Source organism: Liquorilactobacillus mali (genome assembly GCF_001437155.1).
Classification (GTDB): domain Bacteria; phylum Bacillota; class Bacilli; order Lactobacillales; family Lactobacillaceae; genus Liquorilactobacillus; species Liquorilactobacillus mali_A.
In genome coordinates, this window is the sequence record NZ_JQAR01000001.1 from 115,343 (window position 1) to 173,013 (window position 57,671).

At 36.6% G+C, this 57,671-nt stretch carries 53 protein-coding genes, 1 pseudogene and 1 other annotated feature (2 of these 55 running past the window's edge); of the genes and pseudogenes, 48 read left to right on the forward strand and 6 right to left on the reverse strand.

What is annotated here, in order from left to right:
• From ftsA to recD2, 17 genes are all read left to right on the forward strand, one after another.
• On the forward strand, positions 1–997 hold the 3' portion of the coding sequence (ftsA, locus tag IV36_RS00570; RefSeq protein ID WP_056990233.1) for a cell division protein FtsA. Its footprint begins 323 nt before the window's first position; the window shows 997 of its 1,320 coding nt (coding positions 324–1,320); its start codon lies off the left edge, out of view; it ends in the stop codon at positions 995–997.
• A 21-nt stretch (positions 998–1,018) separates the two neighbouring features.
• The gene (gene ftsZ / locus IV36_RS00575) at positions 1,019–2,266 is read left to right on the forward strand and encodes a cell division protein FtsZ (protein ID WP_056990234.1); all 1,248 of its coding nucleotides are present in this window, start codon (positions 1,019–1,021) and stop codon (positions 2,264–2,266) included.
• 36 nt (positions 2,267–2,302) lie between these two features.
• Positions 2,303–2,725 carry a cell division protein SepF gene (locus tag IV36_RS00580; protein WP_056990235.1) on the forward strand — a complete coding sequence of 141 codons (423 nt, stop codon included), beginning with the start codon at positions 2,303–2,305 and terminating at the stop codon, positions 2,723–2,725.
• Positions 2,726–2,746: 21 nt separating this feature from the next.
• Positions 2,747–3,025, forward strand: coding sequence for a YggT family protein (locus IV36_RS00585; RefSeq protein WP_056990236.1), 279 nt, complete (start codon positions 2,747–2,749; stop codon positions 3,023–3,025).
• A gap of 9 nt (positions 3,026–3,034) precedes the next feature.
• Entirely contained in the window at positions 3,035–3,820 is a 786-nt protein-coding gene (locus IV36_RS00590) for a YlmH family RNA-binding protein (RefSeq protein WP_056990237.1), read from the forward strand.
• Between the two features lie 24 nt (positions 3,821–3,844).
• Positions 3,845–4,558, forward strand: a complete 714-nt coding sequence (locus IV36_RS00595; protein ID WP_056990238.1) for a DivIVA domain-containing protein — start codon at positions 3,845–3,847, stop codon at positions 4,556–4,558.
• Positions 4,548–4,775: a binding site (T-box leader), on the forward strand. (Overlaps the previous gene by 11 nt.)
• A gap of 51 nt (positions 4,776–4,826) precedes the next feature.
• Positions 4,827–7,625 (forward strand): isoleucine--tRNA ligase, encoded by a 2,799-nt coding sequence (gene ileS / locus IV36_RS00600; protein ID WP_056990239.1) that lies wholly within the window; start codon positions 4,827–4,829, stop codon positions 7,623–7,625.
• Between the two features lie 277 nt (positions 7,626–7,902).
• Positions 7,903–8,880, forward strand: coding sequence for a diaminopimelate epimerase (gene dapF / locus IV36_RS00605; RefSeq protein WP_056990240.1), 978 nt, complete (start codon positions 7,903–7,905; stop codon positions 8,878–8,880).
• 1 nt (position 8,881) lies between these two features.
• Positions 8,882–9,433 (forward strand): NUDIX hydrolase, encoded by a 552-nt coding sequence (locus IV36_RS00610; protein ID WP_056990241.1) that lies wholly within the window; start codon positions 8,882–8,884, stop codon positions 9,431–9,433.
• 1 nt (position 9,434) lies between these two features.
• Positions 9,435–9,704 (forward strand): hypothetical protein, encoded by a 270-nt coding sequence (locus tag IV36_RS00615; RefSeq protein ID WP_056990242.1) that lies wholly within the window; start codon positions 9,435–9,437, stop codon positions 9,702–9,704.
• Positions 9,705–9,726: 22 nt separating this feature from the next.
• Positions 9,727–10,413 (forward strand): 5'-methylthioadenosine/adenosylhomocysteine nucleosidase, encoded by a 687-nt coding sequence (locus tag IV36_RS00620; protein ID WP_056990243.1) that lies wholly within the window; start codon positions 9,727–9,729, stop codon positions 10,411–10,413.
• A gap of 11 nt (positions 10,414–10,424) precedes the next feature.
• Positions 10,425–11,582 carry a cysteine desulfurase family protein gene (locus IV36_RS00625; protein ID WP_056990244.1) on the forward strand — a complete coding sequence of 386 codons (1,158 nt, stop codon included), beginning with the start codon at positions 10,425–10,427 and terminating at the stop codon, positions 11,580–11,582.
• Positions 11,582–11,923 carry a DUF1831 domain-containing protein gene (locus IV36_RS00630; RefSeq protein ID WP_056990245.1) on the forward strand — a complete coding sequence of 114 codons (342 nt, stop codon included), beginning with the start codon at positions 11,582–11,584 and terminating at the stop codon, positions 11,921–11,923. The genes IV36_RS00625 and IV36_RS00630 overlap by 1 nt, the downstream gene beginning before the upstream one ends.
• Positions 11,924–12,036: 113 nt before the next feature.
• The gene (mnmA, locus tag IV36_RS00635; protein ID WP_056990246.1) at positions 12,037–13,164 is read left to right on the forward strand and encodes a tRNA 2-thiouridine(34) synthase MnmA; all 1,128 of its coding nucleotides are present in this window, start codon (positions 12,037–12,039) and stop codon (positions 13,162–13,164) included.
• A 223-nt stretch (positions 13,165–13,387) separates the two neighbouring features.
• Positions 13,388–14,026 (forward strand): histidine phosphatase family protein, encoded by a 639-nt coding sequence (locus tag IV36_RS00640; protein WP_056990247.1) that lies wholly within the window; start codon positions 13,388–13,390, stop codon positions 14,024–14,026.
• 32 nt (positions 14,027–14,058) lie between these two features.
• Positions 14,059–14,724 (forward strand): tetratricopeptide repeat protein, encoded by a 666-nt coding sequence (locus tag IV36_RS00645; protein ID WP_056990248.1) that lies wholly within the window; start codon positions 14,059–14,061, stop codon positions 14,722–14,724.
• A gap of 18 nt (positions 14,725–14,742) precedes the next feature.
• Positions 14,743–17,166, forward strand: coding sequence for an SF1B family DNA helicase RecD2 (recD2, locus tag IV36_RS00650; protein ID WP_056990249.1), 2,424 nt, complete (start codon positions 14,743–14,745; stop codon positions 17,164–17,166).
• A gap of 66 nt (positions 17,167–17,232) precedes the next feature.
• On the opposite strand, the gene IV36_RS00655 is transcribed toward recD2, so the two are convergent.
• The 3 genes from IV36_RS00655 to IV36_RS00665 all read right to left on the reverse strand — a co-directional run bounded on the left by IV36_RS00655 (position 17,233) and on the right by IV36_RS00665 (position 20,287).
• The gene (locus tag IV36_RS00655) at positions 17,233–18,198 is read right to left on the reverse strand and encodes a hypothetical protein (RefSeq protein ID WP_056990250.1); all 966 of its coding nucleotides are present in this window, start codon (positions 18,196–18,198) and stop codon (positions 17,233–17,235) included.
• A 198-nt stretch (positions 18,199–18,396) separates the two neighbouring features.
• Positions 18,397–20,073, reverse strand: a complete 1,677-nt coding sequence (gene rnjA, locus IV36_RS00660; protein WP_056990251.1) for a ribonuclease J1 — start codon at positions 20,071–20,073, stop codon at positions 18,397–18,399.
• Positions 20,060–20,287 carry a DNA-directed RNA polymerase subunit epsilon gene (locus tag IV36_RS00665; RefSeq protein ID WP_056990252.1) on the reverse strand — a complete coding sequence of 76 codons (228 nt, stop codon included), beginning with the start codon at positions 20,285–20,287 and terminating at the stop codon, positions 20,060–20,062. Before IV36_RS00665 ends, rnjA begins: the two co-directional genes overlap by 14 nt.
• A gap of 250 nt (positions 20,288–20,537) precedes the next feature.
• Between IV36_RS00665 and IV36_RS00670 the strand changes: the two genes are divergently transcribed.
• Positions 20,538–20,996 (forward strand): hypothetical protein, encoded by a 459-nt coding sequence (locus tag IV36_RS00670; protein WP_235810213.1) that lies wholly within the window; start codon positions 20,538–20,540, stop codon positions 20,994–20,996.
• A gap of 127 nt (positions 20,997–21,123) precedes the next feature.
• Here the strand turns inward: IV36_RS00670 and def are convergent, their stop codons facing one another.
• Positions 21,124–21,678, reverse strand: coding sequence for a peptide deformylase (def, locus tag IV36_RS00675; protein WP_056990254.1), 555 nt, complete (start codon positions 21,676–21,678; stop codon positions 21,124–21,126).
• 156 nt (positions 21,679–21,834) lie between these two features.
• Between def and IV36_RS00680 the strand changes: the two genes are divergently transcribed.
• From IV36_RS00680 to holA, 16 genes and pseudogenes are all read left to right on the forward strand, one after another.
• Entirely contained in the window at positions 21,835–22,128 is a 294-nt protein-coding gene (locus IV36_RS00680) for a UPF0223 family protein (RefSeq protein ID WP_056990255.1), read from the forward strand.
• 11 nt (positions 22,129–22,139) lie between these two features.
• Positions 22,140–22,919, forward strand: a complete 780-nt coding sequence (locus IV36_RS00685) for an inositol monophosphatase family protein (protein WP_056990256.1) — start codon at positions 22,140–22,142, stop codon at positions 22,917–22,919.
• Between the two features lie 145 nt (positions 22,920–23,064).
• Positions 23,065–24,912 carry a translational GTPase TypA gene (typA, locus tag IV36_RS00690; RefSeq protein WP_056990257.1) on the forward strand — a complete coding sequence of 616 codons (1,848 nt, stop codon included), beginning with the start codon at positions 23,065–23,067 and terminating at the stop codon, positions 24,910–24,912.
• A gap of 451 nt (positions 24,913–25,363) precedes the next feature.
• A complete protein-coding gene (locus IV36_RS00695; protein WP_056990258.1) occupies positions 25,364–25,639 on the forward strand; it encodes a DUF1507 family protein in 276 nt (91 codons plus the stop codon).
• A gap of 12 nt (positions 25,640–25,651) precedes the next feature.
• Positions 25,652–26,821, forward strand: a complete 1,170-nt coding sequence (locus IV36_RS00700; RefSeq protein WP_056990259.1) for an FtsW/RodA/SpoVE family cell cycle protein — start codon at positions 25,652–25,654, stop codon at positions 26,819–26,821.
• 71 nt (positions 26,822–26,892) lie between these two features.
• Positions 26,893–30,321: a pyruvate carboxylase gene (locus IV36_RS00705; RefSeq protein ID WP_056990260.1), complete on the forward strand. Its 3,429-nt coding sequence runs from the start codon at positions 26,893–26,895 to the stop codon at positions 30,319–30,321.
• Between the two features lie 3 nt (positions 30,322–30,324).
• The gene (locus IV36_RS00710) at positions 30,325–31,470 is read left to right on the forward strand and encodes a CAP-associated domain-containing protein (protein ID WP_056990261.1); all 1,146 of its coding nucleotides are present in this window, start codon (positions 30,325–30,327) and stop codon (positions 31,468–31,470) included.
• Positions 31,470–31,772, forward strand: a complete 303-nt coding sequence (locus IV36_RS00715) for a YlbG family protein (protein ID WP_056990262.1) — start codon at positions 31,470–31,472, stop codon at positions 31,770–31,772. Before IV36_RS00710 ends, IV36_RS00715 begins: the two co-directional genes overlap by 1 nt.
• Before the next feature lie 4 nt (positions 31,773–31,776).
• A complete protein-coding gene (gene rsmD, locus IV36_RS00720) occupies positions 31,777–32,334 on the forward strand; it encodes a 16S rRNA (guanine(966)-N(2))-methyltransferase RsmD (RefSeq protein ID WP_056990263.1) in 558 nt (185 codons plus the stop codon).
• A 3-nt stretch (positions 32,335–32,337) separates the two neighbouring features.
• A complete protein-coding gene (coaD, locus tag IV36_RS00725; RefSeq protein ID WP_056990264.1) occupies positions 32,338–32,814 on the forward strand; it encodes a pantetheine-phosphate adenylyltransferase in 477 nt (158 codons plus the stop codon).
• Positions 32,811–33,848, forward strand: coding sequence for a SepM family pheromone-processing serine protease (locus IV36_RS00730; protein ID WP_056990265.1), 1,038 nt, complete (start codon positions 32,811–32,813; stop codon positions 33,846–33,848). Before coaD ends, IV36_RS00730 begins: the two co-directional genes overlap by 4 nt.
• A gap of 18 nt (positions 33,849–33,866) precedes the next feature.
• Positions 33,867–34,236, forward strand: a pseudogene (locus IV36_RS00735) (DUF1304 domain-containing protein).
• Positions 34,237–34,521: 285 nt separating this feature from the next.
• The gene (locus IV36_RS00740) at positions 34,522–35,232 is read left to right on the forward strand and encodes a ComEA family DNA-binding protein (protein ID WP_056990266.1); all 711 of its coding nucleotides are present in this window, start codon (positions 34,522–34,524) and stop codon (positions 35,230–35,232) included.
• Positions 35,233–35,303: 71 nt separating this feature from the next.
• The gene (locus IV36_RS00745) at positions 35,304–35,801 is read left to right on the forward strand and encodes a ComE operon protein 2 (RefSeq protein WP_056990267.1); all 498 of its coding nucleotides are present in this window, start codon (positions 35,304–35,306) and stop codon (positions 35,799–35,801) included.
• A 47-nt stretch (positions 35,802–35,848) separates the two neighbouring features.
• Positions 35,849–38,065, forward strand: coding sequence for a DNA internalization-related competence protein ComEC/Rec2 (locus IV36_RS00750; RefSeq protein ID WP_056990268.1), 2,217 nt, complete (start codon positions 35,849–35,851; stop codon positions 38,063–38,065).
• Entirely contained in the window at positions 38,062–39,087 is a 1,026-nt protein-coding gene (gene holA, locus IV36_RS00755) for a DNA polymerase III subunit delta (protein WP_056990269.1), read from the forward strand. The genes IV36_RS00750 and holA overlap by 4 nt, the downstream gene beginning before the upstream one ends.
• Before the next feature lie 38 nt (positions 39,088–39,125).
• On the opposite strand, the gene rpsT is transcribed toward holA, so the two are convergent.
• Positions 39,126–39,380, reverse strand: a complete 255-nt coding sequence (gene rpsT / locus IV36_RS00760; protein ID WP_056990270.1) for a 30S ribosomal protein S20 — start codon at positions 39,378–39,380, stop codon at positions 39,126–39,128.
• 279 nt (positions 39,381–39,659) lie between these two features.
• On the opposite strand from rpsT, the gene rpsO reads away from it, so the two are divergent.
• The 14 genes from rpsO (at position 39,660) to IV36_RS00830 (ending at position 56,091) form a co-directional block, all read left to right on the forward strand.
• A complete protein-coding gene (gene rpsO, locus IV36_RS00765; RefSeq protein WP_003689842.1) occupies positions 39,660–39,929 on the forward strand; it encodes a 30S ribosomal protein S15 in 270 nt (89 codons plus the stop codon).
• 235 nt (positions 39,930–40,164) lie between these two features.
• A complete protein-coding gene (locus IV36_RS00770; protein ID WP_056990271.1) occupies positions 40,165–41,214 on the forward strand; it encodes an aspartate-semialdehyde dehydrogenase in 1,050 nt (349 codons plus the stop codon).
• A 15-nt stretch (positions 41,215–41,229) separates the two neighbouring features.
• A complete protein-coding gene (gene dapA, locus IV36_RS00775) occupies positions 41,230–42,102 on the forward strand; it encodes a 4-hydroxy-tetrahydrodipicolinate synthase (protein ID WP_056990272.1) in 873 nt (290 codons plus the stop codon).
• 15 nt (positions 42,103–42,117) lie between these two features.
• Positions 42,118–43,806: a ribonuclease J gene (locus IV36_RS00780; RefSeq protein WP_056990273.1), complete on the forward strand. Its 1,689-nt coding sequence runs from the start codon at positions 42,118–42,120 to the stop codon at positions 43,804–43,806.
• Positions 43,807–43,980: 174 nt separating this feature from the next.
• Positions 43,981–44,871 carry a hypothetical protein gene (locus IV36_RS00785; RefSeq protein WP_056990274.1) on the forward strand — a complete coding sequence of 297 codons (891 nt, stop codon included), beginning with the start codon at positions 43,981–43,983 and terminating at the stop codon, positions 44,869–44,871.
• 210 nt (positions 44,872–45,081) lie between these two features.
• Positions 45,082–46,269, forward strand: a complete 1,188-nt coding sequence (gene tuf / locus IV36_RS00790) for an elongation factor Tu (RefSeq protein ID WP_003689860.1) — start codon at positions 45,082–45,084, stop codon at positions 46,267–46,269.
• Positions 46,270–46,453: 184 nt separating this feature from the next.
• On the forward strand, positions 46,454–47,764 hold the full coding sequence (gene tig, locus IV36_RS00795; protein WP_056990275.1) for a trigger factor: 1,311 nt from the start codon (positions 46,454–46,456) through the stop codon (positions 47,762–47,764).
• Positions 47,765–47,983: 219 nt separating this feature from the next.
• On the forward strand, positions 47,984–49,231 hold the full coding sequence (clpX, locus tag IV36_RS00800) for an ATP-dependent Clp protease ATP-binding subunit ClpX (protein WP_056990276.1): 1,248 nt from the start codon (positions 47,984–47,986) through the stop codon (positions 49,229–49,231).
• A 278-nt stretch (positions 49,232–49,509) separates the two neighbouring features.
• Complete coding sequence (gene gndA, locus IV36_RS00805) at positions 49,510–50,931, forward strand: NADP-dependent phosphogluconate dehydrogenase (protein ID WP_056990277.1); 1,422 nt, start codon at positions 49,510–49,512, stop codon at positions 50,929–50,931.
• Positions 50,932–51,128: 197 nt separating this feature from the next.
• Positions 51,129–51,815 (forward strand): response regulator transcription factor, encoded by a 687-nt coding sequence (locus IV36_RS00810; RefSeq protein ID WP_010077842.1) that lies wholly within the window; start codon positions 51,129–51,131, stop codon positions 51,813–51,815.
• Entirely contained in the window at positions 51,812–53,359 is a 1,548-nt protein-coding gene (locus IV36_RS00815) for a HAMP domain-containing sensor histidine kinase (RefSeq protein WP_056990278.1), read from the forward strand. Before IV36_RS00810 ends, IV36_RS00815 begins: the two co-directional genes overlap by 4 nt.
• A gap of 234 nt (positions 53,360–53,593) precedes the next feature.
• On the forward strand, positions 53,594–54,259 hold the full coding sequence (locus IV36_RS00820) for a class A sortase (RefSeq protein WP_056990279.1): 666 nt from the start codon (positions 53,594–53,596) through the stop codon (positions 54,257–54,259).
• Between the two features lie 221 nt (positions 54,260–54,480).
• A complete protein-coding gene (locus tag IV36_RS00825) occupies positions 54,481–55,383 on the forward strand; it encodes a DNA/RNA non-specific endonuclease (protein ID WP_056990280.1) in 903 nt (300 codons plus the stop codon).
• A 24-nt stretch (positions 55,384–55,407) separates the two neighbouring features.
• Positions 55,408–56,091, forward strand: a complete 684-nt coding sequence (locus IV36_RS00830; protein WP_235810210.1) for a CPBP family intramembrane glutamic endopeptidase — start codon at positions 55,408–55,410, stop codon at positions 56,089–56,091.
• A 331-nt stretch (positions 56,092–56,422) separates the two neighbouring features.
• Here IV36_RS00830 and IV36_RS00835 read toward each other — a convergent pair whose 3' ends face one another.
• Positions 56,423–57,671, reverse strand: the 3' portion of a protein-coding gene (locus IV36_RS00835) for a transglycosylase domain-containing protein (protein WP_056990282.1). Its footprint extends 1,049 nt past the window's final position; the window shows 1,249 of its 2,298 coding nt (coding positions 1,050–2,298); its start codon lies beyond the right edge, outside the window; the stop codon is at positions 56,423–56,425.

A 57,671-nucleotide genomic window follows, 5' to 3' on the forward strand; every position in this document is an offset into this window, starting at 1 on the left:
TGATGTCTATCATGTAACAAAGGCAGCACTTGTACAAAAACTACCACCAGAACGAGATATTATTGATGTCATCCCTGATGAGTTTACGGTTGACGGTTTTGACGGTATCAAAGATCCTCGTGGTATGGTCGGTGTTCGTCTTGAAATGAACGGTGTTTTATATACTGGACCAAAGACTGTTCTGCATAACACTGTTAAGTGTGTTGAGCGTGCTGGACTTGTTGTAAAGGATACAATTGTTGTACCTTTGGCACTTGCAACACAGGCACTTAGTGATGGAGAACAAGACTTTGGAGCAGTTCTAATTGATTTGGGTGGCGGTCAAACAACGGCAGCAGTCGTACATGATCACAAGTTAAAATATACATATGTTGATCAAGAAGGCGGTAAATTCGTTACTAAGGATATCTCCGTTGTTCTGAATACGTCGATTGAAAATGCCGAAAAGATTAAGCGCAACTTTGGATATGCTGCTAGTTACTTAGCATCTAAAGATGATGTTTTCCCAGTAGAAGTAGTCGGAAAGACCGAATCTGTACAGATTAGCGGAGAATACCTGAGTGAGATTATAGAGGCACGCTTGACACAGATTTTCATGAAATTGAAAGATGTTTTAGAAGAAATCGATGCATTAAAACTTCCAGGTGGAATTATTATTACTGGTGGCGTTTCCGCATTACCAGGTATTAAGGAATTAGCAGAAGATATTTTTGAGACAAACGTTAAATTGTTTATTCCGCAGCAAATGGGGTTACGACATCCTTCATTTACACAAGCAATTGGATTAGTTTCATATATGACTAAACAAAGCGAAATTGAGAAAGTTGTAAAATCTACTCTGGGAAATAGTGTTCCGGAGATTGAAAATAATACTGAAGTTGAAGCGCAGGAACAACAGTTGGATTATAACAAAAATACTGTACAGAAAAAACAAAAAATTAAAAAGAATAGTTCTTTAGAGGGAATCAAGAACTTTTTCAATACCTTTTTTGACTGAGAATAATTTGGAGGGAATGCAATGGAATTTTCACTGGATGCAAATGAAAATAAAGGAGCAACAATCAAGGTTATTGGCGTCGGCGGTGCCGGCGGAAATGCCGTGAATCGAATGATTGCTGATGATGTAAAAGGTGTTGAATTTATTGTTGCTAATACAGATGTTCAAGCTTTAGAAAGTTCAAAAGCTGAGACAAAAATTCAACTTGGACCAAAACTTACTCGTGGATTGGGAGCAGGTTCAAACCCTGAAGTTGGTGATAAGGCAGCTCAAGAAAGTGAAGAGGCTTTGGCCGAGGCTCTTAAGGGAGCAGATATGATTTTTGTTACTGCCGGAATGGGTGGCGGAACAGGAACTGGTGCCGCACCTATTATTGCTAAAGTTGCTAAAGAGCAAGGTGCTTTGACAGTTGGTGTTGTTACACGTCCATTTAGTTTTGAAGGTCCAAAACGTGCACGCTTTGCAGCAGAGGGCGTTGCCCAAATGAAGGAGCATGTTGATACACTGGTAATCATTGCGAATAACAGACTATTGGAAATTGTAGATAAAAAGACACCAATGATGGAAGCTTTCAAGGAAGCTGATAATGTTTTAAGACAGGGTGTTCAAGGAATTTCAGACTTAATTACTTCTCCAGGGTATGTTAACTTGGATTTTGCTGATGTAAAAACAGTCATGGAAAATCAAGGCTCTGCATTGATGGGAATCGGGTCAGCAAATGGTGAAAATAGAACGGCTGATGCAACTAAGAAAGCAATTTCTTCGCCATTGTTAGAGGTTTCAATTGATGGAGCTGAACAGGTATTGCTTAATATTACTGGTGGTCCGGATTTGAGCCTCTTCGAAGCACAGGATGCTTCAGATATTGTTGCTCAAGCTGCAACGAGTGATGTTAACATTATTTTCGGTACATCGATTAATGAGGATCTTGAAGATACTGTGGTTGTGACTGTCATTGCGACTGGGATTGACAAGAAGAAACAAGACAGCAGAAGATCTAGAGCAATTCAGGATAATCATAATAATATCCGCAAAAATGATATTGGTGAAGCTACAAGGGAAATTGAGAATAATGATCCGCTTAAAGATTGGGATTTACGTCGTGAAACTTCAGAAGAACGTCCAGTCTCTGATACAAAATCAAATGAATTTAGGAATGTTGAAAAGAAAAAATTTGATATATTTAAGATGGATACTGAAAAAGAAAAAGATGATAATGATGAGGATGGTTTAAACACACCTCCATTTTTCCGTCATCGCCGCAAATAACAGTTAGGATGCAATTATGATTAGGAGGTGAAAGGAATGGCTTTAGGAGCAAAATTTGGCAAGTTTTTTGGAATATCTGAGGATCAATTTGATGAAGATGAGGATTATCAATATGAGGAACAGCAAGCTTCACAAGTTGATACGAATAAAAAGGTTGTTTCACTTGATGGAAAGAGGCGAACGATGTCTGAAAAGAAGATTGCACTTTTTGAACCAAGAGTTTATTCTGATGTCAAGGCTATAGCCACTCGTTTACTGAGTGATCAAGCTGCTGTTGTAAATTTTCAACGCATGGATGAGCAGCAGTCCAAAAGAATTGTTGACTTTTTAACCGGTACTATTTTTGCAATCAACGGTGAGATTCAAAGAGTTGGAGATCAGATTTTCCTTTGTACACCGGCAGGCTTTGTTGTTGAAGGAAACGTTACGTCAGAGTTTACAGATTCGGATTTCAATTAATTCAAGGAGTTATGTGTATATATGATTTTAATAATTATCAATCGCCTTTTTGAACTGTATTCATTCGCGATTATAGTGTACGTTTTGATGAGTTGGTTTCCTACAGCTCAAGGCTCAAAGTTAGCTGAGATCTTGGGCAAAATATGTGAGCCGTACCTATCATTTTTCGATAGATTCGTGCCCTTGATTGGTGGAATCAGTTTTGCTCCGATAGTTGCTTTGGTTGCACTTCGTTTTATTCAGAGTGGCTTTAATTTTGTGTTTAGTTCGATTTTTGGATTCTTAGTGATTTTGGTGTGACTACTCAGCATGGATAAACAAACGATATATCAACATTTTAGAAGTGACGAGTCAGCGATTATTGATGAACTTAGTAGTTTGATGGCGCAGGCAGCAACGGAATATCGGCCCATATTGACTGAGTTTTTAAATCCGCGTGAGGTGTATATTGCACAAACACTTTTGAATACTGAATCTGATTTAAAAATGAAAACTGATGGTTTGTTACAAGGAGCAGAGCGGCAAAGAGTCCTGTTTTATCCGGAATATTATGAGCCAAGCGAGGCGGATTTCGAACTTTCACTAATTTGGATAAAATATCCTACAAAGTTTGCGACGCTTAAGCATAGCCAGATTTTAGGTGCATTAACCCACATTGGACTTAGACGTAATTTGATTGGTGATATTGTAACTGATGATGAACGATGGCAATTTATTACCGCGGCTAACATGGTCAATTTCTTGAAGATTCAAGTTGAGACTGTCGGTAGAGTAAAGGTTCATCTTGAAGAAGTGGATAAATCTGAGATAGTATCTCCCATTGATGAATGGCAAGGGCTTCAAGTAACAGTCAGTTCACTAAGATTGGATACTTTGATTGCAGGGGTTTATAATCTATCTAGGAAGCATGTTAAGGACTTGCTGAACGCAGGTAAGGTGGTCCTTAATTGGATGGACATTGAGAAACCTGATGTTGAAGTAGCAGAACATGATATTGTTTCTGTGCGCGGTTATGGACGATTCAGATTGAAGGCTCTTCAAGGTGTGTCAAAAAAAGGAAAAATCCGCGTAGAATTAGATGTCTTAAAAAAATAATACATACATGGAGGTGTTGGGGATATGACTTTGACCCCACTAGATATTCATAACAAAGAGTTTCGTGTTAAGTTGCGTGGTTACGATCAAGACGAAGTAAATGATTTTTTGGATCAAATTATTAAAGACTATGAGTTGAACATCAAGGAAAATGAACGATTAACTGATGGTTTGAAGCAAAATGAAGAAAAGTTGAAATACTTTAATGATTTAAAAGATTCTCTTAATCAGTCGATTATCGTTGCACAGGAGGCGGCTGATAAAGTCAAGGCAAATTCTCAACGCGAAGCGGAAATCATTAATCATGAGGCACAAAAACAGGCTAAGGATATTGTGGACGAAGCAAATGAGAAGGCAAGAAAGATTGTCGAAGATGCATCTCAAAAGGCAAAAAGATTAATATTTGAGACTGATGATTTGAAGAAACAAGCACGAATTTTCAGACAAAAGTTGCAAGTTATGATGGAGTCTCAGCTTGAGGTCGTTAAAGGCAGTGAGTGGGATGAGATTTTGCGTCAAGGCGATACAAGCAGTTATGAAGAAATTCAAGAAGCAATTAGAAGAGATTCTGAACTTGACAAAGCTGCTGCTAAAGAAGTACAATCATTTTCAAATATTGATGTTGAAGATGAAGATACTGCTGATGAAAAGAGTGAGAAGAAGGCAGTAGTCATTTTCCCAGAAGATGATGAAGGTCAGCATTTTGATGAGAAGTCATCTTCTGAAGATATTAAGTAATAAAAAGAATACGAACAGCGAGGTTCCTGAGATAGCGAGTCAATGTATGGTGAAAGTTTGACATTCAATTCTTCGATGTTTATCATCTTTTTACTGGTAGACTGAATTTTGTAGTAAGTTTATCCGGTTGGCAATCGTTAATTAGCTGTTTAAGAGAGAAAAATACATCTGTGTTTTTCTAAATTGGGTGGTACCGCGAAAGATTTTCGTCCCTTGGGATGAGGTCTTTTTTTTGTTTAAAATAATAATTTAATAAGGAGAGATACCGATGAGAATTAAAGAAACACTGAATCTAGGCAAAACCAAGTTTCCAATGCGAGGCAACTTGCCTGTGCGGGAACTCGAACGACAAAATGTGTGGGAAGAAAATAAGGTTTATGAAAAAAGGCAAAAGTTGAATGAGGGTAAACCGACTTTTGTATTACATGATGGACCTCCATATGCAAACGGAAATATTCATATGGGTCATGCAATGAATAAAATTTCAAAAGACTTCATTGTTCGTTCTAAATCAATGATGGGATTCAGATCTCCTTATGTCCCTGGTTGGGATACTCATGGACTTCCAATTGAGCAACAGTTGAAAAAGGCTGGAGTTGATCGTAAGTCAATGTCTGTTGCTGAATTTCGTGAAGAATGTCGGAAATATGCACTCAAACAGGTGGACAAACAGCGTAAAGATTTCAAACGTCTTGGGGTTGCTGGTGAATGGGACAACCCTTATGTGACACTTGATCCAACTTTTGAAGCACAAGAAGTTCGCGTCTTTGGTAAGATGGCAGAGCGTGGTTTGATTTATAAAGGTAAGAAACCTGTATTTTGGTCATGGTCATCAGAATCTGCTTTGGCTGAAGCTGAAGTTGAATATCATGATGTCACATCTCCATCTGCTTTTTATGGAGAACATGTTATTGATGGCAAAGGTGTATTAGATGATGACACGTACATGGTTGTATGGACGACAACTCCATGGACAATTCCTGGTTCTGAAGGTATTACTGTAGATAAGGATTTTGATTATTCTGTTGTGCAGCCGGCTGGTGACAAGCGTAAATTTGTAATTGCTACAGATCTTGTCGAAGTTAATGCAGAACGTTTTGGGTGGGAAAAGTTTGAAACGTTGAAGACCGTTAAAGGTTCAGAGTTGGAATATGTATTGACAGAGCATCCTTTTAATCCGGAGCGCAAGTTAGTTACAATGCTTGGCGATTTCGTAACATTGGATTCAGGTACTGGACTTGTTCATACTGCTCCTGGGTTTGGTGAAGATGACTTTAATGTCGGAATGCAATATAACCTTGATATTTTTGTTCCAGTTGATGATAAAGGCTACTTAACAGCAGAGGCCGGCAAAGATTTTGAGGGTGTCTTTTATGAAGATGCAAATCAAATTTCATTAGACAAATTAAAGGCTGCCGGTCTTCTTCTCAAGTATATGCCACTTGAACATAGCTATCCATTTGACTGGCGTACAAAGAAGCCAATTATCTTTAGAGCTACACCACAATGGTTTGCATCAGTTGATAAGATTCGTTCCGAGATCCTTGCTGCAATTGACGATGTGCAGTTCTTCCCAGATTGGGGACAAAAGCGTCTTTATAACATGATCCGTGATCGTGGAGATTGGGTAATTTCAAGACAGCGTGTTTGGGGTGTTCCACTTCCAATCTTCTACGGCGAAGATGGTGAAGCAATCATCACTAAGGAAACAGTTGAACATGTTGCTGATTTATTTGAGAAGAATGGTTCAAATATCTGGTTCCAAAAAGAAGCAAAGGAATTATTACCTGAAGGATTTACAAGTGAACATTCACCAAATGGTATATTTACTAAGGAAACAGATATTATGGATGTCTGGTTTGATTCAGGTTCCTCACATCAAGGTGTCCTGGCAGCACGCGAAAACTTGAAATACCCAAGTGATATGTATCTAGAGGGATCCGATCAGTATCGTGGCTGGTTTAACTCTAGCCTGATTACAAGTGTGGCTGTTTCTGGTAAGGCACCATACAAACAAGTTCTTTCACAAGGCTTTACACTTGATGGTGAGGGTCGCAAGATGAGTAAGTCCCTCGGTAATACAATTGTTCCTGAAAAGGTAATCAAACAAATGGGTGCCGAAATTATTCGTCTATGGGTTCTAAGTGTTGATACATCTGCCGATGTTCGTGTTTCAATGGATAGTTTTAAACAGATTTCTGAGTCTTATCGTAAAATTAGAAATACAGTTCGTTTCTTGTTAGCTAATACAACTGACTTTGATCCAGCTAAAAATACGGTTGCATTTGATGATATGGAAGCACTTGATCAATATATGGAAATTAGGATTAATAAGTTTACCAAAGAAGTTCTGGATGCCTATGCAACATATAGTTTCATGGATATCTACAAAAAACTGATTAACTTTGTTACTGTTGATCTTTCCGCATTTTACTTGGATATTGCAAAAGATGTTGTTTATATCGAAAGTGCAGACAGTCGTAAGCGACGTTCAATGCAAACTGTTCTATATGATGTTGCCGTTCGTTTGACAAAGCTGTTAACACCTGTTTTGCCTCATACAACAGAGGAAATTTGGGGATACTTGAAGGAGCCTGAAGAGTTTGCACAGTTGGCTGAAATGCCTGCAGTAAATCATTACAACAACGAACTTGAAACAAGCAAGAATTTTGCAGATTTTATGGATATTCGTTCAGAAGTATTCAAAGCGTTGGAGAAAGCACGCAATGAGAAATTAATAGGTAAGTCTTTTGAAGCACAGGTTGTATTGTATGCATCAGACAATGTTATTCAATTGTTAGAGAAGCTTCACACTGATGTTCGTCAAGCCTTGATTGTTTCTGCATTGGAGGTCAAGTCCTTAAGCGATGCACCTGCAGAGGCAGAAAAATATACCGATGAATTATCAATTGTCGTTAGACATGCTAAAGGAGAGGTTTGCCCACGCTGCCGCATGATTAAGGAAGATGTTGGATCTGATAAAGACTTCCCAACACTTTGTGCAAGCTGTGCAGCAATTGTCAAAGCAGTTTTTCCAGAAGCAGTAACTGCTGGATTAGAGGAGTAAAGTGGTTTTATCGTTACTGTGTGAAACTATGTGAGAATTTATTAATACTAGGTCAGCAAAATCTTGACTTATGAAACGTGTTATATTAATTGATGAAGGAAACTGGGGCAAAATTTTAATTTTTGACTCAGTTTCTTTTTTAGGTACAGCTTAACCATAAAAGGGTAAGTTATAAAAAATAAATAAAGTTTGAATAATTGCAGGATAGAAGACTAAATTGAATAAATTCTGCTATTATAGTTGTAAGATATTGTTAAACCAGTAGGAGGTCATTCTGATGAAGATGATTAAAGTTCACGGTTCGGGAAATGATTTTTTTATTTTAGATGAAAAACAGGTAGATAAGAATTTATCTGAAGAAGAGCTCAAGCAATTGGCTAGACACGTATGTGATCGCAAGACTGGGCTGCACGGTGGCTCTGATGGAATACTTTACGTTACGGGTGGGCATGATGATTCTGTGGTTGGTAAAATGAGAGTTATTAATGCTGATGGTAGCGAGGCAAGTATGTGTGGTAATGGGATTCGTACAGTTGCAAGATATTTAAGTGAACAAAAAAATTTGACGGATTTTAAGATTGAGACAATGTACGCAGATCTTGAAGTGAAAAAAGCAAAAGACTTTGCTCCAAATGTTACAGCATTTGATGCAGAAATATCACCGGTCAGTTTTGCTGCCAGTGATTTGAAAATGCATATTGACGGTAAAGAAAAGTTATTTAATGAGGTAGTACCGGAACTGTCTAAAACTTTGAAATTTTCAGCTGTAGCAGTTCCTAATCCTCATCTGATCACTTTCGTTGATCATGACGAATTAGTGGGTCCTGAATTGGGGAGAATCGCAACTTATTTGAATAATGGTAAGAACCCAATTTTTCCTGACGGTGTTAATGTCAGTTTTGTTGAAGTCCTCGCAGATAACAATATTTTTGTTAGAACTTTTGAAAGAGGTGTCGGCTTCACAAACGCTTGTGGAACTGCAATGTCGGCTTCTTCATTGATATATTCGTTACTTTATGCATCACACACAAATTTGGAAGATTTAATAACGGTGCGCAATCCTGGAGGAATGGTCAATACAAAGGTTCATCAAAGAGAAGATGGTTCATACTGGATGTCTCTAATTGGTAATGCAACATTTGTTGCAAAGGTTGAATTATCGCAAGAACGGGCATTAATAGGTGATTTTACTGATGCTAAGTGGATTGCAACAACTGAACAAGCTGCATATGAGAATTTTGTAGGGAGCCTATAATATGAAATACGAAGAAGAAGTAATTAGTTCCAAAGAAGTGTATCGAGGTAAAATCATTAGGGTCGAAGAAGAACAGGTCAAGCTGCCAAATGGTGAAAAGGCTAAAAGAGAAATTGTACGCCACCATGGGGCTGTTGCTATTATTTGTGTAACAGCAGAAAATAAGATGATATTTGTTAAGCAATGGCGTGAACCTATGCAACGTGTTACTTTGGAGATTCCTGCAGGTAAGATTGAAGTAAATGAAACAGATCCTAAAAGAACCGCTATTCGGGAACTCAATGAAGAGGTTAGACTGCACCCTGAAAGTTTGGAGTTGATTGCGGATTTCTATACATCACCAGGTTTTGCAGATGAAAGAATGCTGATGTATTTAGCTCATAATTTAGAACCAGTTTCTGAAGAGTTACCGCAAGATGCAGATGAATTTCTCAATACTGTAGAATTGACACTTGAAGAAGCAAAAGAGAAGATTAAGTCTGGACTAATCTGTGATAGCAAAACAATTATGGCTGTCTGGAAATGGGAGCTGCTTGAATTAAGGAGAAGTTAATTTGGGATTAAAAGATAAAATTTTCGGTAAAGTTGGACGTCATTCACAACATCCTGATGTACAAGAAACAGCAAGTGAGAAGAGAGCTTTTCAAAATGATGAAGAAACACAAGAAGAAATTCCAAGTCGTGCTCAGCAAAGACAAAATATAAAAAACGAAATTGCTGAGGAGAAAAAAAGAAAATTAACAAGAAGATTAAACTGGATAATTGCGGGATTAGTTGTGGCAATTATTTGTGTTTATTGTTTTATGGTGTTTGTAAACTTTTAGATAAGAGGAATGGTAACTTAAGATGAAATACGGAATTATATGTGCAATGGATGAGGAAATAAAAGCACTGAAAGCAGAACTAAAAGAAGCAAAACAAACTGATATAGCTGGAATTACTTTTCTTGAAGGAAAAATTAATGATAGTGAAGTTGTACTTGTTCAGTCTGGAATTGGTAAGGTTCAAGCTGGAATGACAACGGGTTTGTTGATTGCACAATTTGAAGTAGAGGCTGTTATAAATTCAGGTTCGGCAGGTGGAATCGGGCAAGGCTTGCATGTTGGTGACGTTGTTTTGTCTACAGCTGCCGCATACCATGATGTTGATGCTACTGCATTTGGTTATTTACCAGGCCAATTGCCGCAGCAACCACAGAAATTTGCAGCTGACCCACAGCTTATTGAAGTGTTGAAAAAAGCTGCTGAAAAAAATCAACAGCATGTTGAAACTGGACTGATTGTAACAGGAGATCAATTTGTTGCTTCTTCTGATAAAATAAAGGCAATCAAGGATATTTATCCTGATGTTTTATGCTGCGAAATGGAAGGTGCAGCAATTGCACAAGCGGCGTATCAGTTTAAAGTGCCTTTCGTAATTGTTCGTGCAATGTCAGATACGGGTGATGAAGAAGCAGGAATTTCATTTGACGAATTTATTATCGAGGCTGGTAAGAAGTCCGCACAAATGATTCTTAATGTTTTAGCAAAATAGGAGCGATAAAAGTGAAACATATTTATTTGGATAACGCGGCTACGACACCGATGGCTGCACCGGTTATCAAGACAATGACTGAGACCATGACTAATGTCTTTGGGAATGCTTCAAGTACGCATTTTTATGGAAGACAAGCAAGAGCCATTTTAGATGATAGCAGACACCTGATTGCTCAGTCGATTAACGCAAAAAAAGATGATGAGATTGTTTTTACAAGTGGCGGTACTGAAAGTGATAATACTGCGATTATTGAAACTGCTCTGGCTAGGCAATCTGAAGGTAAACATCTGGTTACGACTGCGATCGAACATGAAGCTGTTTTAAAATCAATGGAGTATCTTGAATCAATTGGATTTGAAGTTTCATATTTACCAGTTGATCAACGTGGATTGATAAATATGGCTGATTTAAAGGATGCAATCAGATCGGACACGATTTTAGTATCTATTATGACTGGGAATAATGAAGTTGGCAGTCGTATGCCAATTCATGAAATCGGAGAAGTAGTAGAGAAGACAAATGCATGGTTTCATACGGATGCAGTTCAAGCGTATGGACTAATAGATATCGATGTTCAAGCTGATAAGATTGATTTGCTGTCAACTTCGGCACATAAGCTTAATGGACCAAAGTTCTTAGGTTTTCTCTATCGTTCCGAAAAAGTCAAAATTCCCTCGTTGTTAAAAGGCGGCGATCAAGAATTAAAGAGACGGGCAGGTACTGAAAATATTCCTGCAATTGCAGGTTTTGCTAAAGCAGTTGAATTAGCTGATTCGGGCGAAAAAAAATTACGCCAAAAGAAATATCATGAATTTAAGCTGCAAATAGTCAAGGGATTGCAGGCAGCAGGGATTGAATTTGAGGTAAATGGCGAGATTACAGAAGATAATTTGCAACATGTGATCAATATATGGTTCAAAGGATGCAAAAGGGATGCACTATTGACCAATTTGGATTTAAATGGTATATCGGCTTCTGCTGGATCAGCTTGTACTGCAGGTAGTGTTGAGCCATCACATGTCTTAACTGCGATGTATGGTGCAGATAGTCCACGAATCGAAGAATCTTTGAGATTTAGTTTTGGGGTCGAAAATACATCTGAGGATATTGATTACTTGATTACACAATTAACTAAAATTATTAAAAAGGGCAGGGGGAAGAATTAATGGCATACACTAAGGAAGCTAAAATTTTAGGTGATCATCGAATATTTGCGCTAAGTACAGAGATCAAGAAGTATACATTGCGTGATGTGGGTTTTAAAGAGAGTAAAGGTGGTAAATTTGTACTTGAGAGACCATTGGATCCAACATCACCATATAACGCAAGTATAAAGTTAAAGGTCACAATCAGTAGTGATTTAAAAACATTTAAAATTGGTGTAACTAGTGCAAATGGTCTGAAAGAAATTAATATTTTTAAGGGATCAGATGTTGAAAAGCATATAGAACAACTAAACTTCATAATTGACAATCTAAAAGAACGGGATGTATTAATCGAAAAATAATTAGATTGACTTGTCAAAGGTTAGTGAACTAGATATAATGAGATTTACTGAAATAATACGACCTTCAACTCGTAGAGATTCAGAATCTATATTGAAATGATGGTGAGAATATTATGAAGGATAATAGCCAGACTCGTGTCGTTGTAGGCATGAGTGGTGGAGTCGACTCGTCAGTTGTTGCTTATTTATTAAAACAACAAGGATATGATGTGGTCGGTGTCTTCATGAAAAACTGGGATGATACTAATGACAGTGGAGTTTGTACTGCAACAGAGGATTACGAAGATGTTGCAAAAGTTGCAAATAAGATTGGCATTCCATATTATTCTGTGAACTTTGAAAAAGAATATTGGGATGGTGTGTTCAAATATTTTTTGGATGAATATAAGAATGGTAGGACACCTAATCCAGATGTGATGTGTAATAAAGAAGTTAAGTTCAAGGCATTTTTGGATTATGCAATGAAACTTGATGCTGATTACATTGCAATGGGTCATTATGCTCAAATTAGACGCGACACAGATGGATACGTTCATTTGTTGCGTGGGGCAGATTCTAATAAAGACCAAACATACTTTTTAAGTCAGCTTTCACAAGAACAATTATACAAGGCAATGTTTCCTATCGGTAATCTTGAAAAGCCTGAAGTTAGAAGAATTGCTGAAGAAGCTGGTCTTGCCACAGCAAAGAAAAAAGATTCAACCGGCGTATGTTTTATCGGAGAACGAAACTTTAGCAAGTTTTTAAATGAATTTTTACCTGCAAAATCAGGAAAAATGAAGACGTTTGATGGTGAGATAAAGGGAGACCATTATGGTTTGATGAACTATACGATTGGTCAGCGAAAAGGTTTAGGAATCGGTGGTGATGGTCAGAGTAACGAACCATGGTTTGTCGTAGGAAAGGATTTATCTACCAACACGCTGTATGTCGGCCAGGGTTATCATAATGAGCATCTTTACGCCGATAGTCTTGATGGCAGCAAGATTAGCTTTATAGCTCCAATTGAGGATCGCGGATTAGAATTTCATTGTACTGCCAAGTTTAGGTATCGGCAAAAAGATACTGGTGTAACAATTTTTTTGAATGAAGATTACTCAAAAGTACGAGTCGAATTCGATGAACCAGTTCGTGCAATCACACCTGGACAGGAAGTTGTATTTTATGACGGTGATGAGTGTCTTGGCAGCGCAACAATTGATCGTGCATATCAAAAAGAAAAAGTATTGCAGTATGTATAAATTTGAGTATGGAAAAATGATGAGCTTTGAGTGTGATAAGAGTTAAGAAACCTGTGTCAGATGAGGATAGTGACTTTTAAACTCCATTTATAAAGATTAATGTGAAGCAGTTATTTTGCATTAGTCTTTTTTTTCGTAGTTAAATGAAACAAAGTATTGAAAAAATAATGATAATAATGTAAAAGAATGGCATAATTAAATGTGACACAAAAGGAGGTTGAACATGACCAAATTATTTTTTATTAGGCATGGGAAAACTATTTGGAATTTAGAAGGTAGATATCAGGGTGCAAAAGGTGACTCGGAGCTATTACCAGAAAGTCATACAGAAATAAAGATGTTGGCAGAGTACCTCAAAAATGAGCAATTTGAAAAAATATATTGTAGTCCGATTAAAAGAGCACTTGTAACAGCTTCCGAATTGGCAGCAGCTTTACCACAGAAATTAATGGTGCAAAAGGATGCTGCGTTAAGTGAATTCAATCTTGGCGAAATGGAAGGAATGCTGTTTACAGATGTTGCCAAGAAGTTTCCTAAGGAACTAGATGCCTTTCGAAATCATCCGGATTTGTATAACGCAAAGAATGTCGCGGGTGAAAGTTTTCCAGAATTATTTGCAAGGATGACGCCGATCATCAAAGAAATCTGTGAAAAATACCCAAATGGCAATGTAATTATTGTCAGTCATGGTGCGGCATTATGTGCAGAGATAAGGCATTTATTGGGCTATTCTCTTAAAGATCTGCGAAAAGCAGGAGGTTTATCCAATACAAGTACAACAATACTAGAAACAAATGATGCGACGAATTTTAATTGTGTAGAGTGGAATAGGACAGATTATCTGAATAAAAAACTTGATTAAAGTGATACGGTGTAGTCTAAGGGAGTGAATTTATGAATAGAGAGCAGATGAACGCTAGGGCAGAAAAATTAGTTCAAAAGGCAATTGCGAAAATTGATGATCATCCGAAAGACGTTAGAGCTTATTACGAGTTAGGTGTATTACTAACTGAGTTTAAGGATTATGAACAAGCTGAACAATTATTATCAAAGGCATTGGGCCTATTTAAGGATAAAAGTGATCTAGATTTGTTGAACTATGGTTTGGGAAATGTTTTATATAGTGCAGATTACTTTCAAAAAGCAATTAATCATTTTAATGAGGTCAAGGGACAAGAACTTAGGGATGAGGCAATCCTGATGATTGCACAATGTGAATATGCATTGGGTAATTATAAAAGGTCGCTAGCATATGCCCTTACGGTAAATGAAGACAATAAGATCAAAGATATGGGAGCCAAGCAGCTAGTTGCCGATAATTTCTTTGCTTTGGGTGATTTTCAAAATGCCAGGAAGTACTTTGATTTGATTTTAGGAAAAGAGCCGCAGAATTTTGAGGCGAACTTTCAAAGAGGAATAATCACACTCGTTCTTGAAGGAAAAAAGGAAGCAGATAAATATTTTGAAGTTGCACAAAAGCTTGACCATAAGGCTTTCAACAAAATGAAAGAGCAGATAATAGATATTCAGAAAACGATAATTGCAAAACAAAAGAAATAGAAAAGGAGAAATGGTAAGGTGAGTCAATTGGATTTACTAGATACGAATGATGAGACTGAAAAATATATCATTGGCAGTGTTGATGCCATTTTTTTTGAGAGCCCAGAAACTTTTTACAAAGTAATCCAAGTAAAGATCGCGCAAACTAATTTAAACTGGAGTGAAAAAGAGATTGTCGCAACAGGTAGTTTTGCCGATATTAATGAGGGAGTCGAATATCATTTTGTAGGTAAATTAGTAACTCATCCACGCTATGGACAGCAATTTCAAGTTTTCAATTATCAAAATGAAATGCCTTCTAGCAAATCAGGCTTGATTGCATATTTGTCGAGTGATGCCTTTGCTGGAATTGGCGAAAAAACAGCTACGAAGATTGTTGAGACCTTAGGGATGGATGCAATTGCACAGATTATTGCTGATGAAAAAAAGGTAAAGAAATTGGGTCTCAGCAAGAAGCAGCAAGAAACTTTAGTTGAAAATTTAAGGGCCAACAATGGGACACAGCAAATCATTATCGAGCTCAATGGTTTTGGCTTTGGAAGTCAAATGGCAGCGGCAATCTATAACCGATACCGTGAAAAAACAGTTGAAGTCATCCACGAGGATCCATACCGTTTGGCACGAGAAATTCCCGGAATTGGGTTTAAACGTGCTGATCAAATTGCAGAAAAGATGGGTTTGGCAGCAGATACGCCACAGAGAATTAAGGCTGGACTTCTTCAAGGAATATATGATATTTGCCAAGAAAAGGGCAATACATATACGAATGCAGAACAGTTACTCAATCAAACAATGGTTTTATTAAGCAATAGTCGTAGAGTTGAACTTTCCCCAGAACTACTTGCAGATCAGCTTTTGGAATTGGCAAATGATGGTGTGGTAGTGGGAGAAGAAAATAGAATTTACTTAAGAAAATATTATGAATCTGAATGGAGAATTGCCGAGCGGATTAAAGAGATTAAGGAAACAAAAATTAATGTTGGCAATGATTTTGACGATGATTTTAAACACTTAATAGCAAAAGTTGAGGAACAACTTGGAATAAAGTATGGGGTTGATCAGATTGAAGCTATCAAAGAAGCACTCCAGTCCAAAGTCTATTTGCTGACTGGTGGTCCGGGTACTGGAAAAACAACAATCATCAACGGAATAGTTGCAATTTACGCCGCGTTAAAGGATATTTCACTAGACATTAATGAATACAAAAATGAGCAATTTCCAATTTTACTGGCTGCACCAACAGGCAGAGCGTCTAAGAGAATGAACGAGACAACTGGCCTACCCGCCAGTACGATTCATCGATTGTTGGGACTAGGCAGTGGCGATGAAGACGACAGCGAACATAATCAATTAGAGGGAAGTCTGTTGATTGTTGATGAAATGTCCATGGTAGATACTGGTTTATTTGATATTTTAATGGATGCTATACCCAAGAATATGCAGGTTATTCTCGTTGGAGATAAAGATCAACTGCCATCGGTTGGACCAGGTCAAGTTTTTGCAGATTTGTTGGCAAGTCCTGATTTACCCAAGATTGAATTGAAGGCAATCTATCGGCAAGAAAATGAGTCCTCAATTATCACTTTAGCACATGCAATTAAGGATGGAACTTTACCTGCCGACATAAAGGAAGGAAAAAGAGATCGCTCCTTTATTGAATGCAATTCTTATCAGATTGAAAATGTTGTTCGGCAAGTTGTTGAAAGAGCTAAGGCTAAAGGCTTTAAAACACGTGATTTTCAGGTGCTTGCGCCAATGTATCGGGGGCCCGCCGGAATTGATAAATTAAATGAAATGCTACAAGAAATTTTGAATCCACATATTACGGGGAAAAAACAAGTTGAGTTTAATAAACAACATTTCAGAATTGGCGATAAGGTTCTACATCTTGTAAATGCTCCTGAAAATAATATCTTTAACGGTGATCTTGGTGAAATCGTAGGAATTGTTACTAGTAAAGAAAGTAAGGATCATCAAGAGTCCTTGATAATTGATTTTGATGATAATGAAGTTGAGTTTAAGCGCAAAGATTGGATAAAAATTCGGTTAGCCTATTGTATATCGATTCATAAAGCCCAAGGCAGTGAGTTTAAAATGGTTATTTTACCGATGGTACAGCAGTATACTAGGATGCTTAATCGTAATCTTTTGTATACAGCAGTTACACGGGCAAGAGACTTTTTAATCTTATTAGGTGAACCTTCTGCTTATATGAGCAGTGTTAATCGTGTTGCCATTAATCGTGAAACGACGCTGATTCAGCGCCTGGCAGCCACTTTTAATCCACCAGCAGCTGATAATGATAATGCTGAAAAGGCAGCCAATATTTCAGAAAAAAGGGAAGCTTATGAATCTGATACTATTTTAACAACAGGCCTAATAAATAGTGGAAAGATTGATCCAATGATTGGGATGGGTGAAATTACACCGTCATCTTTTTAAACGATATAAAAAAATAAGAAGACCTAACTTAAAACAAAAAGTTAGTCTTCTTATTTTTATTCTTGTTCAAAAACTATCATTTTTTTCAGAAAGAGAAACACTGTCAACATCAAACCAAAAGGGGTAGGTAAATGATTTGAGATGAGCATCATAGAATTTGTTAATAAGCTGCCTGTTATCGATCTGACTAAATTCAAGTGAATTTATTACTAGGTGAATTTGTTTTTGTTCAAAGTTATGAATGAAAGGTATCTTTGAAGAAAGGTTGAATTTCTTAGCAGGAAGGATAAACCAGTAGGAAAGTGGATTCAAACTGGTAATAATTTCAAGCTGAAGATTATTGGCCTCCTCGGTGTTCTCATTGTCTAAAAAAGGATGATTTTTGATGCAAATCGAAAAAGAGTTTTTAAAGAAATTATACTTTTGTGAGAGCCTCGTAGTGACAGAAAAAGACTCTTGATTAATGAAAGCCTCTGTCATCGCACAGAATTCTGCAACAAGTGATAAATGGTATTTGAAAAGCAGCTTGTAGAATTTTGAATTTTTAATAAGACTAGTTACATAAGCTCTAAAACCGACAATGAGTTCATCAGTGAAAATTTGTTCATCTGTATTTAGTGAGTTTTCAACTGATCCTAGGTTATAAGAAATAGGGTGAACAGAATTTAAGATTTGTTTTAAAGCAATTAAAGGATTTGATGAAACCCCAATTTTGGATGCAAAATTATTTTTTTCATTAATCAGGATAAAAGCTATTGGAATCTGCTGTGTACTAATTTTACGCAGTTTTGTAAGAACCTCTAGAAAAAAGGTTGAACTTCCTACTGAAACTACAACGAGATTATCTTTGAGTTCTAATGCAGCATTATTAAGCTCTTTTTTCAAAATGTATTCAATTTGCCGATCATTATGAATAGGTTCAGCTTTATAATTGACTTCTTGCTTTTGTAATTCGCTTTCCAAGGTGCCCCAAACACTGTTGGAATCACTTTTTAGAAAGTGGTTGTCAATGAAGAAAAAAAAGGTCTTCAAAGTAATCCTCCTTTCTATTTTTATTTTCCCCAAATATTATAACTGTTGAAAGGGTGTTTCCGCTCAGTTTTTATCATTTTTTATAAAAATAATAAAGTTCAATATTGAGCAAACACCAGAAATCTATTCAAGATTAGTAAAAAGGCTGCCACAAAACAATTGTTTTGTCACAGCCCTCAGATGATAAAAAAATAACAACTATACAATCACAAGCATAGGTATGATCATTGGATAGCGTTCGGTTTGTTCAAACAAGAATCCTCTTAAGTCTTCAATGATTGCATCTTTCAGCATTGATTCGCTCAAATTTGGCTTACCAAGGTTTTTGCGAATAACATGGAAGAGACGTTTTCGACCTCTTTCTATTAATTCACCAGATTCACGCATGTATATGAATCCACGAGATAACAAATCAGGTCCAGCAAGAATTTCTTTCTTTGAGAGGTCAATAGTTGCAACGACAATCACTAATCCTTCTTCAGAAAGGACTTTGCGATCACGTAAGACAACATTGCCGATATCACCAACACCTGAGCCATCAACATAAACATCGCTTGCATTGAAGTGTCCAGCCATTCGAGCTGAATCCTTTGTGAGTGCCAAGACATCACCATTTTCCATGATGAAAGAATGATCAAGCGGTACATCACATTTTTCAGCAAGCCCCGTATGAATCTTCAACATCCGATACTCACCATGAACGGGGACAAAGTATTTTGGTTTCATCAACCGCAACATTAGTTTTTGCTCTTCTTGCCCACCGTGTCCGGAAGCATGAATATTATTTACTTTACCATGAATAACTTCAGCTCCTGCTTCTTCCAATTCATTGATGACGTGATTAACACTCAGTGTGTTTCCTGGAATAGGTGAACTTGAAAAAATAACAGTATCTCCTGGTTGGATTGCAACTTGCCTATGTGTCCCATTAGCAATACGGCTCAATGCTGCCATCGGTTCACCTTGGGAACCTGTACAAAGAATCATTACCTTATTCGCAGGCAGGCTATTGATCTCACGCGAATCAACTAAAGCATCATCAGGAATGTCAAGATAACCTAATTCTCGACCATTAACAATCGCAGCTTCCATACTTCTTCCAAAAACAGCAATTTTACGTCCCTTTGCAACTGCGGCCTCAGCAGCCTGTTGGACACGTGAGATGTTGGAGGCAAAGGTTGCAAAAATAATACGACCTTCGACCTTTTCAAAAATATGTCTAATTGATTTGCCGACCCAGCGTTCAGACTTGGTAAAGTTAGGAATTTCAGCATTTGTACTATCGGACAACAAGCATAAAACACCGTCACTGCCTAATTTTGCCATTCGTTGCAAATTAGGTGGCTGATTTGTTACAGGCGTCAAATCGAATTTATAATCACCAGTAACGACGACTGTTCCACTAGGTGTCTTAACAGCTACACCCAATGTGTCGGGAATAGAGTGAGTAGTTCTAAAAAATGAAACACTCGTTTTGCGGAACTTCAGCACTGTGTCTTCATCAATCTCATGCAACTCGGTGGTTCTTAACAATCCATGTTCTTCGAGTTTTCCTTTGATGAGTGCAAGCGCTAAAGGACCAGCATAAATGGGTACATTAATCTGCTTTAGTAGGTAAGGAATACCGCCGATATGGTCTTCATGACCATGCGTAATAACAAGGGCTTTAATCTTTTGCTGGTTGGCAACAAGATATTGATAATCAGGTATAACATAATCGATACCCAATAATTCATCTTCTGGGAACTTTATCCCAGCATCGACAACAATAATCTCATCTTGAAACTGAACACCGTAAGTATTCTTTCCAATTTCCCCTAAACCACCAACAGCAAAGACCGCAGTCTCGTTGTTTTTGACATTAGGCTTCTTCATTATTAAACTCCGTTATTTTAAAATCAGGACTCTGTTGTTCATATTCGAGAGCTTTGGGGCTCAACTCTTCAAGATATTCGATGTTATAGTCAGTCTGTTCTTCCACCATACTTCTAGCGATAACTTCAGAGGCTGCTTCAACATAAAGTGATCGAGTATTTTCACGACGTGGATTATTTTTTGTAGTTGGTTGGTAAAATACTTTGTAAATCATAAAATAGTAACTCCTTAAATATATTAAATTCTGTTGTTCCTACCTTTAGCAAGACACAACAGGGTATAACTCTAATTGTAATTCCGAACATGGATTGTATACACAATAATTGTATCTATTTTAGCATAGACTCGACTATAAGTATATAAAGTAGGCTTTAACTTTTGAAATTAAAATAAAGCTAGTAAATGATATTTTTACTGTACGTGTTATAATTATTTCGAAAGTCGGGGTGAAACAATTGATACACATGACAACCTGGATACTAGTGGGGATTGTTGTTTTATTTAGTGTGTTGATAATTATTCGGAATATTAAAAGAAATAAGAATGCTAAATTGCAGCAAGCAAACAAAGATATAACAGATAGGGCTTTTGCAGAGAGCCTTGAACAACTCGGCCTCAAGAAAAATGAAATTAAATTAGAAATTAATACTTCTAGACTTTCGGATGTTTGGGGCAGTGGAGTGATGGCTTATGAATACGAAGTTGATGTCAATCATAGGATTATTGATGATGAGTTTCGAGAAGAGCTTTCACTACGCATGCAAGAATACGCAAAAAAGCATGGATTAAATAGGTATGATGATTTTCCTGTTTTTGTTGTTTCTGATTTATGGCAAGAAGGTAATATTTTACGGGTTGATATTACTTATGCAGTAAATGAAAAAACAGTTAATTATTTGCGTGATATTCATAGAGTAGACTAAAAAATAACTATGAAAAAAACAAAAAGCCACCATAGTCTCTTGCCATGATTGCTGTTATAAACAGCAGAGGCATTTAATTATGGTGGCTTTACTGTGATTTAATGTAAATAGAGTATGAATCACTTAATTAACCAATTAAGATGGTTGAAGGGTCTGTTTTAAATGGATTTTCCTTATTAATATGATCATAAAAAAGGATTCCATTAAGATGGTCGATTTCGTGTTGGCACACAATTGCAACATAATCACGTAATTTTTCAACATGTTTATTTCCGTCTAAATCGTACCAACGCAAAGTGATGCGATCGTGTCTCGGAACATATCCAGGTACTTCCCGATCAACTGAGAGGCATCCCTCTCCTTCTGAAAGTGCGGCCATTCTCACTGACTCGCTCAAAATAGTCGGATTAACCAGTATGTGCTTGAATAGTGGAGCATTATTTTCATCAGGAACAAGGACTGCCGTCATACGAAGAGAAACATCAACTTGAGGAGCAGCTAAGCCGACACCAGCACGCAACTTGTACTTTTCAGCAATTTCCGGATTTTGACTATTTTCGAGAAACTCCATCATTTTTCCGGCAAGTTCCTTCGTCTCTGTACTCATAGGGAAAGTAACTGCTTTTGCACGAGCGCGCAAAGTTGGGTTACCTTCACGAATAATATTTTCCATGGTTATCAAAATAAAAGCCTCCGTTTTTTTCTAATCACCCCTTATTATAGCTTATTTGAAACTGATTATGAAATACTTTTGCCAAAAGTTGTGTATATATTTTTTTAAGTTCGCTGTATGTGTATAATGTAGGAAGAAAGTAATTTATGGAAGGATATATCTATTATGCAAATACCAAATAATTTTGCTTACCCTTTGCTACCTGAATGGAGTACGGATGAGATCGTTGTGGCAACTGATTTTTATCAAGCTGTTGAACAACTCTATGCCGACAAGATCGAGCGCGAAGAATTTTTAAGAAAATATCATGCATATCAAAAAGTTGTTCCTATGAAAATGGACCAGAAAAAAATTGATCGTGAATTCTTTGACGAGACAGGAATGAGCATTTATCAAGCTGCTAAATTTGTGAGAAATAGTGATAAAAAAATTTTACATTTTGATAATACTGCTAGATAGGAGGTTTTAATGTGGGGAAATCACTCAAATATCTGGATATAGCAGTTAAGGGCTGGATGCACGACGCTCGGATCAAAATGCTTGCGGCTCTCGATGAAGGTTTGGATGTGTGGACTAAAAGTGGAAGAAATGATTTAGTCACTAACATAGATAAGGAAATTGAGAAATTTTACATTAAAAATATTCGTTTACTTTATCCTAATGCCAACATTATAGGTGAAGAATCTTTTACGAAAGCTGATTTGAATGTGGATGGGCTGACATGGTTTGTTGATCCAATTGATGGAACAATGAACTTCGTCAAACAACACAGTCATTTTGCTAGCATGATAGCTGTTTATGAAAACGGCAAGGGAATTAGGGGATACATTTACGACGTCATAGAGGATAAATTATACTGGGGTGGTCCTGATATTGGTGTATTTTGTAATGATGTAAAAATGAAGAAGCCTAGTAACGAATCTTTAAGGAATGGCCTAATTGGAATCGGGGCACCATACCTTATCCATAACTTTTGCAATCTCCAAGACGTTGCTTTAGCAAGCAGCGGAACGCGGATGTATGGGAGCGCTGGAATCCAAATTATCCATGTAATTGAAGGAAAGTGTGTAGGGTACGTATCTTATTTGAGACCGTGGGATTTTGCGGCTGGTAAGATTTTGGCAGAGGTCCTTGGATTAAGTGTAAAAATGATTGACGGGGCACCCTTAAATATGCTAATATCTAGTGATGTACTAGTAGCTACAAAGAATGCTCAAAAGGACATAGCAAAGCTTATTAAAAAAAGTTAGCTGGTCGTGGGCTGTGACTGAGGTCACAGTTTTTTTATGCTAAACAATGAAAATTAAATTTAGGTATTTTCATTTGATTTTAGTTTGAAAATGAGAGCAAAAGTTTAGTAAAATAGAGATATAAATTTGAAGGGAAGAAATAAATTTGAAAACACGTGATGATATCCGTAACGTTGCTATTATTGCCCATGTTGACCATGGTAAGACAACTTTGGTTAATGAGCTATTGAAGCAATCGGATACTTTAGACGAACATACTGAGATTGATGATCGTGCTCTTGATTCAAACGCAATTGAAAAGGAACGCGGAATCACAATCCTTTCCAAGAACACGGCTGTTAAGTTTAAGGGCAAACAGATTAATATTTTAGATACACCAGGACATGCCGATTTTGGTGGTGAAGTTGAACGTATCATGAAGATGGTCGACGGTGTATTATTGATCGTTGATGCATTTGAAGGAACAATGCCACAGACGCGTTTTGTTTTGAAAAAGGCATTGGAGCAACATTTAACACCAATCGTTGTTATTAACAAGATTGACCGACCTGGGGCTCGTCCTGAAGAGGTTGTTGATGAAGTCTTAGATTTGTTTATTGAATTGGGTGCTGAAGAAGATCAACTAGAATTCCCAGTTATCTATGCTTCTGCAGTTAATGGGACATCTTCATTGGACTCTGATGTAGCAACACAGGAACATACGATGGATCCAATTTTCAATGCGATTATTGAAACAATTCCAGCTCCAATTGATAATTCCGATGAACCATTACAATTTCAAGTTTCAATGCTTGACTATAATGAATTTGTTGGTCGTATTGGAATTGGTCGTGTATTCCGTGGAAAGATCAAGGTTGGCGATCAAGTTACTGTTTTGAAACTTGATGGTTCAAAGAAGAATTTCCGTGTTACTAAACTCTTTGGTTTCTTTGGATTAAAGCGTTTGGAAATTGAAGATGCTAAAGCAGGGGACTTAATTGCAATTTCTGGTATGGAAGACATTTTTGTTGGTGAGACAGTATGTCCGGTAGATGCACCTGAAGCATTGCCTGTTTTACGTATTGATCCACCTACTTTGCAGATGACATTCAGAACTAATGATTCTCCATTTGTCGGTAATGAAGGAACTTCAGTTACTGCCCGCAAGTTGGAAGACCGTCTTAAGGTGCAACTGCATACTGATGTTTCTCTGCGTGTTGAAGACACTGATTCACCAGATGCTTGGGTCGTTTCAGGTCGTGGGGAACTTCATCTTTCGATTTTAATCGAGACATTGCGTCGCGAAGGATTTGAACTTGCTGTTTCAAGACCACAGGTTATTTATCGTGACTTCGATGGCCAAACATGTGAACCATATGAAAATGTTATCATTGATACACCTGATGAATATTCTGGTGCAGTCATTGATTCACTGGCACAACGCAAGGGCGAGATGGTCAACATGGAAACAAATTCAAACGGACAAACTCGTCTGACATTCTCTGCACCTACTCGTGGATTGATTGGATATGACTCACAATTTCTTTCAATGACGCGTGGTTATGGTATTTTCAACCATACATTCTCAGAGTATAAGCCAGTTATTCGTAACTGGGAACCAGGACGTCGCAATGGTGCATTGGTATCAATTAATCGCGGCAAGGTTACAACATATGCTGTCATGGGTGTTGAAGATCGTGGGACAATTTTTGTTGATCCAGGAACTGAAATTTATGAAGGCATGATTGTTGGCGCAAGCTCGCGTGAGCGTGATATTTCTGTTAATGTTACAAAGGGTAAGAACATGACTAATGTTCGTTCTTCTAATAAGGATCAAACTGCTTCAATTAAGAAACCAACGCATTTTACTCTAGAAGAGTCGCTTGAATTCTTAAATGAAGATGAATTGTTAGAGATTACTCCAGAAAATATTCGTTTGCGTAAAAGAATCCTTGATACAAATGCCCGTGAAAAGGCTGCAAAACAAAAGAAGATTGCTAGTCGCAAAGATTAGTTAAAGAAAAAGTAGTGCGATATGAGTCGGTAGATTTGAGTACTAACCTGAAATTACAGGCATGATGAGTATTTTGTCATGGGTGATTCGGTTAGACAAGGGATTTTGATTTATGGAACACACTTATCTGGGTAAATAGAGGCTAGATCAAAAGTTAACTTTTGATCTAGCCTTTTTTTGTTAAATAAAAAATGAAAAATTCTAATTACAAATGTTGCAAGAATTGAAAAAGTTTCTTTTTATTTTATATATGATAAGAAAAAAACAATAGAGTTCGTAAAATGAAGCAAATAATGATCTTTTTGATATAAATTGATTGAAAAATCCGAATTTTGGTTACATAATAAACTACGAAACCAAATATTAATTTGACACTTAGTTTCGACGGTATATTTCAAGAGAAAACCTAGTATGCTATAATTACCGTATATTTGGAAAGGGGGCAGTAACATTGCAGGAACTTGTGTCAAGACAAGAGATGTTGGAAATTCTGCAAGCTGATTCTGAGAAGATCCGGGTGTTACTAGACAAACAGCGAAATTTATTGTGCTTGTCTCAGTGCCCTGCTTTTGAAGAAGTCGCAGATACACAACTATTTGGTTTTTCAAAAGAAGTTCATCTGGCAGAGCGTTGCGGTTTGATAACCATGAATGAGGCTCAGCAAATGATTCAGGACTTAGAACATCTGCTTTCAAGTATTTATGTTTCTGTGGGAGAGGATGAGTAGTTTCTGATTGTTATGAGAAAATTTAGAGATAAGATGAGGTATTTTGATTTTTATTTATTTGTACCTTACATAATTTTGTGTTGTATTGGTGCAGTTATGGTGTATTCTGCCAGTTCAATAAACCTCTCATATGCTGGTGCGGCAACCAATACGTACCTAATGAAACAATTACTTTACGTTGTGATGGGATTATTTTGTATTTTTTTTTCAATGATGATTCCAACTTATAAATTAGCTCACCGCAACTTTATAATAATTGGCTTTTTTGTGATGGTAGCTCTACTGTTATATGCCAAATTTTTTACCACTGCAGTAAACGGTGCTAATGGCTGGATCAATTTGAAATTATTTAGTTTTCAACCTACTGAGCTTTGTAAGCTGTATCTGGTTCTTTTTATGGCGCAACTTGTTTCTAACCATGAACATTCGATGGATAATTTAAACAGTAAACCTAATCGAAAACCAGCTTTATTAGTGATGATATTATTAATTCTTGTTTTAGTAGAACCTGATTTAGGTGGTTTTTCAATCAATGCATTCATTGTATTGTTAATGTACTTTGCAAGAGGAAAAAATTATCGCAGATCACTTCTTTACTTATCAGGAATACTGGGCTCTATAATTATAGCGGTCCAACTCCTACGTTTCTGGAATCCTGCTCCCTTAAAGGGAACAAAGTTTGAGTATATGTATGGCAGATTAACAGCATTTTATAATCCCTTTAAGGTCTCGTCGACAACTGGGCAGCAGTTGATCAACTCATATTATGCGATAAGTAATGGCGGCCTGTTCGGTGTTGGACTTGGTAATAGTGTTCAAAAAAGAGGATATTTGCCTGAACCGTATACGGATTTTATTATAGCAATTATTAGTGAGGAACTTGGAGCAGTTGGTGTTATGGTTGTCTTGCTTCTAATTACTTGGATTATCTTACGGATTTTTCTAATTGGAATTAGGGCAGACAGCCCATATGAGACGATGATTTGTTACGGTGTTGGAACATTTATGGGAATTGAGACCTTATTCAATGTTGGGGCTGTTAACGGGCTGTTGCCAATTACGGGTGTTACTTTCCCATTCGTATCTTATGGGGGTTCCAGTATGATTGTTCTATCACTTGCACTAGGAATAGTAATAAATATTTCGATTAATCAAAAGCGGAATCGAAAAGAAAAGATTTGATTTATTAATAGCTTAACAGCGTTTTTGTGATTTGGGAGATTCATTATTCAATTCAAGAAAGTGGGATTCTAATGAAAAAAATATTAATTGCAAACCGTGGCGAAATTGCAATTCGGATAATTCGTGCATGCCAAGAACTTAAGGTAAAGACTGTTGCTGTATATGCCAAAGAGGATGAATTTTCTGTTCATCGATTTAAAGCTGATGAAGCTTATCAAATAGGTGAAGGTAAAAAACCGATTGAAGCCTATCTCGATATGGATGATATTATTAGGGTCGCAAAAGAAACTGGTGCAGATGCGATTCATCCTGGTTATGGTTTCTTGGCTGAAAATGAAGTTTTTGCACAAAAATGTGAAGAGGCAGGGATAATTTTCATTGGACCAACTAAAGAGCAGCTGTCAACTTTTGGAGACAAGGTCAAAGCTAAAAAAGCTGCGCACGATGCTGGGTTACAGACGATTCCTGGGAGTGATGGACCTGTTTATACCTTGGAAGAGGTCCAAAAGTTTACTAAACAGCATGGGTATCCTATTATGGTTAAAGCTGCTCTGGGCGGTGGCGGCCGTGGCATGAGAATTATCAATAATGAATCAGAAATCAAAGAAAGTTTTAACAGAGCACAGAGCGAGGCTAAACAATCGTTTGGTGATGAAGAGCTGTATATTGAAAAATATTTAAAGAATCCTAAACATATTGAAGTCCAGATTCTAGCCGATCAACACGGTAATGTTGTTCATTTATTTGAACGTGACTGTTCAGTTCAGAGAAGACATCAAAAGGTTATCGAAGTGGCTCCAAGTTCACTAAGCAACGAGCGCAGATTAGAAATTTGTGCGGCAGCAGTTTCTTTGATGAAGAGTGTTCATTATCAAAATGCGGGAACTGTTGAGTTTTTGGTTACCGATACTGATTTTTATTTTATCGAAGTTAATCCGCGTGTCCAAGTTGAACATACAATTACTGAAATGATTACAGGTATCGATATCGTTCAGTCACAGATTTTAATTGCTGCAGGAGCAGATTTATTTGATGACTTAGAGATTCCAAGACAAGATAAGTTGAATTTCCATGGTCATGCTATCCAGTGTCGTGTAACAACTGAAGACCCTGAAAATAATTTTATGCCTGATACAGGTAAGATTGAAACTTATCGTTCACCAGGTGGTTTTGGGGTACGATTAGATGGTGGTAATGCTTATGCAGGCGCTGTAATTAGTCCTTATTTTGACTCCTTATTGGTTAAGGCATGTGTTCAGGCAAGGACATTTAAAGGTGCAGTTTTGAAGATGAATCGTGTACTCGATGAGTTTAGAATTAGGGGAATCAAGACAAATATTCCTTTCATGCGTAATGTTATCAATCATCCTGATTTTATTTCTGGAAAGGCACATACGACGTTCATTGATTCAACTCCAGAATTGTTCCACTTGACTCATCCTAAGAATACGCCAAATCAGTTACTGAAATATATTGGCGATATTACTGTTAATGGTTTTCCAGGTGCAGAGAGACATGAAAAAATTTTTGTTCCTAAAATTCGGCTTGTAGATGATTTTAATGTTTCTAAGGAACATGAAAATGCAAAAAGTATGCTAGATAGCAAGGGTGCAGTTGCAGCGATGGATTGGGTAAGACAGCAAAAAAAATTATTGTTGACTGATACTTCTATGCGAGATGCACATCAAAGCCTCTTCGCAACTAGAATGCGAACAAAGGATATGCTGCCAGTTGCTAAGGTATTTGATAATGCATTGCCTAATGTATTTTCCGCGGAAGTCTGGGGAGGAGCAACTTTTGATGTTGCCTATCGCTTCTTAGATGAGGATCCATGGAAGAGGCTGAAAAAGATTCGTAAGGCTATGCCACATACTTTATTGCAAATGCTGTTTAGAGGTTCCAATGCCGTTGGATACAAGAATTATTCGGACAATGTTTTACAGCACTTTATTAAGAAGAGTGCGGCGGACGGCGTTGATGTTTTCCGTATTTTTGATAGTCTAAATTGGGTAACACAAATGGAAAAGAGTATCCAATTTGTGCGCGATACTGGTAAAATAGCTGAAGGAACGATGTGTTACACTGGTGATGTGTTGAATCCTGCTGAGCATAAGTATGACTTACAATATTATCGGACATTGGCAAAAGATCTAGTTTCTGCAGGTTCACAGATAATTGGTATCAAAGATATGGCTGGATTACTTAAGCCACAAGCTGCATATGAATTGATCTCAACATTAAAAGAAGACCTGAATGTGCCTATACACTTACATACACATGATACAACTGGAAATGGCGTTGCAACATATTTACAAGCTGCACGCGCAGGAGTTGATATTGTGGATGTTGCTGCGAGTGCATTGTCAGGGACAACTAGTCAACCAAGCATGAGTAGTTTATACTATGCGTTATCAGGAAATGAACGCCAACCTGATTTAAATATTGAAAATGTCGAAAAAATTAATCGTTACTGGCTAGGTGTTAAGCCTTTTTATCAGGACTTCATGAATGGAATTACCGCACCGCAAACTGATATTTATGAAACAGAGATGCCTGGTGGCCAATATTCAAATTTACAACAACAAGCGAAAGCTCTGGGAATTAGAGATTTTGAGGAAGTCAAGAAAACTTATAAAGAAGTCAATGATTTACTAGGTGATATTGTAAAAGTAACACCAAGTTCAAAAGTAGTCGGCGATTTTGCGATTTTTATGATTCAAAACAAATTAGATTCAAAAAATATTTTTGAACGAGGGAAGACCTTGGATTTCCCAGAATCTGTTGTTAATTTCTTTGCAGGTGATTTAGGACAACCTGTTGGTGGTTTCCCAGAAGAGTTGCAAAAAATTGTCTTAAAGGATCGCAAACCAATCACAGTTCGTCCTGGTAGTTTGGCTAAACCAATTGATTTTGCAGAAAAAAATACCGAGTTAAGGACAAAATTAAAGCATTTACCTACTGAAGAGGAATTGTTGAGCTACTTATTGTACCCAGATGTGTTTGTTGATTATGCAAAGGCTCTGGAGAATTTCGGAGACTTATCATCACTTGATACAACAACGTTCTATCAGGGAATGCGCACGGAAGAAACAGTTCATATTGAACGCGGCAAAGGTCAGACTTTAATTGTTAAATTAGCTTCGATTGGTGAAGCAGATGAAGATGGTAAGCGAGTTCTGTACTTTGTGGTAAATGGTCAGGATCAACAAATTGTGGTCCAGGATAAGAGCAAGAAGGGCAAAGTCAAAAAAATATTGAAGGCTGAGCCAACTAATCCAAAACATATTGGAGCGACCCTTAGCGGTTCCGTTTTGAGCGTATTAGTTTCAAAAGGACAGATTGTCAAAAAAGGTGATCCATTAATTGTAACTGAAGCAATGAAGATGGAAACGACAATTAAGGCACCTTCAGACGGTAAAATAACGCATATTTATGTTAAGGCTGGAGATATTTTAGAGACGCAGGATCTGCTGATTGAAATTGAACCTATAAAAAGCTAAAAGATGAGAATAAAACTAATTCTGAGAACGATTAGAAATTTCATACTAATATTACTTTTTTCTTTGGTTATTTTGTACTGCAGTGCTATTTATAGCGATAGAAATGCTAAAGATACACAGCAAAGGAGTACTGAAAAGGTACAAAAAACAAATTCACGGTTAACTACGCCCAAAATCACGCGTATCAAAACGCAAGGATTTGCAAGTTATATTGGTATGGGAAGCAATCAGTTTGAAGAAAAATTTGGGCAACCGGAAGCCACTATGGATAGTGCAATAAATGTGGAATGGTTACTCTATAACCTTGATTCGTCCAGTTACTTGAAAGTTGGAATTGATCAGTATACGCAAAAGGTATGTTCAATAGTCGTAGTAGGTAATATAGCAAATAACAATTCAAAACTAGAGGTTGGGATGACTTTTAAGCAGCTTCTGCAACTGTCGACTCTATATGCAAATTTTGAAGTTTCATATCGTGAGGAAAACTTTCAGTTTGAATTATCAGAAAATGACTTGAATAATCATCCACTGATTGGTTTTGCAAATGGGAGCTATGTAATACCGTATTTACAGCCTAATTCTAAAAAGGTGATGGCTTTGGAATTCTTGGATACAGGAATGCTGCTAAAGAAAAATATCTATCAGATTGTTTCGCGGACACCGATTCCTTCGCAATATCAAGGGGAAACCAATTGGGATCAATTGGATATTATGGTTCCTTTTGACTTGATGCAGGTAATTAATGCTAAAAGACGAATATTAGCAAATACAGTACTACCTGTTGGTGATCCGCTAACGCAGAGTGCTCAAAGTATAATTGATTCATTAGAAAAGAATCCGAAACGTTATCTTAAAACGAGTTACGCCAATTTATTAGAAGATATTACAAGTGGTGATGTCGGTCGAAATCGTTTCTTAAGCTTGAATCAGAGTGATTTTTCGAAAAAATTGTATCAGGATGTTGGTTTAAATGCTAAGAACGTTGAAGTATATGCCATTCTTCCATTCTATAGTTCAACAACCTTTTTTGAAAATACGAAACTGCAACAAGATGTTTGGTATAGCTTGGTTGACTCGAAGACTAAGAAGATTGGTATTGCCTACAATCAAGGTTTACTTGTAATAATCATTAACAAAGGTGGGAACTAATGAGTTTAGAATTGAATGAACGACAAGGAGTAATAGTTTACTTATATCACTTGAAAAATAGTAGACAATTACGTAGATTTGGAACCATCCACTATGTTTCAAGAAAAATGAAGTATGTAGTCTTATATACTGATAGAATTAAAGTTTCAGAAACTGTTCAAAAGTTGTCAGGAATGCGTTACGTGAAAAAAGTAATGGTTTCACCCTTGCCTGATGTTGAAATAAGTTTTGCGGATACTGTTGGAAAAATGTATAAGCTGACTGATGAAGACCGTGAAAAATATAAGAATAATAAAGAGTGAGATTATGAGAGTTATAGCTGGTAATTATGGTGGAAGAAGATTAAAGGCAGTACCTGGTATGAAGACAAGGCCGACAACTGATAAGGTCAAGGAATCAATGTTCAACATAATCGGGCCATACTTTGAAGGCGGGGTAGGACTTGATTTATTTGCTGGAAGCGGTGGACTAAGTATCGAAGCTGTTTCAAGAGGACTTGGGCATGCATATTTGGTAGATCGTCAGTATCAAGCAATTAAAACGATTAATGAAAATATTGCGGTTACCAAGGAAGCAGAAAAATTTACGGTTTTTAAGAATGATGCAGAGAGAGTGCTTACGAAATTGCATGCAGAAGGAATTACTGTAGATTATCTTTTTTTAGACCCACCTTATAAACAACAAAAAATCTTGTCATTGCTAACTAAAATTGTTGACCTGCAATTGCTTAACAAGGATGCGGTAGTGGTTTGTGAAACTGATCAAATTGCGCAATTACCGGATAATATTCCGAACTTTGAGTTAACCAGACGAGCCGATTATGGAATTACAGAAGTTATAGTTTACCGATACAGGGGTGAATAAGTTATGAAGGCTATATTTCCTGGAAGCTTTGATCCAATTACGTGTGGACACATTGATTTAATAAAGAGAGCTTCTTTGATATTTGACGAAATTGTGGTATTAGTGATGACTAATACTAGTAAATCTGGACTTTTTTCAAGTGCAGAAAGAGTAGCGTTGATAAAAAATGAGATTCAGGACATCGCAAATGTTACTGTTGAAGCGCGTGAGAATGTATTAACTGTTCAAGCGGCCAAGGATTTAGAAGCACAAGTAATTTTGAGAGGCCTTAGAAGTAGTCGTGACTTTTTGTATGAAACAGATATTGCTGCGATTAATAAGAAATTGAATCCAACGTTAGAAACACTTTTTTTACCCACCAATAATGAGTATGGGCATATTTCTTCCAGCCTAATTAAAGAGGTTGCAAAATTTGATGGTAATTTGGATGGATTGGTTCCTCCAAATGTTCAAGCAGCACTGAAGGATAAACTTGTATGAAGAAAATAAAAATCTATGTTTTAACATCCTTGGGAGTTATTATTTTAGCTTTCATCTGTTTCTTTCCTTTGCCGATTTATTTAGAAACAGTTGGAAAAGCTGTTAATGTAGCCGATTATGTCAGGGTCAGTGGAAAATCAGATAAGACAAAAGGAAAGCTGATGTTGACATACGTTAGTTTGGGACGCGCGACGCCTGTGCTTTATTTGGCAAGTTATCTGGATAAGTATACGTCACGTGTTTCAGAGGATGAGATATCTGGAAATGAGACTAATTCCGAATTTGATAGAATTCAGTCATACTATATGAGTGATGCGGTAAATCAGGCCAAAGCAGTGTCTTTGCGTTTAGCACATAAGGCATATAAGCAGGAATATTTGGGAATATATGTCATGTCTGTTCTGAAAAATTCAACTTTTAAGAATAAACTTGAAGTTGGTGACACAATTACTGCTGTAAACAATAAAAGTTTTAAAAACACTGCTGGGTTTATGAATTATGTACGTTCGCAGAAAAAAGGGGCCTCGATTGAAATTACCTATCTGAGAAATGGGAAACAAAGAAGGGCAACTGGAAAAACTGTTAAATTAGCTGGAACCAATAGAAGTGGGATTGGTATTTCGCTTGCTGAAAGAACACGAATCGTTAGTTCCACAAAAATAAAGACCAATATGGATGGAATAGGCGGGCCATCTGCTGGACTGATGTTAGCACTTCAAATGTATTCACAGCTGTCCAAAACGAATCTGAAATTGGGACGCAACATCGCCGGAACTGGTACGATTTCAAGTGATGGTAAGGTAGGCGACATAGGCGGTATTGACAAAAAGGTAGTTGCGGCTAATCGTGCAGGTGCTAAAATATTTTTTGCACCAAATAATCCAGTTTCTGCAGCTGAAAAAAAAGCTGATCCACAAGCAATGTCAAATTATCAGGAAGCTAAAAAAACGGTTGATAAATTTGACTTGAGTATTAAAGTTGTCCCTGTTAAGACGATTACAGATGCAATTTCTTATTTGAAGGAAAGTAATTAACGTAAAAGGAGGCCCTTTTTGAGTATCTTAAGTTATATTTTAGTTATTTTCGTAGCTGTTGAGGCAATTTTTATAATGGTACTAGAGATGTTTGCAGTACAGAGGTAAAATGGCACAAAAGGCATTTAATCTAGTACCGGAATATTTGAGACAAAAAGAAGCAAAAATAGCCATGGCCAATCAGGGACTATATAATGGGTTTATTGGAGTGGGAATTTTTGTGATATTATTTATCTTTCCCGGTAATGCGATCCTTTACGGCTTGCTACTCTTTGTCGGTTTTGTTGTTGTCGCAGCAATATATGACGCATTGACCGTAAACCCTAAAATTATTTTGTCACAAGGATTGCCTGCAATTTTGGCAATTTTGGCGTTATTGTTTACTTAAGGTGACTTTTTTAGAAATCAGATCTATGCAGCGGTTATGGATACAATCAAAAAGAGAATATGATATAAGTTGGCAAAATCTTAGTAATAATGTCAAATTACGAATTTAGTGAGTATTCTGCTATGAGTAATACGAGATTAGACGAAAGTTTTTGTTTTTGAACACGTTTGTATGTAAATAAATAGGGGAGCTAAGTTAAAATTTAATTTTTGACTTGGCTCTTTTTTTATTATTTTTTGTCAAAATTAATCTTCTAACGTAGTTAATAGTATGGAGGGAGGATATGTGGATAGACTTTATGAATTGTGGTTTGAAAATAGAAAATTATGTATTATAGTATTTCTGGTTTTTTTAGGATTGGGTGGTGTGTTTATTATATACACTTTAAAGGGTGATTCATCACAAGACAATGAATTATTCAACCTTTCAACAAGCAGTAGTGATACGTTAATATCAGCTAGTTCAAATACTGCAGTTAGCTCGAACTTAAAGAATACAGCAGAAATTTCGGTGGACATTAAAGGTGCAGTGAAGTATCCAGGTGTTTATTCTTTAAAGAGTGGTGCACGTGTAAATGAAGTTGTAAAGAAAGCTGGTGGACTGCTTGAAAATGCGGATAATAATCAGGTGAATCTAGCGCTGATTTTGCAAGATCAAAATGTTGTTTACATCCCATTTGAAGGTGAATTTTCTAACTCATTGACAACGACTGTACAAAGCAGTGGAGACAGTATGACTAGTACGACCAATGCGACCAGTGCGACCAATGCTGTTGAATCCACTAGTGAAACGGAAACACAGAAATATGATATTAATCAGGTTACAAAGGAAGAACTGGAGACAATTCCAGGAATAGGAGATAAAAAAGCAGAGCAGATTCTTGCTTACAGAACAGAACATGGAAGAATTAATCAACTTGATGAATTAAAGGATATCTCAGGTGTTGGAGATAAGACGTTTGAAAGATTCCAGATGTATCTCGAAGTTACCCCATAATAATAACAGTATTGCTGAAAAATAAATTCTGATATACTATTAAATTAAATTGATTGGCGAAAGGTGAGAGTATGACGAATAAGAGAATTCCATGGAATCAATATTTTATGATGCAAGCTGTGTTGCTATCTTTGCGTAGTACCTGTGAGAGACTTTCAGTTGGAGCAATCCTAGTACGTGATAAGCGAGTTATTGCTGGTGGCTACAATGGCTCCGTTTCTGGTGATGAACACTGCATTGACCACGGATGCTATTTGGTGGATGGCCATTGTGTGCGAACGATTCATGCAGAGATGAATGCGGTATTGCAGTGTGCAAAATTTGGTGTTGCAACGGAGGGAGCAGAAGTTTACGTTACGGATTTCCCTTGTTTGCAGTGCACAAAAATGCTTTTGCAGTCTGGAATAAAAAAAATATATTACTTAAGGAATTATCACAATGATGCATATGCACTGAAGTTGATGAAATTAAAAAATGTTGAAGCTGAGCAAGTTAAACTTGATGCAGCCTATTTGCAAAAAGTAGCAACAGATTCCCTTTTTGAGAATATAAAGGAATTTGATTCATAGAAAATAATTCTTTTCTTTTTGCAATAACTGCAGTTGTACTCTGTTTTTTGAAGTTTTCGTTTAATTGGATTGCCTTGGCAATTCTAGCAGTTCTTTTGCTAAGGGTAGTTGCTCTTAGGAGTACACCTTTTTTTGTTGCATGGTTCCTTTTTGTGTCAGTTACACTATGTGTTTTTATTGCATGGCAAAGAAGGATGGACGCACGTTCTGTGATTAACGAGACCAAAATTACGGAACAGCACGTGATTCTTTACCCAGATGATCTACAAATAAATGGTGACCTGCTTAAATTTTCAGCTTTTTGGATCGAAGGAAAGCAAAAAATACAATCTTTTTATATTTTTAAGTCAGAAAATGAACGAAAACTGTTTCTTGATTATAACGAAACCGCTATATTTTCCTTTAGAGGGACGGTCAAACAGCCTGATGGGCCAACAAATGAGAATCAATTTGACTATCAAAAATTTTTAAAAACAAAAAATATAGTGAACACAGTAAATATATCGGAGCTTAATGAAGAAAAGGATGATCGATCTGAACTTAGTGGGGCACCTGCTGCTTTGGCTCATGTTCATAATTTTCGTAAATATTTGCTGAATTATTTAGGACAAACAGCTCAGCCGCTCGGTGGATACAGCCAATTGTTGTTACTTGGATATTATGATTCAGATTTCAGTGATCCAATCGAGATTATCAATAAATTAGGGTTATTGTATCTTTTTAGCCTTTCAGGCATGCATGTTTTTTATATTATTTCAGTGCTTAGGTGGTTTTTTGCTAAAATATATCTATCAGATGAATTTTGTTCATGGTTTTTATTGATAATATTACCGCTATACACGATTCTTGGTGGACTTTCGGCTAGTTTATTACGTTCAGTAATGATGAGCTGGTTGATACTGTTCAGCCAAATCTTTTTCAAAAAAACAATTTCAGGTGTCACGGTTGAGTCGCTTGTTTTAATAATTAACTTATATTGGTGTCCTATGATTGTATTCGCAATGGGTGCCCAATTGAGCTATTTACTGACTTTTGTTTTAATCATGAATCGGAGAATTAGTCCAATTCGCTTAGGATTAAAGTTAACTGCATATAGTATTCCGATTGTGTTATGGAATACTTACCAATGGAACTGGTTGACTACCATTCTATCAGTTGCGATAGTTCCTTTCTTCGAGTGGCTTGTGATGCCGGCGGTTGTAATTGGTGCTATGGTTCCTGTACTTGGAGCTTTATGTAATGAAGTGCTGATAGTTTTTACTAAAGTATTATTTTTGTTTGGTTCTTGGCCACTTACTTGGGATTACGGCAAGCCACCACTGTTTTTCGTGGTTTTTTGGATTATTTTATTGTTCCTTTTAGAACAGAGAAATCATTCAGCGAAGGTATTAATTTGTCTATGTACATCATTTATTTTCTGTGCATTAATGATTAGATTTCCACTACAAGATCAGGTAATTTATTTCGATATTGGTCAAGGCGATAGCACATTGATTAGAGAAAGGTTTAACGGATGTATCACTCTGGTGGATACGGGAGGAAAAGTCACATTCAATAATGAAGAGTGGAAAAAGAGAACGTTCAAGACGACAGGTGAAACTATTATTGCAAATTACCTGCTCAGTAAGGGTATTAGTAAAATCAATAATCTTTTTTTAACACATCAGGATACTGACCATGTTGGAAATTTTCCATCAATTACTCAAAAAATAAGAGTTGATCATTTGTTTGTTCCTGATGGAATGGAAGTGCTGGACTCATTTCGGACTCGTTTGGCAGAGTCTACTATTGAAACAAATAAAATATATCCAATTTCCACTGCTAAATCTGGTAAAATTGGAATTTTTAAAATCCTTCATCCCTTTACTAGAGGTGAAGGAACAAATGAAGATTCAATAACTTTGAATTTTAAATTAAGAAATACTACATTTATTATAAGTGGGGACTTAGCCCAGGATGGTGAAAAAGAAGTAATTAATCTCTTTAAAACAACACAAGCGGATATACTAAAAACTGGACATCATGGTAGTAAGACATCTACGTCTAAGGAATATGTAGATAAATTAAAACCAAAATTTGCGATAATTTCTGCTGGACGTAATAACCGATATGGACATCCTAATATAGAAACTATAAAAACTTTAAATGAATTTAAGGTGCCATATGTTAATACCGCAAGTGTTGGTATGGTTAAGATAGTACCTCAGGGACAGCATAGTGCAAAGGTTGAAACTTTTTTAAAGGGAAATGGTGAAATAAGATGAAGGTTAGCGAACTGCTCACAAAGATAGGGAAAAAACATTTTGACAATATTTATTTAATTCTTGGAAAAGAGGAATACATTCAGGAAAAAGTTGTTAAGGCATTTATAGGATGTATTCCTGAAGAAGAAAGAGCTATGAATATTGGTCAATATGATATGGAGGTTAATTTACTTACAGACGCTTTAGGCGACGCACTTTCTGCTCCTTTTTTCGGTGAAAGAAAACTAATAATTATTAAGCGTCCTCTTTTTTTGACTGCTGAGAGTAAAAAAACAAAGTTAGACCAAAATGTGGATGAATTGTTAAATTATATAAAAAATCCTGAACCGCGGACAATTTTGTTATTTGTCGCTCCTTATGAAAAGCTTGATGAGCGCAAAAAGATAACAAAACAGTTATTAAAAAATGCAACTTTGATCGAAAGCGGGTATGCTTCTGAAAATGCTACCTTGCAGGAAGTTAAAAAAATTATTAGTCAGAATGGATATACAATTGAAGCAAAAGCCTATGAGTTATTGCAGATAAGAACTGAGGGAAAATTATCACTAATCATGAATGAACTTCCTAAGCTTTTTTTACTGGCCTATAAAACAAAAGTTATTAGTGAAGAAATGATAGATAGAATGGTCGCTCGAACGTTAGAGCAAAATATTTTTGATCTAGGTAAGTTGGTGTTAAGTAATAAAATAGCGGTTGCAATTGAAATGTATAATGACCTAATTGAGCAACATGAGGAACCATTGAAAATCAATGCAATTTTAATTGGCCAGGTTAGGTTACTGTTACAGGTTCAAATATTGCAACAGCATGGCTATGCACAAGGAAACATTGCAAGTGCATTGAAGGTACACCCGTATAGGGTTAAATTGGCTTTACAAAATAGCAGGAAATATTCAAGAAAAGCATTGAGTGAGAAATATGCAGGATTAGTAAAATTAGAAGAACAGATGAAGTCGTCGCAAAGAGATGCGGGACAACTATTTCAATTGTTTATGCTAGGATATTTTTCAGAAAAAAGGTAATAAAAAAACGCATCTTCATCTCGAAGAGCGCTTTTTTATTATTTTGCTAAACGAGCTGCAAGACGTGACTTGTCACGAGCAGCCTTATTTGCTTTGATTAAACCTTTTGATTTAGCTTGGTCAACAGCTTTAACAGCTGCCTTATATAAATCTTCCACATTTTCGGCACCTGCTGTCTTAGCACTTTCGAACTTTTTAACAGCAGTACGCATTGAACTCAATTGAGAAGAATTACGGGCACTAGCTTTTTCATTAGTAACTACACGTTTAATAGCTGATTTGATAATTGGCAAAAATTTCACCTCCAACTTAACATGATTCCATACCGGTATCATAAAATATTCAACATAGGCTATTATACAAGAGCTTTAGTCACATTGCAATAAAAAAGTTAAAAAGTGTCAAGCAAATTTCCTTGACTTAATTTTATAGATTTCATGGTTGAAATTGATTTTTAAAGTGTGTATACTGTCTATTAGTGCTTAGCACAGACCCTAGACTCAGAGTAGCGATGCTCACCAACGCTATTCCGGGGTAGTGGTATCTTAAATTATGGAAGGTGGGAAAACAACATGGCAATCTCAAAAGAAAAGAAAACAGAGATTATGCAAAAATATGCTCGTCACGAAGGTGACACAGGTTCTGCAGAAGTTCAAATTGCAGTTTTAACATTTGATATCAATGAACTTAATGATCATATTCGTTCACATAAAAAAGATTACGCATCACAACGTGGTTTGATGAAGAAAATCGGTCATCGTCGTAATTTGTTAGCATACTTGCGTGCAAATGATGTTCAACGTTACCGTGAATTGATCAAGAGCTTAGGCTTACGTCGTTAATTTACAGATAATAAGAATTCAATTCTTATTTTAAAGAAAGTTTCCTTCGTCTTTTTATAGAGATTTTTGGAAACTTTCTTTTTTTGTATAAAAAATGCAAAAACATTAACAAGAAATATTAATTAAATGATAAAATGATGAAAAATAAAATATAAGTATGCTTTATAAAAACGCAATTATTACATTAAATATGTTATAATTATGTTTCAATAAGAAAATAAAGAAGGTTTTTCATATGGACGGATATAATGTTGCTGTTGTGGGTGCAACAGGTGCTGTGGGCACTCGAATGATTCAAATGCTGGAAGAATCAAAGTTACCAATTGCTAGCGTAAAATACTTAGCTTCAAAACGGTCAGCAGGAAAAGTTTTAAAATTCAAAGGTGCGGATGTAGTTGTTGAGGAACTTGTTCCAGATTCCTTTAATGATATAAATTTAGCACTCTTTTCTGCCGGTGGCGGGGTATCAAAGAAATTTGCCCCTGAAGCTGTAAAACGTGGAGCAGTGGTTGTTGATAATACAAGTGCTTTTCGGATGGAAGAGGGAGTTCCATTGGTTGTACCAGAAGTCAATGAGGATGCTCTTTACAAGCACAAAGGATTGATTGCAAATCCTAATTGTTCTACAATTCAGATGGTGGTAGCTTTGGAACCATTACGTGAGGTTTATGGGCTTAAAAAAGTGATTGTTACAACTATGCAAGCTGTTTCTGGAGCGGGTAATCGTGCGATTCAAGAGCTGCATGACGAGACACAAGCGATTCTTAATGGTGAAAAATATGAACCGCAAGTGCTACCGGTTTCGGGCGATAAGAAACATTATCAGATTGCCTTCAATCCCCTTGCACAGATTGATGTTTTTGAAGATGACGGCTATTCTCATGAAGAATGGAAAATGATTCATGAGACAAAGAAGATTATGTCGGATCAGGACCTGCAAGTTACAGCAACTTGTGTACGTGTGCCAGTTGCTGTTGCTCATTCAGAAGCAGTGTGGTTTGAATTGGAAAAAGATGGAGCTGATGTAGCAAAATTGCAATCCATTTTAAAGAATGCACCAGGAGTTGTACTTCAGGACGATCCAAAAAATCAAATTTACCCGCAAGCTGTTAATGCCGAAGGTAAAAGGGATACATTTGTCGGAAGAATTAGGGCCGATAAAGAACAAGCTAATTCTTTCCATTTGTACTGTGTTTCTGATAATTTATTAAAGGGAGCTGCATGGAACTCTGTACAAATAGCAGAAAGACTCCATGCACTTAATTTGATGAGAGTTCCAGACTAGGTAGGGGTTGAAATAATGAAATTTGATAATGCTGAAATTATTACAGCAATGGTTACACCTTTCGATGAAGGTGGACAGGTGAGCTATGAACGACTTGAGAAGTTGATCAATCATCTGTTGAATTCAGGGACAAAGGGCATTCTTGTTTCAGGAACAACTGGTGAGGCGCCCACATTGACTAGAGCTGAGAAAATTGAATTGATTAAAAAAACTGTGGAGTTTGTTAAAGGAAGGGTTCCGATAATTGCTGGAACAGGATCTAACAGCACTGCTCAGACGATAGACTTTACCAACGAAGTTGCAAAGATTAAGGGTGTCGATGCCGTGTTAGTTGTCGTACCTTATTACAATAAACCCGATCAAAGAGGAATGATTGCTCACTTCACAGCGGTCGCTAAAGAAAGTCCGTTGCCAATAATCATCTATAATATTCCTGGCAGAACAGGTGTTACCATGGAAGTACCGACAATTGCGACCTTGGCTAAAAATGAAAATATTATTGGTATTAAGGACTGCACTGGAAACGTTAATTTAAGTCGAATTGTAGCTGAAACACCTGATGATTTTTTGACATATACAGGCGAGGATGCAGATGCATTAGCAGCTAAAACTGTTGGTGCTAAAGGAGTGATCTCTGTTGCGGCTCATCTCTTTGGTAATAAGATTGAAGAGATGTACACATTAGTTGAACAAGGTAAATATAAGGCGGCTGGTTCGATAATGAGGGAATTAACTCCCAAAATAGCAGCTGTTTTTAGTGCACCTTCTCCAAGCCCTGTAAAGGCAGTTCTTAATTATGAGGGAATTGAAGTAGGAGGCTGCAGACTTCCAATTTTAGAACTACCTGAAGATCGAGTTAAACAATTAGTAAAAACACTAAATATTTAAAAGAGAGGTGAAAGCATGAGTGATATAAAAATCATTCCGCTTGGCGGTGTACGTGAGAATGCAAAAAACATGTATGCTGTTGAGGTGAATGATGAGATATTTATTTTAGACTGTGGACTGAAGTATCCCGAAAATGGACTATTGGGAATCGATACCGTTATTCCAGACTTTAGCTTCCTAAGAGAAAATGCAAATAAAATTGTCGGTGTATTTTTGACACATGGACATGCCGACGCAATTGGAGCTTTACCATATTTTTTGAGTGAGTTTAATGTACCAGTTTTTGGGACTGAACTGACGATTGAATTAGCAAAAATTACGGTGCACGACGAAGAAAAGACAAAGAAATTTGACGATTTCCATGTTATCAATGATCAGACTGAAATCGATTTTGAGAACGCAACAGTTTCTTTTTTCAAGACTACGCATTCTATTCCAGAATCTTGTGGGGTAGTGGTAAAAACAGAAAAGGGAAATATTGTATACACTGGTGATTTCAAATTTGATCAAACTGCAACAAATGGATATCGTACGGATTTTGGAAGGCTTGCTGAAATTGGGAAAAGTGGAGTTTTAGCATTATTAAGTGACTCTGCAAATGCTGAAAATCCAAATGCACCAGTTGCAGAATACGAGATTTTTGAATTTATTAATGAAAATTTTGAATATCGCAAGGGCAGAATTGTGGTTGCTTGTGTTGCTTCTAACATAATGCGTGTGCAACAAGTCTTTGATGCAGCTGCACAAAATGATCGTAAAATTATTTTGACTGGTCATGATGCCGAAGAAATAATTAATACTGCTTTGAGATTAGAAAAATTGCATCTTCCAAATGACGAATTGTTAGTACCACTTTCTGATATTGACAAAGTGCCAGATGAAAATCTTGTAATTCTTGAGACTGGGCGTTCTGGTGAACCTTTAAAATCATTGCAGAAAATGGCTTTAGGGAAACACAAAAATGTTTCACTGAAAAAGGGTGATTTGGTCTTCATTACAACGACACCTTCACATGCTATGGAAACGGCAGTTGCTAAAACTAGAAATATGATTTATCGTGCCGGAGCAGACGTTAAAGCCATTTCAGATGAGTTAAATTCATCTGGTCACGCAAGCCGCAATGATTTGCAGTTGATGATGAATCTGCTTAAGCCAAAGTATGTTATTCCCGTTCAAGGTGAGTATCGTCTATTGGCTGCTAACAGTAGATGTGCTCAAGAAATTGGTATTTCAAAAGATAATATTTTCATTACGTCTAAAGGCGATGTTATTGAATACGACCATGATAAGTTGTTGTTAGCTAGTTCGGTTGAGGTTGGCAATACTTTGATTGATGGTAGTGGTGTTGGTGACATAGGAAATATTGTTTTACGTGATCGCAAGATTCTTTCGGAAGATGGTGTCTTCATCGCTGTGGTGACAATCGACAGGAGAAAGAAAAAAATTGTTGACAGTCCACAGATTACATCACGAGGTTTTGTTTATGTTAAAACAAGCCGTGATTTGATTTCAGAGAGTGCTACTATCGTAACTGAGGCTGTGCAAAAAAATTTGGATAACAAAGAATTTGACTGGGGACATCTAAAACAAGACGTTCGTGATCAACTTAATCGTTTTTTGTATGAGCATACAAAAAGGCATCCTGTGATTTTGCCAGTAATCATGGAGATCAATCAGCACAGACATTTTTCGAAAAAAAAATAAGAGCGGCAGGAAAATAATGGAAGGCTGTGCCTAGACACAAGTTTGGGGCGGTCTTTTTGTTTGTTTTTAACCTGCACAGAAATTACGAAATTTTGTAATTTAAAGTTGTAATTTCTAAAATGCTTGGCAGCAGTTGAATTCGTCGTATTCTTTCTTGTTTAGGAGGCGATTAGCATGGGTGATAAAGAATATGAAATAAGTTTCTCTAGAGGAATTTCTTTTTTAGAGGATAAGAATTACAAAAAAGCTCAAAAATTACTGGCAGAGTGTTATTTGGAGAAAAAAAATTTCAGAACAAACTTTTTTTTGTTTCAAGCATGCTATGGGCAAAGCGATTTTAAAGAAGCAAGCAGGTTGGCTGAGGAATATTTAATAGAATATTTGTCTGATAATAAGAAATTTGAATTTTTAATTTTGGCAAAAATGATGGCAGAAGATGTCATTGGAACTCACAAATTGTACCTGCAAGTCAGAAAATATATGAATACTGCGGAAAAAAATCATTTTTTTGGATTGATAAAAAAAGAGGAAAGTAAGATTAAACTGGAAAGAGTGCAGGAACTCAAAAAAACTTTGCTTTATTGTGGAGCATTTTCAAAAATCCGCCAACGAAAAGCTTTACAAGCGAGCTATGGCTTACCTTTGGATGATTTTAAGGAAACGGCACAAAAACTGTTATGTGATGAAAATGTTCATCAGTTTGTTAAAGTGAGCATATTAAATGATTTGAGACAGCTCAATGATAAGCGGGAAGCTTCATATCTCTTTATTGATGGCAAAATATATAAGATTAAACCTAGCAAGCTTCACGTGTTTGAGGAAACAAAATTGTTCAGCAGTTTAAAACAGCAGATAATTTCTGAGCAGAATGATAATAATGATTTGCTAAGGTGGAATGAAATTAAGCTAAAATTGAGCTTATTATATCCATTTGAAGAAGAAATCATCGGCAATTCTCAAAAATGGAGAGGACTGTTAATGTTAGAGAATATTCAAAACTATAGCGGCGGAGAACAAAATCTAGCGCGGAAACTTGAGGAATTACTGGTTGAATGGAGTGGCTAGTAAGTTAAATGCAAGTGAAATAAGCTTATTTTTGAATAACTATTTACAAATTACTTGTGTATCTATATAATAGCTTAAGAATTCTTCTTTGCAGGGTACTAAAAATGTTGGTATTTTTGCTTGGAAGTAGTATAATAAAACTTAAAGGATTATCAGCAAACTAATATTTGTTGCGGATTTTTCTTGCAAAACTACAGGAGGTTCGTATTAATGGCAAAAGAACATTACGAAAGAACAAAACCCCATGTAAACATCGGTACAATTGGACACGTTGATCATGGGAAAACAACTTTAACTGCTGCAATTTCAAAGGTTTTGGCTGACAAAGGTTTGGCTGAACAACAAGACTTTGCAACAATCGATGCAGCTCCAGAAGAGCGTGAGCGTGGTATTACAATCAATACTGCTCATATCGAATACGAGACAGAAAAGCGTCACTACGCTCATATTGATGCCCCAGGACATGCTGATTACGTTAAGAACATGATTACTGGTGCTGCTCAAATGGATGGTGCTATCCTTGTTGTTGCTGCAACAGATGGTCCTATGCCACAAACACGTGAACATATCTTACTTGCACGCCAGGTTGGTGTTGAATATCTTGTTGTCTTCTTAAACAAGTGTGACTTGGTTGATGATGAAGAATTGTTAGACTTAGTTGAGATGGAAGTTCGTGAATTATTAAGCGAATATGATTTCCCTGGTGATGATATTCCTGTTATCCGTGGTTCAGCTCTTAAAGCTCTTGAAGGTGATCCAGAGGCTGTTGCTAAGATTGAAGAATTGATGGATACAGTTGATGAATATATCCCAACTCCAGTTCGTCCTACAGACAAACCATTCTTGATGCCTGTTGAAGATGTATTTACGATTACTGGTCGTGGTACTGTTGCTTCTGGACGTATTGATCGTGGTGTTGTTAAAGTTGGTGACGAAGTCGAAATCGTTGGATTGAGAGATGCACCATTGAAGACAACTATTACTGGTCTTGAAATGTTCCGTAAGACTCTTGATGAAGGTGAAGCTGGAGATAACGTTGGTGCATTGCTTCGTGGTATTAACCGTGATCAAATCGAACGTGGACAAGTTCTTGCAGCTCCTGGTTCTATTGAGACTCATAAGAAGTTCAAGGGTGAAGTTTATGTCTTGAGCAAGGAAGAAGGAGGACGTCATACTCCATTCTTCTCAAATTATCGTCCTCAATTCTACTTCCATACAACTGATGTTACGGGTGTTATCGAATTACCAGAAGGTGTAGAAATGGTTATGCCTGGTGATAACGTTACATTTACAGTTGAATTGATCGCTCCAGTTGCTATCGAAAAAGGTCTTAAATTCACAGTTCGTGAAGGTGGACGTACTGTTGGTGCTGGTGTTGTTTCAGAAATTGACGATTAATTTTTGTGAAAAAAACTCGGATTTTTCCGAGTTTTTTTTTTAGAAAAATAACTTAACAACAAAATAATTGGTATGTAAAGCTTTTTTTAGTGTAATTGTTTACAATTTGATGTAACTAAGGTACACTAATTTAGTATGCAATTGTTAAATTGGTTGTACAAAATTATCGTGCGGAGGGAAAATAATGTCTGCAAAATGGGAAAAACAAAGTGAAAATACAGGAAAGTTAACTTTCAAAATTTCACAAGATAAAATTAAAGAGGGCTTAGATGTAGCTTTCAATCGTGTTAAAAAAGATTTAAATGTTCCAGGATTCCGTAAGGGTAAAGTTCCTCGTCAAATTTTTAACAGAATGTATGGTGAAGAAGCACTTTATCAAGAAGCTTTGAATGTTTTATTGCAAGATGCATATTCTGACGCTGTAAGTGAAACAAAGATTAAACCAGTTGGCCAACCAAATGTCGATGTTGAAAGCCTTGAAAAGGGCAAGCCATGGGTGTTGACAGCAGAAGTTTCAGTTGAGCCAGAAGTTGAAGTTGGTGACTATAAGGGTCTTGAAGTTACACCACATTCGACACGAGTTCTTGTGGCAGATATTGAAGCTAAATTAGAAGAATTGCGTCAACAACAAGCTGAACTTGTACTTAAAGAAGACGAAGCTGCTGAAAAAGGCGATACTGTTGTTATTGATTTTGAAGGTAAAGTTGACGGTGTTGCTTTTGACGGTGGTAAGGCCGAAAATCATTCTCTTGAATTGGGTTCAAACTCCTTTATTCCTGGATTTGAAGATCAATTAGTTGGTCATAAATCTGGAGAGGATGTAACTGTAACTGTTACGTTCCCAGAAGATTATCAAGCTGAAGATTTGCAAGGTAAAGAAGCAGTTTTTGATGTCAAAATTCATGAAGTTAAGTCTAAGCAACTTCCAGAATTAGACGATGATTTTGCTAAGGATGTTGACGAAGAAGTCGATACTTTGGAAGAATTAAAAGCTAAGATTAAAGAAGAATTAAAGGAACAAAAAGTTGCTGACGCAAAGTCGAAGATTCAAGATGAAGCTATTGACATTGCTGTTAATAACTCAAAAATTGGTGATATTCCAGCTGAAATGATTGAAGACGATGTCCATCGTCAAATTGAACAGTATATGGCAGGAATGCAACAACAAGGTATTACTCCAGAGATGTACTATAAGATTACAGGTACTTCAGAAGATGATTTGCACAAGCAGTTTGAGAAAGATTCTGAGAAACGTGTAAAGACTAACTTAGTTCTTGAGGCTATTGTAGCCAAAGAAGATATCGAGATTAGTGACCAAGAAGTTGCTAAAGAGATTAAGAAGTTGGCAGAACAATATGGTATGGAAGAATCTGCAGTACGTTCAGCACTAAGCGATGAAATGTTAAAACATGATATTGCAGTGCGCAAAGTGGTTGAAGAAATTACTGATTCTGCTAAGCAAACTCGTGAAAAGAAAGAAACAAAAGGCAAATAATTTTTTACGAATTATACATGATTAGCGAGGGGCTGCCCCAAAACAACGGTTTTGGCACGGCCCTTTTGTGTTGAGTGGGTAATGACAATATTTTTAATTGAATAGAGAAAGATAAATATGAATGAGGTAAAGTCATCGACAAAAGTTGCTAGCACGTATATAATTGTTGAATGATTAGGAGCCTATGGGAAATTAAGTCGCAATTTTAGGGGGCTAAATATGTTTGAAAATACAGATAGCAATGAACCTGTGATGTGTTCTTTTTGTGGTAAGTCACAGGATCAGGTAAAGAAGATTGTTGCGGGACCCGGTGTTTATATCTGTAATGAGTGTATTGATTTATGCAAAGAAATTATAGATGAAGAATTTAGAGATCAGGTAACGGAAGAACTAACAGATGTACCTAAACCACGTGAAATAGTTGATATTTTGAATCAGTATGTTATTGGACAGGAACAAGCAAAGAAAACTTTGGCGGTTGCTGTATATAATCATTATAAGCGAGTTAATGCTTCCCTTGAAGATGATGAAAGTGAGACTGAATTGCAAAAAAGCAATATTTGTTTAGTAGGTCCAACTGGGTCAGGAAAGACTTTCTTAGCACAGAGTTTAGCAAAGATATTGCAAGTTCCATTTGCAATTGCGGATGCTACAACTTTAACTGAAGCTGGATATGTAGGAGAAGATGTTGAGAATATCCTTCTTAAGTTACTGCAAAGTGCTGACTTTGATGTCGAGCGTGCAGAACGTGGAATTATTTATATCGATGAGATTGATAAAATCGCTAAAAAAAGTGAGAATGTTTCAATAACACGTGATGTTTCAGGCGAGGGAGTCCAGCAAGCTTTGCTCAAGATACTTGAAGGAACCATTGCTAATGTTCCACCTCAGGGTGGACGTAAGCACCCACAGCAGGAATTTATCCAGATTGATACTACGAATATTTTATTTATTGTTGGTGGTGCGTTTGATGGAATTGAAACAATGGTAAAAAATCGTTTAGGCGATAAGACTATTGGCTTTGGTGTCGATTCAACGAATAACTACAATGACCAAGCAAGCTTGATGCAGCAAATTATTCCTGAAGACTTGTTGAAATTCGGATTGATTCCAGAATTCATTGGACGATTACCTATTTTATCGGCCTTGGAAAAGTTAACAGAAGAAGACCTGATAAGAATTTTGACAGAGCCGAAAAACGCATTGGTAAAGCAATATAGCAGGCTACTTGAACTTGATAACGTCAAACTTAAATTTGATAAGGATGCTCTTAAGGAAATAGCTCATCTAGCTATTGAGCGTAACACAGGGGCTCGTGGTTTACGCTCAATCGTTGAGAATACAATGAGAGACGTAATGTTTGAGATCCCTAGTCGTAGCGATGTTTCACAAGTAATCATCAATAAGGCAAGTGTCGATGGTAATAAGATGCCAGAGCTTATTTTAGACGATAAACAGGTTTCATAAGAATGGTTGAGAGGGACTGTACCATGGTAGATAATGGTACAGTCCCTTTGTTGAATGTGTACCGATGATTTTAAAGGGCCAAAGTACCTTTAATTAGCTTAGAATTATTCGTGATCATAGGACACGAAGCTCGCAATTTTAAATTAGAAGTTAAATATTACTAAATTACGGTACACAATCTTTTCCATATTAATAGATTTAAAATGTGGCAACGTCTTTATCTTTTAAGTTGTTTTTGGTAACATTAGGAGAGAATATTATTTGTAGGAGGTTTAATAATGAATAAACCACAAATCGGTGTAGTCGGAATGGCTGTGATGGGAAAAAACTTGGCTTTGAATATTGAAAGTCGAGGTTATAGTGTTGCAATTTACAATAGAACTGGTTCAAAGACGGAAAAGGTCGTTGCTGACCATCCAGATTTGAAACTTGTACCTAGTTATAATATTGAAGACTTTGTTGCCTCACTTGAGACTCCTAGACGAATTATTATGATGATTAAAGCTGGAGCTCCGACAGATGGATTGATTAAACAGCTTTTACCGCATTTGAGCCAAGGCGATGTGTTAATTGATGGTGGAAATACCTTTTTTGAAGACACGATGCGCAGAAATGCAGTGTTGGATGAATCTGGTATTAACTTTATTGGTATGGGTGTCTCTGGTGGTGAGAAGGGTGCTCTTGAAGGCCCGTCATTGATGCCAGGTGGACAAGTAGAGGCTTATAAGCTTGTTGAGCCGATTTTGAATAAGATTGCCGCTAAGGCTGAGGATGGGACTCCTTGTGTAACTTATATTGGGCCAAATGGAGCAGGGCACTATGTAAAAATGGTTCATAATGGGATTGAATATGGTGACATGGAGCTAATCTCGGAAAGTTATAACCTGTTGAGGAATGTCCTTGGACTTGGAGTTAATGATATTGCTGATATTTTTAACGACTGGAACAAAGGTGAACTTGACAGTTACTTGATGTCTATTACTGCAGAAATCTTAACACGTGAAGATGATTTGGGAACTGGCAAGCCAATTGTTGACGTTATTCTTGATCGTGCTGGCAACAAAGGGACAGGTAAGTGGAGTTCACAGAGTGCACTTGAGCTTGGTGTACCACAATCATTGATTACTGAATCTGTATACGCAAGATATATTTCTGCTTTGAAAGACGAACGTGTTGCGGCTAGCAAAGTTTTGCAGGGACCAGATTTTGATTCAACAAAACTTGATAAGAAAGCTTTGGTTGAAAAAATTAGGGAAGCTTTGTATTTTAGCAAAATTATGAGTTATGCACAAGGATTCGAGCAAATGCGTGTTGCTTCAGAACATTATGATTGGAATCTTAAGTATGGCGAATTAGCAATGATCTGGCGTGAAGGATGCATTATTCGTGCGCAATTCTTACAAAAAATTACAGATGCATTTAACAAAAATGACAAATTAAACAACTTAATGCTGGATCCTTATTTCAAGGAAATTACTGATAAGTATCAAGCAGCTGTTCGCGAAATTGTAGCATTGGCTGTTCAAGCAGGAGTTGCCGTTCCAGCATTTACTGCGGCAATTACTTACTTTGATCAATATAGATCGGCCAGCTTACCAGCCAATATCGTTCAAGCACAACGTGATTACTTTGGAGCACATACTTATGAAAGAACTGATAAAGAGGGTATATTCCATTATGAATGGTATCACGAAGAATAAATTGTCTAACAGATAGTAGGATTGTTATATGCAGGCAATGTCAAAAAACGATAGATTTCTAAATAAATCTATCGATTTTTTGTGCATTATTAAAAAATAAAGTTATCAAAGAAGTGCGGAATGGTTGCTTTTGTGTTAGATTATTGTTAAATAAAAAAATTATAATATTATTATTTAATTTTCTAGGAGAGTGGATTATGAATCGAATACTGATTATTGAAGATGAAAAAAATCTTGCAAGGTTTGTGGAACTTGAATTACAACATGAAGGTTATGAGACAGAGGTTCATTATAATGGGCGGACAGGACTGGATGCTGCATTAGAGAGTGATTGGGATGCCATTTTACTAGATTTGATGTTGCCCGAACTAAATGGACTTGAAGTTTGCCGCCGTGTTAGACAAACAAAAAATACACCGATAATTATGATGACAGCTAGAGACTCAGTGATCGATAGAGTATCAGGCCTTGATCATGGAGCAGATGATTACATCGTTAAGCCTTTTGCAATTGAAGAATTATTAGCACGCTTACGTGCATTGCTTCGCAGAATTGATATTGAAAGCGAACAAAATGCTTCTAAGCAAACGAAGGTAACATACCGTGATCTAACAGTTGAGAAGGAGAATCGCATAGTTCGTCGTGGTGATGAAATTATTGAACTTACCAAGAGAGAATATGAGTTGCTTTTGGCTTTAATGGAGAACGTTAATGTTGTTCTTGCTCGGGATGTCTTGCTGAAGAAGGTTTGGGGCTACGAGTCACAAATTGAAACAAACGTAGTTGATGTTTATATCCGCTACCTACGTAATAAAATTGATCGACCAGATGAAGAAAGTTATATTCAAACTGTTCGAGGTACAGGGTACGTGATGCGTTCGTGAAAAAAAAGAAAAAAATTTTATTCAGAACCAGAAAAAAATCTAAAAAAGGGTTCTCAATTAAATTGAAATGGGCAATCGGTACCAGTATAGGTGTATTGTTTATTTTTGCGATTTTTGCAGTCTTATTGTTTCAGAGTTTCTCTAATCTAATGTTGCAGCAGGAAAGACAATATGCTAGCGATGCTGTAGCTGTAGCACAGAGCCGGTTATCGTCTTTAGAGAATGAATTAACAAATAGCAGTGCTAAACGTGAGTTAGGTTCAAATATTTCTACGGTTAAGCAGGAAAAAAATCGACCGACAAGTTTATATTCAGATTCTGTATTTGTCACACTGTCGCGTAAAAATATTGGTGTTGGAATTTATAATTTAAATGGCGAAGAAGTCTTCGCTTCAAGATCTTTACCGGTTAAGTTTAATATTAGTGATGATACTAATAGTACCGAGGTTCAAAAAGTTAAAGGTGTTAATATTCTTATAATTCGTAAACCTGTAGTTGCGAAGACTACACAAAAAGTAATTGGTTATATCCAAGTTACCAATCGCTTGAGCGATTATGATAATGCACGAGAAAAGTTGGGGTTGATATTCTTTGTATTTGGGATTACAGCTGCTATCGCAAGTGCAATGCTTGAGTATGCTTTGTCTGCTTGGTTATTACGACCAATTGATTTGATAAATGATACCATTGATAAGATTAATCAGGAAGATGAAGACGATCCAATTGCTGATATTAGAGTTCCGATTAAGGCCGTTAAACGAAATGATGAACTATCTGATTTAAGTCAGCTTTTTAATGATATGCTTGATCGAATGCAACGATATATTGAACAACAACAGCAGTTTGTCGAAGATGTTTCTCATGAATTGAGAACCCCAGTTGCAATTGTTCAGGGCCACATGGAATTATTGAATCGGTGGGGGAAAGATGACCCAGAAGTCTTGGCTGAGTCAATTTCGGCCTCACTTCAAGAAATCAATCGAATGAAGAGTCTGGTTCAGGAGATGCTTGATTTATCGCGTGCTGAACAAGTTGAGATTCAATACGGTAAAGAAGTTGCAGATGTCCGTGAAATTGTTTCGCAGGTTTATAATAACTTTAAGATGATTAAACCTGATTTCGTTTTCTTGCTTGATGATGATCTAAAGGGTAGAACACCAGTTAAGATATATCGTAATCATTTAGAGCAGGTACTGATCATTCTGATGGATAATGCTGTAAAGTACTCCAAGAATCGTAAAGAAGTACATCTATCGGTTTCAAGAGATCAAAGGTATGTGAATATTGCTATTCAAGATTTCGGAGAAGGTATTTCCAAGGAGAATATTCAGAAAGTCTTTGATCGTTTTTACCGTGTTGATAAGGCTCGCAGTCGTGGAAAGGGCGGCAATGGCTTAGGACTTTCGATAGCTCAAAGGTTGATTGAAGGATATCATGGACAGATTACGGTTGAGAGTGTGATTGAAAGGGGTTCGGTTTTTAGAATATCGTTACCCATTGCCAAAGAAGACGCTGTTAAAAAAAATGATAGTCTTGAAAAATAAACAAATTTTTCTGATACTATTCAATTTAGAATTCATAAATCATCATGTTTCTTAAAAATGTTACTGTTGTAGTGGCTTTTTGAAATTAATGATTTATGATTTTTTTTGTAAAAAATGTGTTTAATGATTTTTGGATAATCCTGATGCGATTAAATGCATTAGAAATGTGTTGGGTGAAGTAGTATGCTATTATTTTAGGTATCAAAGAATTTGATAGGTTGGGGTTTTATAAAGATGAAAAAAAAGATGATGTGGTTTATTGAGATTCTACTGGTAATAATCGGACTAGCATTGGTTTTTAATCAGCAAATTTCTGATATGCTAGTAAATAAAATGACAACAACTGATTTAAAAAAGAGTGTCAGCCAGAAACATTCAAAGGAGGGATCCTTTGATTTTAGTAAGGTTAAATCGGCTAGCGCATCGCGGGTCGTAAAGGCAAGTCTTACGTCAGAAAGTACTGGAATGATAGGAAAAATTGCAGTTCCTGCAGTTAACCTAAAGCTACCTATATTTTACGGGATTAGCAACAATAATTTATTACGCGGTGCTGGCACAATGAAGGCTAAACAAGAAATGGGTACTGGTAATTATGCTTTAGCAGGTCATCACATGAATAACCCCAATATTTTATTTTCGCCTTTAGCTAAGGCAAAAGTGGGAGATAAGGTATATTTGACAGATGGGAAAAAAGTATATGTATACCAAATTAATGTACGTAAATCGATTAGTAAGTACCAGGTTCAGGTGATAGATGATGTGGCAGGTAAAAAGATGGTGACATTGATTACTTGTGATCCAATCAAGGGTGTTGCACACACTCCGCTTAGAATCTTATTACAAGGTAATTTACAAAAGGTTGAGAATGTAACAAAAAAGAATGCAAAGATGTTTGAATAAGTAAGTCGATTATTAAAAAAAAGTCTGAAGATGGGAAGCAAGCAATAAAAGAGATGAGGGTCGATTTTTTAATGTAGTCATAAATGGCTAGCAAAAGGAGATGTCACAAAACGATTGTTTTGTTGTAGGTCTCTTGTTTTTTAATTGGAGATGGTTTTTATTACAGGTACTTTTATATTGGTACCATGGCTTGAAATCTAATGAGTTGGGGATAGGAATAAGTGAGTAGAAGAAGAAAAACAAAAAATACACCGGTTTCTCTAGTAAGTATTTTAACAGTCGTAGTTGCACTCCTAATCGGATATGCAACTCAAACTAATGGTAACGATGAACATCGTGGAATTACTGGAAATACAACAACAAGCTCCGTTACCAGAAGTTATTCAAGCAATACGAGTTCGGCAGCAACAAGTTCTTCGTATTATTCGAGTTCAACAGGTAAGAACTCAGTTCCAAGTCAAACACTTGCAGAATCAGTATTATTGCAAGATGTAAGAAAAAAGTTAGGAAATAACATTGTTTGGAATAACGCAGGGGCCTTTGTTATTAATAACAATAAAACAACATTGAATGCAAATATTAGAAGCGCGCCTTATGCAACAAACACAGTTGACAGTATGGGGAGACCAAATGTGGGTGATGCGTGGCTGAATAAGACAACAAGACAATATCGCAATAGGAATGAAACAAATGAGGGTGCGACTTCATGGAAGCCGGCCGGATTTAAACAGCTTTTAAATTTACAAGGTACATACAATCATGCTTATGATCGTGGACATCTACTCGGGTACGCTCTAGTAGGCGGAATTACCGGTTTTGATGCTTCTGAATCAAATCAACGTAATATAGCTACGCAGACTGCGTGGGCAAATGAAGCTGCAGCAAGCTACTCTACAGGGCAAAATTATTACGAAACGATTGTTAGGAAGGGGTTAGATCAAAATAAAAATATTCGCTATCGTGTTACTGATATCTACAGCGGTAAAAATATTATACCTTCCGGTGCACATATTGAGGCAAAATCAATGGATGGAACAATTGATTTTAATGTATTCATCCCAAATATACAAAGTGGGATAAAAATTAATTATGCAACAGGCGAAGCAATAATTCAGAAACAATGATTTATTAGTAAAAAGGAGGATATAATGAAAAAAATTATTCAAAAGGCGGGGTATCTCATAATTCTGTTGATTGGTTTTGGATTATGTATGCTACCTCAAGTTGGCCTGCTTTTACAACTAAAAAATAAAAATGAATTGATGCAATATTTTGGCTTTTTACTGACAATAATTATATATATCTTGGCCATCTGGTTAATTTTAAAATTACTGCAGAAAGTTACAGGGACAAAAATATTTAAGAGACATTCTGGTAGTTTTTTTAAGAAGTACCTAGCGGGAATGGGAATGTTGTTGTTTAGTGAATATATTTTGGGCATACTAAATTTTTTGTTTAATGGTGAAAATCAAACTGAAAATAATGCAGCAATCATGCAATTATTTTCTCAACAAAATTCCGTTAAATTAACAATGGTGTTGATGGTAGTGGTCTTTGCTCCAATCTGTGAAGAATTGTTTTTTAGAGCACTAGTAATCAACACTATCAAACTAAAGTTTTTCAATATTAATTGGGCAGCAGTCTTGATAAGTGGAATTCTTTTTGGGTTACTACATTCAAGTGATACGATTATTAGCGCACTCATGTACGTTACGATGGGAGTTATTTTAGGAGCCATCTACGTGAAGTACGATAATATTAAGTTGAACATAGCAATCCATACTACTAATAATTTGATAGCACTCATTCCAATTTTAATGATGATTTGGTAAAAAATAGAAGCAGTTTTTTTGCTAAGTTAATAATTAAAATAGTCAAATTAGTAAATCGAAGTAACAGGAGGAGGTTAGTCAAAAGCTAAATTTTGGCTTGGCTCCTCCTGTTATTTTAGTTTACTCTGGATATATTTATACTATTTTATAAGTCAAAACGCTCTGTCTGTTTCCTTTATTGATGAATACTACGAAAATAAAGAACATTTTATGAATAGTGTGAAGCGATAGCTGGATAGGGTTAAATCTGTGTAAACAAAAATCCCTCCATAATTGTCAGAGAAATCATGGAGGAATTTTAACAGTTAAACAGCCGGTTGGTTGTTATTTCTTAATTATTATTAGGTTCTGAACTTGACGAACTAGGTGCACTCGATGAACTAGAACTAGAACTTGCACTCGACGAACTGCTAGATAAGGAATCCGATGAACTCGACGGTAGACTACTTTCGGAAGATTCACTCGAAGAAACAGTACTGCTTGAAGGCAAGCTTGAGCTTGATGAACTTGAGCTTAAGCTTGAACTTGACGAACTCGAGCTTGAACTGCTGAAGACACTGCTTGCGATACTAGAACTTTCAATATCGGACGATACAGTGTCAGATGAACCAGCTAGATAAAGTTCACGCACACCGTTAACGGTCTTTGTGTAGACGTTGCTTGGCTTCTTCCAATTTTTATTTGGTTTTCCTTGAGCAAGATACGTCATTGCGTACTTATAGAAATAAGAGGCAATTCTTGCGGATGATTGCGACAAATAATTACCTGTTTCGTACTGATGATCATAGCCAATCCAAACCGAAATAGAATAATTCTTTGTATATCCATTGAACCAAGAATCCATATCAGCTGAGCTTGGAAACTTAGAAGCAACATCTGATGGATAAGAGTTTGTTCCTGTTTTACCAGCTTGATATAAACCACTGATATTAGCATAGCGTCCAGTTCCCTTAGAACTAGTAATAACGTCCTTAAGCATATCCGTAATCATGTAGGCAGTTGATGATTGCATGACTTGTTTCCCTGAACTTGAATAGCTCTTAGATTCACCATCTGACGAAGTAATTTTATTAATATAACGGGGCTTATAATATGTTCCACCGTTTGCAAACGCAGCATATGCAGCCGCATTTTGAAGAGTCGAAGAAGGCAATCCGATTCCATTTTGGTATTCGAGTGTTTTCTTATAGTTGAAACCAAGCTTACTAATAAAGTTTTGTGCCTTCGTAATACCGACTGCCTGTAAAGCGCGAATTGCAGGAATATTACGTGACTGAGTCAGAGCACTTCTCATTGTTATTGCTCCCTGGTACTCATCATCAAAGTCGTAAAGATTAATACTTGTCCCAGGATAGACATACTTGGTATCTTGCAGCTCATGATATGTTGCCCAACTCAAGTATTCAATTGCAGGCGCATAATCCATCAGAGGTTTTGCAGTGGAACCATTTGTACGGTCTGTTTGTACGGCCCGATTTAAACCATAAGTTACGTCACCATTTTTCCGACCGCCAATCATTGCAACAATCTTACCATTGTTAGGATTAACTACAGTTGATGCAACCTGAAGCTTATCATCC

Bases quoted from the DNA above. Each gene is read 5' to 3' on its own strand.
- IV36_RS00670 (WP_235810213.1), top strand. From the start codon at position 20,538: ATGACAACCTGGATACTAGTGGGGATTGTTGTTTTATTTAGTGTGTTG.
- IV36_RS00810 (WP_010077842.1), top strand. From the start codon at position 51,129: ATGAATCGAATACTGATTATTGAAGATGAAAAAAATCTTGCAAGGTTT.
- IV36_RS00590 (WP_056990237.1), top strand. From the start codon at position 3,035: ATGGATAAACAAACGATATATCAACATTTTAGAAGTGACGAGTCAGCG.
- IV36_RS00785 (WP_056990274.1), top strand. From the start codon at position 43,981: ATGGGTGATAAAGAATATGAAATAAGTTTCTCTAGAGGAATTTCTTTT.
- IV36_RS00705 (WP_056990260.1), top strand. From the start codon at position 26,893: ATGAAAAAAATATTAATTGCAAACCGTGGCGAAATTGCAATTCGGATA.
- IV36_RS00585 (WP_056990236.1), top strand. From the start codon at position 2,747: ATGATTTTAATAATTATCAATCGCCTTTTTGAACTGTATTCATTCGCG.
- tig (WP_056990275.1), top strand. From the start codon at position 46,454: ATGTCTGCAAAATGGGAAAAACAAAGTGAAAATACAGGAAAGTTAACT.
- IV36_RS00665 (WP_056990252.1), bottom strand. From the start codon at position 20,287: ATGATTTACAAAGTATTTTACCAACCAACTACAAAAAATAATCCACGT.
- rpsO (WP_003689842.1), top strand. From the start codon at position 39,660: ATGGCAATCTCAAAAGAAAAGAAAACAGAGATTATGCAAAAATATGCT.
- IV36_RS00595 (WP_056990238.1), top strand. From the start codon at position 3,845: ATGACTTTGACCCCACTAGATATTCATAACAAAGAGTTTCGTGTTAAG.
- IV36_RS00645 (WP_056990248.1), top strand. From the start codon at position 14,059: ATGAATAGAGAGCAGATGAACGCTAGGGCAGAAAAATTAGTTCAAAAG.
- holA (WP_056990269.1), top strand. From the start codon at position 38,062: ATGAAGGTTAGCGAACTGCTCACAAAGATAGGGAAAAAACATTTTGAC.
- rsmD (WP_056990263.1), top strand. From the start codon at position 31,777: ATGAGAGTTATAGCTGGTAATTATGGTGGAAGAAGATTAAAGGCAGTA.
- clpX (WP_056990276.1), top strand. From the start codon at position 47,984: ATGTTTGAAAATACAGATAGCAATGAACCTGTGATGTGTTCTTTTTGT.
- IV36_RS00580 (WP_056990235.1), top strand. From the start codon at position 2,303: ATGGCTTTAGGAGCAAAATTTGGCAAGTTTTTTGGAATATCTGAGGAT.
- IV36_RS00620 (WP_056990243.1), top strand. From the start codon at position 9,727: ATGAAATACGGAATTATATGTGCAATGGATGAGGAAATAAAAGCACTG.
- IV36_RS00630 (WP_056990245.1), top strand. From the start codon at position 11,582: ATGGCATACACTAAGGAAGCTAAAATTTTAGGTGATCATCGAATATTT.
- IV36_RS00770 (WP_056990271.1), top strand. From the start codon at position 40,165: ATGGACGGATATAATGTTGCTGTTGTGGGTGCAACAGGTGCTGTGGGC.
- dapA (WP_056990272.1), top strand. From the start codon at position 41,230: ATGAAATTTGATAATGCTGAAATTATTACAGCAATGGTTACACCTTTC.
- IV36_RS00680 (WP_056990255.1), top strand. From the start codon at position 21,835: ATGCAAATACCAAATAATTTTGCTTACCCTTTGCTACCTGAATGGAGT.
- IV36_RS00820 (WP_056990279.1), top strand. From the start codon at position 53,594: ATGAAAAAAAAGATGATGTGGTTTATTGAGATTCTACTGGTAATAATC.
- IV36_RS00780 (WP_056990273.1), top strand. From the start codon at position 42,118: ATGAGTGATATAAAAATCATTCCGCTTGGCGGTGTACGTGAGAATGCA.
- IV36_RS00610 (WP_056990241.1), top strand. From the start codon at position 8,882: ATGAAATACGAAGAAGAAGTAATTAGTTCCAAAGAAGTGTATCGAGGT.
- IV36_RS00715 (WP_056990262.1), top strand. From the start codon at position 31,470: ATGAGTTTAGAATTGAATGAACGACAAGGAGTAATAGTTTACTTATAT.
- ftsZ (WP_056990234.1), top strand. From the start codon at position 1,019: ATGGAATTTTCACTGGATGCAAATGAAAATAAAGGAGCAACAATCAAG.
- coaD (WP_056990264.1), top strand. From the start codon at position 32,338: ATGAAGGCTATATTTCCTGGAAGCTTTGATCCAATTACGTGTGGACAC.
- tuf (WP_003689860.1), top strand. From the start codon at position 45,082: ATGGCAAAAGAACATTACGAAAGAACAAAACCCCATGTAAACATCGGT.
- IV36_RS00640 (WP_056990247.1), top strand. From the start codon at position 13,388: ATGACCAAATTATTTTTTATTAGGCATGGGAAAACTATTTGGAATTTA.
- IV36_RS00745 (WP_056990267.1), top strand. From the start codon at position 35,304: ATGACGAATAAGAGAATTCCATGGAATCAATATTTTATGATGCAAGCT.
- IV36_RS00710 (WP_056990261.1), top strand. From the start codon at position 30,325: ATGAGAATAAAACTAATTCTGAGAACGATTAGAAATTTCATACTAATA.
- IV36_RS00700 (WP_056990259.1), top strand. From the start codon at position 25,652: ATGAGAAAATTTAGAGATAAGATGAGGTATTTTGATTTTTATTTATTT.
- ileS (WP_056990239.1), top strand. From the start codon at position 4,827: ATGAGAATTAAAGAAACACTGAATCTAGGCAAAACCAAGTTTCCAATG.
- dapF (WP_056990240.1), top strand. From the start codon at position 7,903: ATGAAGATGATTAAAGTTCACGGTTCGGGAAATGATTTTTTTATTTTA.
- IV36_RS00830 (WP_235810210.1), top strand. From the start codon at position 55,408: ATGAAAAAAATTATTCAAAAGGCGGGGTATCTCATAATTCTGTTGATT.
- mnmA (WP_056990246.1), top strand. From the start codon at position 12,037: ATGAAGGATAATAGCCAGACTCGTGTCGTTGTAGGCATGAGTGGTGGA.
- gndA (WP_056990277.1), top strand. From the start codon at position 49,510: ATGAATAAACCACAAATCGGTGTAGTCGGAATGGCTGTGATGGGAAAA.
- IV36_RS00730 (WP_056990265.1), top strand. From the start codon at position 32,811: ATGAAGAAAATAAAAATCTATGTTTTAACATCCTTGGGAGTTATTATT.
- rnjA (WP_056990251.1), bottom strand. From the start codon at position 20,073: ATGAAGAAGCCTAATGTCAAAAACAACGAGACTGCGGTCTTTGCTGTT.